Below are 53,907 nucleotides of genomic sequence, written 5' to 3' on the forward strand. Positions count from 1 at the left end.
ATTGCACTGGCGCTAACAACCCTGGGGCAAAGGGTTTGCGGCCGGCGATCTGCCCGGCCTCATCGATGAACCCACAGGCATCGCCGTGCGGGGCACCACCTTGTTTGTTTCTACTGCGCACGCGGTGGCAGCCGTCAAGCTCCCCTGACAGGGGATTGCGCGCAATCGACTGAAAAGGGGCTGCTGACACCAGCCCCTTTTTTTGCCCCATCAGCGCAGCAACTGGCGCGCCACGTGCGCAACGTGCGCCGCATCCACCCCGAAGAACTGCCGCAGCGCCGCGCGCGTATCGCTGCGGCCAAAGCCGTCCGTCCCCAGGGTCACGTACTTGCGCCCTTCGGGGATGAAAGCGCGCACTGTCTCGGGCACGGCGCGCACGTAGTCGGTGGCGGCCACCACGGGCCCGCGGGTGGCGGCCAGTTGTGCGGCAAGCCAGGGGGTGCCGGGCTCAACCCCTTCTTCACCCGCCAGCGTGCGCTGTTCGCAGGCCACGCCGTCGCGGGCCAGTTCGCTCCAGCTGGTGACGCTGAGCACGGTCACATCCACGCCTTCGCTGGCGAGTTGTTCTGCGGCCTTGACCACTTCGGTCAGGATGGCGCCGGAACCCATCAGGGTGACGGAATTTTGAGAAGAAATCAGGCCCTTGCGCGCATCCACATTGCCCTGATAGCTCCTGAAAACATAGCAACCACGCAATACGCCTTCTGCGGCGCCTTCGGGCAGATCGGGCTGGGCGTAGTTTTCGTTCATCAGCGTGACGTAGTAGAAAACGTCGCGCTGCTCGGTCACCATCTCACGCATGCCGGCGTCGACGATGACGGCCAGCTCGCCCGCGTAGGCGGGGTCGTAGGCCTTGCAGTTGGGGATGGTGGCGGCCACGAGGTGGCTGGTGCCGTCCTGGTGCTGCAGGCCCTCGCCGCCCAGCGTGGTGCGGCCCGAGGTGGCTCCCAGCAAGAAGCCGCGAGCCCGCTGGTCGGCAGCCGCCCAGATGGCGTCGCCCACGCGCTGAAAGCCGAACATCGAGTAGTAGATGTAGAACGGCAGCATGGCCAGGCCGTGCACGCTGTAGCTGGTGGCGGCCGCCGTCCAGCTCGCAATCGCCCCTGCTTCGCTGATGCCTTCTTCGAGGATCTGCCCATCGAGCGCCTCACGGTAGCTCAGCACCGAGCCGATGTCCTCGGGCGCATAGCGCTGGCCTACGCTGCTGTAGATGCCGACCTGCTTGAACAAATTGGCCATGCCGAAGGTGCGCGCCTCGTCGGCCACGATGGGCACGATGCGCGGGCCGAGCTGGGCGTCCTTCAAGAGCGTGCCCAGCATGCGCACAAAGGCCATGGTGGTGCTCATCTCCTTGCCGTCGGCCTGCAGCGCAAACTGGGCGTACTGCGCGATGGCGGGCACGGGCACCCTGTCGCAGGCGGTTTCGCGGCGCGGCAGGGGGCCGCCCAGGGCGGCGCGGCGTGCGCGCAGGTACTGCATTTCGGGACTGTCTTCGGCCGGTTTGTAGAAGGCAAGGCCCGTGGCCTGCGCGTCGGTCAGCGGCAGGTTGAAGCGGTTGCGGAATTCGATGAGATCGGTGTCGTCCAGTTTCTTCTGGCTGTGCGTGGTCATCTTGCCCTGGCCGGCCGTCCCCATGCCGTAGCCCTTCTTGGTGTGCGCCAGGATCACCGTGGGCTGGCCCTTGTGGGCGGCAGCTGCCGCGTAGGCGGCGTGGATCTTCACCAGGTCATGCCCTCCGCGCTTCAAGCGATCGATCTGCTCATCCGTCATGCCCTGGGCCAGCGCGGCCAGTTCGGGGTTCTGGCCGAAGAAGTTGTCGCGGTTGAAGCGGCCGTCCTTGGCGGCAAAGGTCTGCATCTGACCATCGACCGTGCCTTCAAGGGTACGTACCAGCGCGCCGGTGAGGTCGCGGGCAAACAGGCCGTCCCAGTCGCTGCCCCAGACCAGCTTGACCACGTTCCAGCCCGCGCCCGCAAACAGCCGCTCCAGCTCGTCGATGATGCGGCCGTTGCCGCGCACCGGGCCGTCCAGGCGCTGCAGGTTGCAGTTGACCACCCAGACCAGGTTGTCCAGGCCTTCGCGCGCGGCCAGGGTCAGGGCACTCATGGATTCGGGCTCGTCCATCTCGCCATCGCCAAACACGCCCCACACCTTGCGCTGGGTGCAATCGAGCAGGTTGCGGTGCGTGAGGTAGCGCATGAAGCGCGCGTGGTAGATGCTGCTGATGGGGCCGATGCCCATGGAGCCGGTGGGGAACTGCCAGAAGTCCGGCATCAGCCAAGGGTGCGGGTAGCTCGACAGCCCCTGCGCGCCCACACCGGGCGCCGCGATCTCCTGCCGGTAATGCTGCAGGTCGTGCTCGGACAGGCGCCCTTCGAGGAAGGCCCGCGCATACACGCCCGGCGCGCTGTGCGGCTGGAAGAACACCAGGTCGCCCCGGTGCTGGCCCGGCGCCGTGCCCTCACGGGCGTGGAAGAAGTGGTTGAACCCGGTCTCGAACAGATCGGCCGCGCTGGCATAGCTGGCGATGTGGCCGCCCAACTCGCCATAGGCCTGGTTGGCGCGCACCACCATGGCCAGCGCGTTCCAGCGCATCAGCGAGGCCAGGCGCTCCTCGACCGCCAGGTCGCCCGGGAAGGCCGGCTGCGCCTGCGCGGCCACCGTGTTCACATAGGGCGTGTTGAGCTGCGGCTGCCAGCCCACGCGCTGGGCCCGGGCCAAGCGCACCAACTCCTGCAGCACAAAGCGCGCTCGCTCGGGGCCTTCGGTGGCGACCAAGGCCAGGAAGGCGTCGCGCCATTCGGCGGTCTCCTGGGGGTCGATGTCGGCCAGGGTGTCCTGGGGGCTGAGCAGGTGGGGGGGCAGTGGGGCGTTCATAAAGCACACTCTAGAAGGATTTGCAAAAAATGTGATGCTGAAACAGGCCAGCCCAGCGCCTTTAAAAGCACAATATGCCGATCTATCAGGCAAATGAAGCACATGAAGCTGGACACCACCGATCTGCGCATACTGGCCGAACTGCAGGCCGACGGCGCGCTCTCCAATGTGGAACTGGCGCGGCGCGTGCACCTGTCGCCCTCGCCCTGCCTGGCGCGGGTGAAAGCGCTGGAGGCCGCAGGCGTGATTGCCCGCTATGTGGCCCTGGCCAACGCAGCCGCGCTGGGCCTGGGGCTGAATGTGTTCATCAGCATCAGCCTGAAAACGCAAAACAAGGAGGCGCTGGCCGACTTCGAGCGGCGCATTGCCGAGCAGGATGAGGTGATGGAGTGCTACCTGATGAGCGGCGACTCCGACTACCTCATCCGCGTGGCGCTGCCCGACATCGCGGCGCTGGAGCGGTTCATCCTGGAGCGGCTCACGCCGATTCCGGGGCTGGAAAAGATCCGCTCCAGTTTCGCGCTCAAGCAGGTGCGCTACAAAACGGCGCTGCCGTTGCCATCGCCGGTGCCAGCTCGGCCTTGAAGCCCAGCGCCTGCACCAGGTCCAGCGCCTGGCCGATGTCGGCCAGGATGTCCTCCACATCCTCCAGCCCCACAGACAAGCGCACCAGCCCCTCGGCAATGCCGTGGGCGGCACGCTGCTCAGGCGTGTAGGTGGAATGCGTCATGCTGGCCGGGTGCTGGGCCAGGGTTTCGGCATCGCCCAGGCTCACGGCGCGGGTGACGAGCTGCAGCGCGTCCATGAAGCGCACGCCCGCCTGCAGGCCGCCGCGCAGCTCAAAGGCAATCATCCCGCCCATCTGGCGCATCTGCTGCTTTGCCAGCGCGTGCTGCGCAAAGCTGGACAGGCCGGGGTAGTGCACGGCCGCCGCAGCCGGGTGGGCGGCGATGAACTCGGCCACCTTCTGGGCGCTCTGACAGTGGCGGTCCATGCGCAGGGCCAGGGTTTTCAGGCCACGCATCACCAGGTGGGCGTCTTGTGCCGACATCACGGCGCCGGTCATGTCTTTCAGGCCGTACAGGCGCACGCGCTGGGCCAGTTCGGCATCAGCAAACACGGCAGCACCTGCGGTCAGGTCGCCATGGCCGCCCAGGTACTTGGTCATGGAGTGCACGCTCACATCGGCGCCCAGTAGCAGCGGCTGCTGCAGGTAGGGCGTGCAGTAGGTGTTGTCCACCACCACCTTCGCGCCCTGGGCATGGGCCAGGGCCGACACGGCGGCAATGTCCACCAGGCGCATGTTGGGGTTGGCGGGGGTTTCGAGGTAGAGCACCCGGGTCTTGGCGGTCAGCGCCTCGGCCACGAGGGCGGGGTCGGTCATGTCCACATGGCGCACCGTCACGCCAAAGCGGCCCAGGCCATGGTGCAAGAACGAGAAGGTGCAGCCGTAGAGCGTGAGGTCTGCCAGGATCTCGTCGCCCGGCTCCAGCATGGACCACAGTGTGGCGGTGATGGCGCCCATGCCCGAGCCAAACACCACGGCGCCTGCGCCCTCTTCCAGCGCCGCCAGCCGCCCTTCGAGCAGCGCCAGCGTGGGGTTGGCGATGCGGGTGTAGAAGTAGCCTGACGCCTGGCCCGCAAAGCAGCGCGCGCCGTAGGCCACGTCCGGGAAGGCATAGGTGGCCGAGGTGTGGATGGGCGGCACCAGCGCGCCCTGGTGGTCGGCGGGGTTGTAGCCGTGGTGGATGGCGCGGGTGCTGAAGCCGGTGGCTGTGCTGCGGTCGGTGGTGCGGGTCATGCTTGTCTCCTGGTGGGCCGACCACAGACGGGATGGGGGTCGGATGCAGAGATTCTTGAGCCCATCGACAGGCAAAATTTCGCCTTTTTTGCCCTAAAAATCCAATCAAAGGGCAAAATTTACCCAAACCATCACAAACCACCATGCACCCCTACCCGCTCGACCCCGTGGACCGCACCTTGCTCAACGCCCTGCAGCGCGATGGCCGCGCCACCGTGGGCGACCTGGCCGAGGCGGTGTCGCTGTCCACCTCGCCCTGCTGGCGGCGCGTGCGGGCACTGGAAGAGGCCGGGGTGATTGCCGGCTACCACGCCCACCTGCACCGCCAGCGCGTGGGCTGGGGCGTGCTGGGCTTTGTGCAACTGGCGCTGCACGACCACCAGGCCGACACCACCTCAGCCCTGGAGCGCGAGGTGTTGGCCATGCCCCAGGTGCTGTCGTGCCACAACCTCTCGGGCCGCTACGACTACCAGTTGGAGGTGGTGGCGGCCGACCTGGAATCGTTTGCCGACTACGTGCGCACCCATGTGCGCAGCCTGCCGGGCGTGCGCGAGATCTCGACGAGCTTTTCGCTCAAGGAAGTGAAGCGCACCATGGCGCTGCCGGTGTAATCCGGCCGCCAGTGCCCCGGGCGGCAGGGCGTTGATTCAAAAGGCGGTGGGCTTGGTGGACAGCGACTCCAGCCAGGTCACCGTGGCCGCCAATTCGGACGGCCGGATCTCGTGGGCGCTGGGGAACTCGTGGTACGCCACCGTTACCGGCAGGGGTGCCATGTGGTGCGCAATGGCCTGGGCATTGGCCAGGGGGATCACGTTGTCGTGCGTGCCATGGCTCAGCCACAGCTGCTTGCCGCGCAGCGCATCGGCCGGCGCCGTGAGCGGCACCACCTGGGGCAACAATCGGCTGTGCCACACCAGGCCGGCCTGCATCAGCGCAGGTTGGGTCAGCAGCAGCGACAGCGCCATGATGCCGCCCTGGCTGAAGCCGCCCACCACCACGCGCTCGGGCGGAATGCCCAGTTGCTCGGCGGCCGATTCGACCGCCTGGGCCACCAGGGCACGGCTTTGGGCCTCTTGCTGTTCGTTGATGGTGCGCTCGCCGCCCGGCTCGATAGAGAAGTCAAACCACGCGTGCGAACCCGGCCCCATGCGAAACGGCGCGCGCAGGCTCAGCACATGAAAGCGCTCGGGGATCTGGGGTGACAGGCTGAACAAATCCTGCTCGTTGCTGCCCACGCCATGCATCAGCACCAGCAGCCAGGGGCGGGGCGTGGTGGCGGCAGCGGGACGCTGCAAAAAGGTGAGCGGTAGATTGAGCATAGACAAGCGCCTGTGGCAGGTTTGGATAGAGGGATATGCGCCCGGCGGGTCAGTGCACGGGCTGCAAGGCAAACGCATCCATCGACAGCATGCTGTACATCACCTCGCGGCTCAAGTAGTTTGCGTGCAGGTCGTCGCCCGCCGCGCCCAGCGCGAAGAAGATGGGCAAAAAGTGGTCTTCGGTGGGGTGCGCGCGGCGCGCATGCGGCGCCTGGCTGCGGTAGTTGAGCAGCGCGGCCAGGTCGCCCCGCGCCAGCGCCGCTTCGATCCAGCGGCTGAACTCCAGCACATAGGGCGCGGGCTCGCGCGCACCGCCAAAAAACTCGGCCAGGTTGTGCGTCATGCTGCCCGAACCCACCACCAGCACGCCCTGGCTGCGCAGGCTGCGCAAGGCGGCGCCCAGCGCATACACCTCGGCCGGGCCTGCGCCCACGGGCAGGGCCACCTGCACCACGGGCACGTCGGCCTCGGGGAACAAATGCATCAGCGGAACCCAGGCACCGTGGTCAAAGGGGCGTGCGGCATCGCCTTGCGCGGCCACGCCAGCGGCCTGCAGCAGGCCCAGCACCTCTTGCGCCAGCGCGGGCGAGCCCGGGGCAGGGTATTGCAGCTGGTACAGCGCGGGCGGAAACCCGCCAAAGTCGTGCCAGGTGGCAGGCTGCGGCCCGGTCATGACCTGGGCCGAGCGCGCCATCCAGTGCGGCGACATCACCACCACCCCGCGCAGGCCAGGGTACTGCCCCTTGAGCGCTTCGCCCCACTGGGTGAGCGCAGGGCCGGTGGTGCCGGCATCCAGTGCAAACAGCGGTGCGCCGTGCGAGACAAACAGGGCCGGAACGGTGGCTGGAGCCGTGGGCGGAACGCTGGGGGAAGGCTGGGCAAAGGCGGTCATGGCAGTTTCATCCGTGAATGCCATGACTGTAGGACCGATGGGCGCCCGCACCAAGCCCTGCGGTGCAGACAGATTGTTCCATGGGTGGTGCCAATCCGGCCGGTGCGGCACGGCGGCGGGTATCAGGAACCGTCGCGCACCCGGCCCCGCAGCGCCTTCGTCACCCCACGCTGGGCCTTGCCCTCAAGGCGCCGCTGCTGCGAGCCATAGGTGGGCTTGGTGGCACGGCGCACGCGCGGCGGCACGGCCACGGTGTTGACCAGCGCGTTCAGGCGTTCCAGCGCGTCGGCACGGTTTTGCTCCTGGCTGCGGTACTGCTGGGCCTTGATGACGACCACGCCCTCTTGTGTGATGCGGGTGTCACGCAGGGCCAGCAGGCGCTCCTTCACGCCCTCGGGCAGCGACGAGGCCGCCACGTCAAAACGCAGATGCACGGCACTGGAGACCTTGTTGACGTTCTGCCCACCCGCGCCCTGGGCGCGCATGGCGGTGATCTCCACCTCGTCTTCAGGCACCACCAAGGGCAAAGGCGGCAAGGCCATCACATCAGGATCAGGGTCGGCCCCGCACGCCCGGCAATCAGGCCGCGGCCTGCTGCTGGGCCAGCAACTGGGCCAGGCCGTCAATCGCAAGGCCATAGCCCAGTACGCCAAAGCCGCACATCACGGCCCTGGCGGCGGCGGCCATATAGGAATGGTGACGGAACGCCTCGCGCGCATGCACATTGCTGATGTGCAGCTCGATCAGCGTGATGCCCGTGCCCTTGGTGGCGTCGTGCAGCGCAATGCTGGTGTGGGTGTAGGCCCCGGCGTTGATGACCACGCCCACCTGCTCGCCCGCCGCGTGCAGGCGGCCTGCTTCGTGGATCCAGTCCACCAGCGCGCCTTCGTGGTTGCTTTGGTGAAAGCGCAGCGCAAAACCGTGGCGCTGGCAGGCATCGGCACAGAGCTTTTCCACATCGGCCAGCGTGGCGGCGCCATACACAGCGGGCTCGCGGGTGCCCAGCAGGTTCAGGTTGGGGCCATTCAGGACAAAAACGGTTTTTTTACTCACAGACTGCATCTCCGGGCTAGGCGCCTGCCACGCTGGCAGGCCAGAGTGCGGGATTATGCGGTGCCCCGTTCGGCAAGCCCCACGAAAAAAGCGGCCCCGGGGGACCGCTGTAAAAAGGCAGCCTGTGCAACGCTGCCTGTGAGCGACTGGCGCCCAAGAGGTGGGGAAGGCCCCACCGCCAGAACCGCTCAGCGGTCCCAGTGGCGGCCGTGGTGATGGTGGCGATGGCCATAGCCGTAACCATAGCCGCCGTAGTACACCGGGGGGGGTGGCGTGTAGTACACCGGGGGCGCGTTGTAATACACAGGGCGGGGTGGTGCGTAATACACCGGTGGGGGCGGCGCCACATACACCGGAGCGGGCGCGTAGTAGCCATTGCTGGCCCCCACCACCACGCCGGGCACGCCGATGCCCACCGACCAATTGACATCGCGGGCCTGGGCGGAGCCGGCACCGGCCACCAGGGCCAGCGCCACACCCGCCACAGCGGCCGCAGCAGAAACAGAACGGGTTTTCGTCATGGAAATCTCCTTGTGAATGAGGACAGCCCGCCAGACGCGACCCGCCTCACCGGTACACAACGCACCAAGTAGCCAAAAGGATGGCACAAAAGCGTCTTTACGTTGTGTCTGAACGTACACGCGCTTGTTTTAATGCGCAAAGCGTCACGAAACGGCCGCCTAAAATGGCTGGATGAGCACCCCCTCCCCCGCCAATACAGCCGCAGTGGCCCCTGAAACCGTCAAGACCAGCAACTTTTTGCGCCAGATCATCGAGCATGACCTGGACAAGGGCACCTACGCCGCCCGCCGCTGGGCCGGCACCCCTGGCGACGCCGCCCACCACGCGGCCGGCCAGCCCGACCCCGCCAAGGTCCGCACCCGCTTCCCGCCCGAGCCCAATGGCTACCTGCACATCGGCCACGCCAAGAGCATCTGCATCAACTTCGGCCTGGCGCGCGACTACGGCGGCATCTGCCACCTGCGCTTTGACGACACCAACCCCGAAAAAGAAGACACCGAATACGTCAACAGCATCATCGACGCGGTGAAATGGCTGGGCTTTGACTGGAACGGCGCGCCCGACGCCGCCCCCTACCAGGCCAGCGACTACTTCGGCTTCATGTACCGCGCGGCCGAGTACCTGATCGAATCCGGCCACGCCTATGTGGACGAGCAGACCACCGAGCAGATGCGCGCCAACCGGGGCGACTTCACCAAGCCCGGCGTGGACAGCCCCTTCCGCACCCGCACGCCCGAGGAGAACCTGCGCATCTTCCGCGAGATGCGTGACGGCGAGCATGAGGATGGCTCCATGGTGCTGCGCGCCAAGATCGACATGGCCAGCCCCAACATCAACATGCGCGACCCGGCCATCTACCGCATCCGCCGCGCCACCCACCACCACACGGGCGACACCTGGTGCATCTACCCCATGTACACCTTTGCGCACCCCATCGAGGACGCGCTGGAACAGATCACCCACAGCCTGTGCACGCTGGAGTTTGAAGACCAGCGCCCCTTCTACGACTGGCTGCTGGAGCGCCTGACCGAAGGTGGCCTGCTGGCCGGCCCCGCCCCCCGCCAATACGAATTCGCCCGCCTGAACCTCACCTACGTCATCACCAGTAAGCGCAAGCTCGCCCAGCTCGTGTACGACCACAAGGTGAGCGGCTGGGACGACCCCCGCATGCCCACCATCGTCGGTCTGCGCCGCCGGGGCTACACCCCCGCAGCGCTGCAGGTGTTTGCCGACCGCATCGGCGTGACCAAGTCCGACAGCTGGATCGACTACAGCACCCTGGAAGGCTGCCTGCGCGAAGACCTGGAATTGAAGGCCCACCGTGGCATGGCCGTGCTCAACCCCGTCAAGCTGGTGCTGACCAACTGGGACGACGTGATGGGCGCAGGCCACCTGGAGCCCTGCAGCCTGCCCGCCCTGCCCCACCCACCAGAAGGGGTGGAAAGCCCCGTGCGCCACTTCACCATCGGCAAGGCAGTCTGGATCGAACGCGAAGACTTTGAAGAAGTGCCCCCCAAGGGCTACAAGCGCCTGTTCCCGGGCAACAAGGTGCGCCTGAAGGGCGGCTACGTCATCGAATGCACCGGCTGCACCAAAGACGCGGCGGGAACCATCACCGAGGTGCTGGCCACCGTGGTGCCCGACACCAAGAGCGGCACCCCCGGCGCCGACAGCGTGAAGGTCAAGGCCGCCATCACCTGGGTGGGCGTGGCCGACGGTGTGAACGCCGAAGTGCGCATGTACGACCGCCTGTTCCTCGATGCACACCCCGACGCGGGCGGCAAGGACTTCATTGAAAGCCTGAACCCGAACAGCCTGAAGGTGGTGACCGCCATCGTGGAGCCGTCACTGGCCAATGCCGCGCCGGATCAGAAGTTCCAGTTTGAACGGCACGGGTACTTTGTGGCGGACCGGGTGGACCACGCGGCGGGGAAGCCGGTGTTCAACTTGGCGGTGGGGTTGAAGGATTCGTGGGGGAAGTGATTACCTCTTGATTGAAAAGAAGGCCAGCAGATTTTTATATTTGCTGGCCCTTTTCTTTTGGACTGATGACAGCTTTCGCCACCCGAAGCGGTCTGTCACAGTGCAATATGGATCTGTCATTTGCTGTCGTTCAGTTAAAGCCCCCGCCCTCCAGGTGGGGTTTTCCCATTTCAAGCACTTCGTATTTCAAGGGGCTTCAGCTCCCCAGTGGCTTGGTTTGAAAACACGGTCTGCGACTTTGGGTGGAATGGCAAATGCTGCTGCTGTGTAAGCTGCAGCTTGAAAAGCGAGGAAAAAACAATATGCTGCTAACCGATATCGCCGTCGAGCACACCCTGGTGTCCAAAAAGAATGGAGTCCGTCAGACTTTCTTACTGCATCCGTTTACCGATACACAGCGAGATTCACTTGGTAAATTCGAGATCGTTCGTGACATCAGCCAGCCAGGACTCAAAGACGTTAAACGTTCAACCTTCGTGACGTTTCAACAATTGGCAGAGTTGTATGCCAAAGGGGCGCTCGAAGAATTCGGGTTTTCCGTTCGCATGTGTCCAGGTCAGGGCACGTACCCCGCCAAGAATCCAGCCAAAAAGATACTGCCAACCAGCATCAGGCCGGGCTCACCGTTCGACCTGGCTGTTCAAAAGGTTGATATTTCAAAACCTGCCACTCGCGAATTGAGAACAGCCTTGCTTCGCACCAACGTCACACTTTAAGGGTGGTGACGCTGATAGATATAGATATGGGAGTCCCTGTGAATTCACCCGTTGCCCATGCTGAGCTCATCGCCACTTTCAAGCGGGCGCAGGCAGATGCCGCTCACAAGCTCGGATTGATCCAAGCTGCTGCGAACAAGGGCCCCAAGGCAGCCCAAGCCGCCACGGAAACGGCTGCAAAGGCCGTAAAACGCAGGGACTCGTATGCAAAAAAGCTGGAAACCCTGGGGGTGAGCCTCAAGGATTGAGGGCGGCCCAGCTAGGGGCGTGGACCAGGTGGAGCCCGGTGCCGCACGCAACCCCTACGTGCCGGACAGCATCAACCGCCACCGCGTTGCTGTTTTTGCAGCGTGACCCGCGTGCCTTTTTGTGGGACGTGCGCGAGGCGGCGCTGGCTATCCAGTCGTTCACCACGGGCATGGACGCAGTGGCCTACGCAAGCAACCTGATGGCCCAGGCGGCTGTGGGGCGCTAGTTTGAAATCACAGGCAAAGCACGCTCAGTCAGCCAACCAAACCGGACACAGCCGTAGCAGCCCGCATTCCTGACCTGACGCAGATCGTGGCGTTCCGCAACCAGCTCATCCACGGTTACGCAACCGTCAATGTCAGCACGGTGTGGAGCATCACTCAAACCGCACTGCCCGCGCTGCGGGATGCTGTGCATACTCTTCTCGACGAACTTGGCTAGCGCCTGGCAGCAAATGCACTGTGCACGGTGAGGGCGCAGTGCTAGCATGGCCCGACCACCATCACAAGGAGTGGGCCATGACCGCAATGAACGTCGTGCACATGCGTGTGAAACCGGGCAAAGAGGAGGACTATGTCCGCCTGCACCAGGAGATGGACATCCGCTCCATGCCAGGGGGGCGCAACTTCTGGCTGATCCGTTCGGGCGAGCGCAGCTTTGTTGTCGTCGGTGAGTGGGACAGCCTGGAGGCGATGGCAAACGCACGCCCCGCGATGATTGCCAATCTGGACAAGTTGCGCCCCTTGCTGGAAGACCTGGGCGGTGGCCGCGGGCTCACCGAACCCTGGTCGGGCGAGGTGGCTTTGCACATGAAATCCTGAAGGGCGGCGGTGGCGGCGCTGCCAGCCGTCGGTCCGTCTGTCCGTCTTTTTGCACGCTGTCCATTTCCCCCAGGGGCGCGCATGGCGCACAGCCCCATCCCCACCATGCGCCGCCGCAAGCCCCACCATCATGTCTATGTGATTGAGCTCTCCAAAGACGTGCTGCTGGAGCCGCGCTTTCGCAAGAACAACCCGGGCTACGTCGAGGGCAAGCCCTGCGTCTACGTGGGCATGACGGGGCTGGACCCGGATGTGCGGTTCGACAAGCACAAGGCGGGTATCCAGGCCAACCGGTTTGTGACGCAATATGGCCTGCGCCTGTTGCCCGATCTGTATGAAGGCTTCAACCCCATGGGCTACGAGGAGGCGGTGGACCGGGAGATCGAGATCGGCATCGACCTGCGCTCGGCGGGATTTGGCGTGTGGCAGGCGTGACGGCATCGCGGCCACGAAGGCGCGCTTCCCTTACCATTCGGAGTTACTCATTTTTTCATAGCTTCTCGCGCATACCCATACAGCGCCAGCGGCCTTTTTCCCTCTAAACCCTTCCCGTACCATGAACTTCGCAGACCGCCTCCGGCAACTCCCCTCCACCGCCCACCTGGCCGCGCTGCAGCTGCTGGGCGCCGATGGCCAGGTGCTGGCCACCATCGAAAACAAGCCCGGCCAGGCCGGGTCGCTGGTGGTGTATGCCGCGCTGGCGGCGCTGTACGGCGGCACCATCACCCCCGCCGCAGCCAGCCTGGGCCTGGAGTGGTATGCCGAGCACACGGCCGATGCGCGGGCCTTCCCCGGCAAGCACCCCAACATCGACCGCTTGCTGGCCTGGGCAGCGGGCCACGAGAGCTTCTGCGCGCAGGCCGTGGCGGCCTGAGCCCCCGGCCCCGCCGCTTCAAGAAGAAAAAGAAAACGCTGCGGCCGGCGGCGCTTTGTCGAAAATAGGCCGGTCCGTTCGTCGCAGGCTGGTGCACACCTTGCGCGGCAAGCCGGTGTTCACCTTCCCGCCACCCTGCATGTAGCCATTGCAGTTACCGACAAGGAGACCGTTCATGACAAGCACCGCCCCCACCGCAGCCACAAACACCGGCACCGTCACCCTGCACCGCGTGCTGCGCGCCCCGGCCGAGCGCATCTACCGCGCGTTTCTGGATGCCGATGCCATGTGCAAATGGCTTCCACCCCATGGTTTTACCGGCCGAGTGCTCAGCCTGGACGCACGCGTGGGCGGCAGCTACCGCATGCAGTTCACCAACCTGAGCAGCGGCGGCACGCACGCATTTGGCGGCGAGTATGTGGAACTGGTGCCGGGCGAGCGCATCGTGCACACCGACCGGTTTGACGACCCGAACCTGCCCGGCGAGATGCGCACTACCATTCAGTTAAAGAAGGTAATCACGGGCACCGAGGTGTCCATCGTGCAGGCGGGCATCCCGGCCGTGATCCCCACCGAGATGTGCTACCTGGGCTGGCAGGAGTCGCTGCAGTTGCTGGCGCTGCTGGTGGAGCCGGAGATTCCGGGCAACTAGGGCCTGTTCACTTCAAACCTGTCACTTCAACCACTTGTCTGCCGCTTGCTTGATGGTGCCCCGGCTGTCCACCAGGCCCCACACAAAGCCCATCACGCGCACATAGTCGGCGTCGTCGGTGGGCAGCATGAAGCCCAGGTAGTTCTTGGGCGTGAGCGGTGCATCCACAAACGCGGCATGCAGACGCGGGTCGGCCTTGGCGTAGTGCAGGGCTTCATAGGTTTCGGTGATCATCACGTCGCCCTTGCCCTCGGCGATCAGTGCGGGGATCTCGGCGTTCTTGTCGTGGGTGCTGACCTGGGCGGTTTTGAGGTTGGCCAGCACATAGGTTTCGTTGGTGCCGCCAGGGTTCTTGATGACGCGCACGGCGGACTGGTTCATCGCGTCCACGCTGGTGTATTTGGCCTTGTCGGCCGCGCGCACCAGGGCCACTTTGCCGAACGGGGCGTAGCCGGGCAGCATGTCAAAAATGCGCATGCGGTTGACGTTGCGGGTGATGCCGCCCACGGCCACATCGAACTTGTCGCCCTGCAGGTCCTTCACCAGGTTGGGCCAGGTGGTGGGCACGTATTCGATCTTCACACCCAGCTCCTTGGCCATGGTTTCGATCACGTCGATGTCGTGGCCGCTGTAGCCTGCGTCGGTCTTGATGGCAAATGGACGGTAGTCGCCGGGCGTGCCCACGCGGATGACCTTGGCCTCCATGATCTTGTCGAGCCGGGGGCCGGCCTGCGCGGCCTGGCTGAAGGACAAACTGGCGACCAGGGCCACAGCGACCAGGGTGAGGGATTTTTTTGTGATCATGTCGAAACGCTCCAGGAGGGGGGTGATGCGGTTTAGGCGGCGGCGCGGCATGCACCACAGCCCAAGGACGCAGGAAAAGAATACCCCAGCCACAAGCAACCACCGTGCCGCACAGGCGTCAAATGCCGGTGCCACCATCCACAGGCCCCTCGCTGGGTTACCCTGCACGGTTTGATCGATCACCCAAGGAAAGAAGGAATACACACCATGAAAAAACTCAATGTCACCATCCAGCTCGAAATGTCGGTGCCCGATGACTGGGAACTGGTCGAGACCTCGGAAGGCACGCCCGTGATCCAGATGTCCGAGGGCAAGTTCCTGGACATCGCCATCGAGCCCTTGTTTGCCGCCGACCCCGAAGACATGTGGAGCAGCACCGAGAGTGAAGACGAACTCAATGACGTGCTGGACATGGTTGAGAGCGAGTCCGTGGCGTATGAGTTTGTGACGCACTGAACCACGGCACCCCGCTCACCGGCCCCACGGCCGGGTGGGCCACCTCCACGGGGCGCCGCAGGCGAAGGCCGCTGCCAGCGGCGGCACAATGGCAGGCCTTGCCCTGCCCTGCTCCTCGCCATCCCTTTGTTTCCACCGCGCCCTGTGTCCGAGCCTTTCTCCTCCCCCCCACATCCGCAGCCTTTGTGCAGCCGCCGCCACCTGTTGATCCGCACCGGCGGCCTGCTGGCGCTGCCCGCCACCGGGCTGCTGCATGCCAAGCCCCCATCCACCGCGCCCACAGCGTCGACGGCACCTCCCGCCACACCCACGGTGTGGCCCCACGCATTGCAGGTGCCAGGCGGCGTGGCGCGGCTGTCGCTGGGCCCTGCAGCCACGCGGCCCCAGGCCCAGGTGCGCCAGGCTGAGGTGGATGTGCCGCTGCTGGTGGTGGGAGATGCCAGCGAGTGGACGGCGGTGCTGGGCATTGCGCTGGCGGCGCCGCTGGGCGATGCCCATATCAGCGTGGCGCAGGCCGATGGCAGTGGCCTGCGGCAGCTGCCCTACACCGTGGCGCGCAAGCAGTACAAGGAGCAGCACCTGCAGGTGTCGCCACGCACCGTGGACCTCTCGCCCGAAGACCAGGCGCGCTACGAACGCGAGCGCGACCACCAGGCCGGGGTGATGACCACCTTCACCACGCCACCTGCGGGCCAGGCGCCGGCCTCGCTGCGCATGCGCGTGCCGGTGCCGGGGCGGCGCTCCAGCTCGTTCGGCCTGCGCCGCGTGTTCAACGGCCAGCCGCGCAATCCGCACAGCGGCATGGACATCGCGGCGGCCACGGGCACGCCCATCGTGGCGCCGCTGGCGGGCCAGGTGATTGACATGGGCGACTACTTTTTCAACGGCGGCACGGTGTGGCTGGACCACGGCCAGGGGCTGCTCACCATGTACTGCCACCTGAGCAGCATGGACGTGCGGGTGGGCGATGTGGTGAAGGCGGGCGAAGCATTCTGCAAGGTGGGCGCCACCGGCCGCGTGACGGGGCCGCACCTGCACTGGGGCGTGATGCTCAACCGCACCATGGTGGACCCGGCACTGTTCATCCCGGCGTGAAGGCGACCCAAGCTCAGTCACTATCATTTCAATAGCTGATACCGCTCATCCATCAAGCGCTACAGGCACTTTTCCCTCCAATCACCCTCTTCTGCCCACCGCATGACTTCGCGCCTGATCCGCTTCAACAAACCCTATGGCGTGCTGAGCCAGTTCACCGCCGAGGGCAAGTGGCAGGGCCTGAAGGACTACATCGACCTGCCCGGCGTGTACGTGGCCGGGCGGCTGGATGCGGACAGCGAAGGCCTGCTGCTGCTCACCAACGATGGCCAGCTGCAGGCCCGCATTGCCGACCCGCGCTTCAAGATGGAGAAAACCTACTGGGTGCAGGTGGAGGGCATCCCGGAGGAGGCCGCGCTGGCCGCGCTGCGCAGCGGCGTGCTGCTGAACGACGGCCCCACGCTGCCTGCCCGCGCACGCCTGCTCACGCCTGCGCCGGCGGTGTGGCCGCGCAACCCGCCCATCCGCGAGCGCAAGGCCATCCCCACGGCCTGGGTCGAGCTCGTCATCCGCGAGGGCCGCAACCGCCAGGTGCGCCGCATGACGGCCGCCGTGGGCCACCCCACGCTGCGGCTCATCCGCGCGGCCATCGGGCCCTACACGCTGGACGGGCTGGCGCCGGGCACCTGGGCCGATTGAGGCGGCGCCGTTCGGTACACGGCCCCCGCCCCCATGCGCCGGGACAGCGCCGATCCACGCGCCAGCAAAAACGCGTGCAACCCCTCGGCATAGTCCGCCCGCACGGCCTGCTGCACCGAGGCCCGCCGCGCCAGCGCAGCACGCCAGTGCAGCACACGCGGCACGTCACGCCAAAGCCCCAGGTCCGCCATGCCCGGCAGGGTGTCGATGACATCGAAGTAACGGAACACCGGGCCAAACACCACGTCCACCATGCCGAAGTCCGGCCCGGCAAAGTAAGGCCCCGCCCCGCTGAACTCGCCCAGCGCTTCTTCGAGCTGCACCCAACGGCTGCGCAACGCCTGCGCGCGGGCTTGCAGCAGGGCCTCATCGGGTGCGGCATAAAACGCGCCAATGCCGTTGAGCACGGTGGAGCCGAACTCCATCCACGCACGGTGACGGGCACGCTGCAAGGGGTCCTGTGGGTGCAGCGCTGGCATGGCGATCTCGTCCAGGTATTCACAGATCACAGCCGACTCGAACAGGCTGTGGCCCCGCACCTGCAGCACGGGCGTTTTGCCCAGCGGCGAGAGGGCCAGGAACCAGTCGGGCTTGTGGGCCAGGTCGATGGTGCGGCGCTCAAACGCGAGGCCTTTTTCATGCAGCGCGATGGCCACGCGCTGCACATAGGGGCACAGCGCATGCGACACCAGCGTGAACGCAGAGGCCCCGATGCCGGCAGCTTCTGCCGCCCCGGCCGCCATCACGACACCAGCCCCTCGGCACGCAGCGCGGCCTGCACCTGCGGGCGGGCCGCCACGCGCGCCATCCAGGCCTGCAGATGCGGGTAGGCGGTGAGCGGAATGCCCAGCAGGTTCGACCAGTTGACGATGGTGAAGCCATACCCATCGGCCACGCTGTAGTCGCCCGCCAGGAACTCGCTGCGCGAGAGCACCGCGTCCAGCTCCGCCAACCGCGTGGCCAGCTTGGTCTTCACGGCCTGGCGCGTGGAGTCGGCCGTCTCCTTGTGCCACAGCCAGGGGCTGAAGCCCTTGTGCAGCTCGGTGCTGATGAAGGTGAGCCATTGCAATACCGCCAGGCGCCGACGCGAGCCGGGGGGGCCGATCAGCACCTGCGCCGGGTCCAGGTCGGCCACGTACTGCAACAGCGCCGCGCCTTCGGTGTGGCGCGACTGGTCCGCCAGTTCCAGCAGGGGCACATAGCCGCGTGGCGAAATGTCGAGGAAGTTGGCACCGGTCTCGGTGGTGTGGCGCGCCAGGTCCACCTTGACCAGGTCGAAGGTGGCACCCACCTCGCGCAGGGCGATGTGGACGGCGAGCGAGCAGGCACCGGGGGCGTAGTAGAGCTTCATCATGATGGCGGGGCTTTCTGTGAAAAGGAACGGGAAGGACATCACCCGGATGCACACGGATGCACATGGCCTGGCAGGGGTCGGCAGGGGCGACAGGCAGAATTTATGATTGCGCCAACGCAAACAAAATTCGCAGCCATGAAATCATTGATTGCACCAACGCAATACCGCCTGGGCGCTTCCGAGCTGGAGGTGCTGCTGGCCATGGTGCGCACGGGCACGCTGGCTGCGGCCGGCGAGCGGCTGGGGGTGGACGCCTCCACCGTGTTCCGCGCCATCCAGCGCATCGAGCGGGGGCTGGGGCAGCCGCTGTTCGAGCGCTCGCGCGCGGGCTACCGCGCCTCGGAGACCGCGCTGGCCCTGGCAGAGCAGGCAGAGCGCGTGGAGGCGGCGCTGGAGGCCGCCCGCAGCGCCGCGCAGGCACAGCCCGAACAGATCACGGGCACCGTGCGCATCTCCACCACCGACACCATCCTGCACGGCCTCATCGCCCCGGCCCTGCAGGTGCTGCAGCCCCGCCACCCCGCCCTGATGTACGAGCTGCACGCGGGCAATGAACTCGTGAGCCTGACGCGGCGCGACACCGACATCGCCGTGCGCGCCACCAAGCGCCCGCCGCAGCACCTGGTGGGGCGGCAACTGGGCACGATCCGCTCGGCGCTCTATACCGCCCACACCAGCATGCTGGCCTTGTCCGATGTGCAGGCAGGCCACGCGGCCTGGGTCGCGCCCGACGACTCCATGCCCGACCACCCCTCGGTGCGCTGGCGCAAGAAGCAGTACCCCAAAGCCCAGCCCACCTACCGCGTGAACAGCCTGCTCACGGTCATGGAGCTGGTGGCCCGGGGTGCAGGCGTGGGCGTGCTGCCGACCTTTCTGGCCCAGGGCCGCAGTGACCTGCGCCCGCTCACCGGATCGCTGGCCGAATGCGACAACGAGCTGTGGCTGCTCACGCACCCGGAGTCACGGCACCTGCGGCGCATCGCGGCGGTGTATGGGCATCTGGCAGACGCCGTGCAGTTGCCCTGAAAGCCTGTTGCGCAGCCCAGAACCACGACCGTCCCCGCATTCGGCGCCCCCACTAGTTCACCCCCCCTCGCGCATGCGATTCCTCACCCGTGCTCTTGGGGGTGGTGGGGTTCAAACGGTTTCGATCTTCATTTAGTTGTACTAATACAATTTATTTTCAAAAGTACAATTATCTCCAGGCGCCACGAACCCCGCAGGCGCGAGGAGTCCCGATGCTTGATACCCCAACCCCTCCCGGCCCCGGCTGGAAGGTGCGCAGCCTGACCGGCTTCATTGAGCACGCCGGCCCCTTGTGGGCTAGGCGGGAGGATGGGGGCTGGGCCTACGGCTTCGCAGTGGCGCCTCAGCACCTCAACCCCGCCGGGTCGGCCCATGGCGGTGCGCTGATGACCCTGATGGACCACGCCCTGAGCGCCATCGCATGGGAGGCCTGCGAACGCAGCCCCTGCGTCACGCTGCAAATGGACTCGCACTTCGTGAGCCCCGTGCGGCCCGGCCAGTTTGTCGAGGCGCGAGCCGAGGTGGTCGAGCGCACCGGCAGCCTGGTCTTCATGCGCGGAGAGTTGCGCACGAGCGAGAGCCTGGTGCTGACGGCAAGCGCCCTCATGAAAACCCTGAAATGACACCGGCCAGCCACTGACCCGCACACCCCAGCGGCCACGCCGAAGCCGCAACTTCTTTGTACGAAGACAAGGAGCGCACCTTGGACATTCCCGCCCACCACAGCCTGATGGCCCTGTTCGGCGCCCGACCGCACTCCACCGCAGCGGCCGACGCGGCCGCAAATGGGTTTACGCTTGCCGGTTTGAAGCTCAAGAATTCCAACATGGCCACCCGCTCCAAGCCCGCCCCGCAGCCCGCCGATGCCAAGCCCGCCAAGGGGGTGCGCGTGCGGCCGGTGCCTGCCGTGACGCGCTCCATCGCCATCCTGCGGCTGCTGGGTGAACACAAACAGCCGCTCACACTGAAAGCCGTGGCCGAGGCGCTGCACCTGGTGCCCAGCACCTGCCTGCACATCCTGCGGGTGCTGGTGGCAGAAGACCTGGTCACGCTCGACCCCGCCACCAAGCGCTATGCGCTGGGCACCGGCATGATCAGCCTGGCGCGCAGCGTGCTGGAGGGTGGCGGCTTCACGCAACTGGTGCAACCGGTGCTCGACCGCCTGGCCGCGCAGTTCGGCGTGACGGCCATGGGCGTGGAGATCACCGCGCGCCAGACGGTGATGGTGCTGGCGCTGTCGCGCTCCAGCCAGCCGTTTCGCGTGCACACCGATGTGGGCAGCCAGTTCGAGACCCTGGTCAGCGCCACCGGGCGGCTGATCGCCGCCTACAGCGGCGAAACCTGGCCCGTGCTGAAAGAGAAATTTGCCCACGTGGTGTGGGACAAGGCCCCCACCTACACCACCTGGAAGAAGGAGGTCGAGCTGACCCGATCGCGCGGCTGGAGCCTGGACCGTGACAACTTCATGGCGGGCATCACCGTGGTGGCCGTGCCGGTGTTTGCGCCCGGCGGCCGGCTGGTGCACACGCTGGTGGTGGTGGGGCTCAGCAGCCAGATGGGGGCCGCCGTGGTGCAGCAACTGGCGCAGGTCATGCAGCGGGAGGCGGCCGAGCTGTCGCGCCTGCTGGGAGGGAGCTGAGCCATGGCAGAAACCCACATGGCCGCTCCGCAGACCCTGCTCAAGACCATGACCATGCCCGCCCACATCGACGCCAGCGGCCAGGTGCCCACGGGCTGGCTGCTGGTCCAGATGGACCTGGCGGGTGCCGTGCTGCCTGGCCAGCATTTTGCGGCGCCGGTGGCCTTAGAACCTGTTCAAGGTCTTTTCGGGGATCGCATTGGAGTGCAATCGGGATGAGTGGATGCTCCGGGTGCGCCGCATGGGCTCGTGCCCATGCAAGCAGCCGGGGCGTCCAATCACCCGATTTCACTCCAACCCTNNGCCGGGCTATCCACTGCGCACCGCGCCTAGCATCCCATCCCGGCAAGGGACTTGTGCGACCCCGAAAAGACCTTGAACAGGTTCTTAGTGGGGCTGTCCGATGTGGTGCTGCTGGCCCGGCCCCGGCTGGGGCAATGTGTCACGTTCACGGGCCGCCTGCTGTCCCGCAACGACCAGGAGGCCTGCGTGGCCATCGAGGCCTGGAGCGAGGAGCGTGGCCAGACGGATGGCACCCCGCTGATGCGCGCCCAGTTGCGCTATGCGCCCGCCACCATCGAAGTGCCCGGGAATCTCTTCCCGGGCACCTTCCAAACGTGCGCGACGGGCGCAACGGACGCTTGATACCGAGGTGCATTCAAAAATAGAGACCCGTTCACGCTGAGCTTGTCCAAGGGCTCAGGCCGAACGGGTATTGATTGCATAAAAACTTTCGCACTCCAACTTATGAGAAGGGCGGTCCGTCAGTCCGCGCGGATACCAGCCGCCTTGATGATGGGCGCCCAGCGCTGGCGTTCCTTCTTGGCAAAAACCCCCAGGTATGCAGAGCTGCCCCCTGCGGGCTCAAACCCCAGGTCCAGCAGGCGCTGGCGCACCTCGGGCTTGGCCAGCACCTTGTTCACCGCCGCATTGAGCACCCGGGTGATTTCGGCGGGCGTGCCCTTGGGGGCGTAGAGCGCATTCCAGGCGACGAACTCAAACCCGGGATACCCTTGTTCGGCCACGGGCTTGACGCCCGGCACGAGGCTGCTGGGCGTGGCCGACGTGACGCCGATGGCACGCAGCTTGCCCGCCGCCAGGTGCGGGCGCAGTGCCAACGGGGTGTCGATCGTCACCGCGAGCTGGCCACCGAGCACATCGGTCATGGCGCTGCCCGAGCCCTTGTACGGGATGCCGAAAAGCGGGGCCCCCGAACGCTCTTTCAAGAATTCGAGCACCAGGCGAGCCGAGGTGCTGGGCATGGCGATATCGCTGGACCCGGGCGTGCGTTTGACGGCGTCCAGCACGTCGCCCACAGCACGGTACGGGGTGGCGGAGCCCGCAGCAAGCACCATCGGGAAGGTTCCGACCATGGCAATGGGCTCGAAGTCCTTCTCGGGATCGAACGGCATCTTGGCATAGAGGTACTGGTTCAGGACATGGGTCGCATTGGTCCCCATCGTCAGTGTGTAGCCGTCCCCGGCCGCCTGTGCCGCCAGCTCGGTCCCCAGGATGCCGCCGGCACCGGCCTTGTTCTCCACGACAAAGGGCTGGCCCAGCTCTCTGGAAAGTTGTTCGCCCAGAAGCCGGGTCGCCACATCGGTGCCCTGCCCGGCCGCATAGGCCACGATGACCCGGATGGGTTTGGTGGGGTAAGGGGGCAGTTGGGCCTGTGCGTGGGTGGCCGCAGCGGTCGAAAACAGACCGGCAGCCGTCATGATGGCAGCGAGGGTTCGCATGCTTGTCTCCTATCTTTTTGTGATCTGCAAATCAGAGCGGGCGAGTGCGGGCAACACCCCGGCTGTACAAGTCGCGCCTCTGGGCGTCATTGAATCCGAGATCGGCCAACACCTCATCGGCATGTTGGCTGAAAACTGGCGGCGGCGCTCCCGGCAGGGCCGGGGTGCCGTACAGCCGCGCGGGACCGCGCAGCGCCGTGAACGCGCCCTGCCGGATGACCATCTGGCGGTGCGCGCAGTGCGCCTGGGCCAGCGCCTGCGGCACGTCGTTCACCACCCCGGCGGGCACGCCCACACGCATCAGCGCCTCGCACAATGGCTCGCAGTCTGCGTCGGCGATGGCGGCCTCGATGAGGTCCTTGAGCGCCTGGCGGTGCGCGATGCGGTCGGCGTTGGCATGAAACCTCGGGTCGTCCGGCAGGCCCGGATGCCCGATGTGCTGGCTGAACCGGCGGAACTGGCCATCGTTGAGGATGCCGATGAACACATGGCCATCACGCGCCTGGAACTTGTCGTACGGCGCAATGTTGGGGTGCGCGCTGCCCAGCAGTCCCGGCGTCTTTTTGGACACAAACCAGTTCGAGGCATGGGGCAGCAGCAGGCTCAGCGCGGTGTCGTACAGCGTGGCCTCCACCCGCTGCCCCACCCCGCTTAGGTGCCGGCTGCACAAGGCCATGAGGATGCCGGTGAGCGCCACATAGCCCGTGAGGTGGTCCACGATGGGGATGCCCATGCGGGTGGCACCGGTGGCCGATTCGCCATTGATGCTCATGAGGCCACACTGCGCCTGCAGCACCGCGTCGTAGCCCGGCAGGCCGCCGAGCGGGCCGTCGCGGCCGAAGCCCGAAATGGCGCAGTAGACAAGGCGCGGGTAGCGCCGGGCCAGCACCTCTTCGTAGCCCAGGCCCCACTTCTCCATGGTGCCGGGCAGGAAGTTCTCGACCAGCACATCGGCGTCCTGCAGCAGCCGGTGCAGCACCTCCTGCGCCTCGGGCTGGCTCAGGTCCAGGCTGATGGCCTTCTTGCCCCGGTTGAGCGCGGCAAAGTAGGCGGAGTGGCCCATCTCGTCGTAGGGCGGCCCCAGGTGCCGCGTCTCGTCGCCCCCGGGCGGCTCGATCTTGACCACCAGGGCGCCGTTGTCAGACAGCATCTGGGTGCAAAGGGGGCCAGCGAGCACGCGGGTGAGGTCCACCACCCGCAGGCCCTCCAGCGCCGTGGCGCTGAAGCTTGTCATGGGCTGCTCACCCGCGGCTGGGCAGCACCACCACGCCACCGCCGAGCACCGACAGCTCGCCGTCCTGGTTGTGCGCCTCCTGCTCGATCTCGACCAGGTGTTTGCCGTTCTCCACGAACTTGCGCGTGACCTTGCCCTTGATGAACAGCATGTCGCCCTCGGGGTTGTGGCGGCGGATCTTGCAGCTGGCCTTGTGCAAAAAGCCCGTGTCGCCCATCCAGTTGGTGAGGTGGTGCGTGAGCCACGAGGTGCGCTCTGGCCCATAGTCATAGGCGCCGGGGGCACCCACTTCCAGCGCAAAATCTTCCTCCCAGTGCACACGCTCTGGCACGTCAGGGATACCAAAACGGTTCTTGATGCCCACGCCCGGGTGCGCGTCAATCAGCTTCCAGGCCAGCTTGTTGGCGCGGATGTACAGGCCGCCCCAGCCCTGGGCGTAGGCGATGAAGCCCGTCACGGTCATCGGGCCCTTGAACATGGTGGGCAGCGCATCGCCCACGTTCACGTCCTCCCAGTAGCGGGGTGTGGCACCGCGCACTTCCTCGTCGCGGTAGAGCTTGTAGGCCTCGCCCAGCTCTTCGTCGGTGTACTGGCGCGGGCCGCGTTCGCGCACGTTCTGGTACTTGCTGCCCTGCTCCCGCGCATGGTCGCGTTCGGTGCGGAAGCACCAGCTGTCGGCCTCGGCCACCTTGTCGCCCTCCTGGTTGAAGAAGTCCACGTGGTAGATCTGCTGGATGGCGCGGCCGGCAAAACGCGTCTGGTGCTCGATCAGGTCCTTGAGCGAGGCCTCGGTGGAGATCACGTCGTTGCGGCGGATGGGCTTGTGCCAGGTCCAGTCCGCGCCCGACCACATGGCGTGCACACCCGGCAGGCCGCCCACATAGCCCGACACGATGCGGCTGGTGGCAAACAAAAAGCTGGGCAGGGCGACGATGCCGCCATAGTGGCTCTTGGCCGCGTAGTCGGGGTCGCACCACAGCGGGTTGTCGTCACCGATGCCGTGGGCGTAGTGGCGGATGTTGTCGCGTGTGGCCTCGTGGCACCAGGGCTCGGCGGTCTGGCCGATCTTGACGCCGATGCGCTCGCGCAGCTCGTCGAGGCCGCTGTCGGTGATTTTGGGAAAGCTGCGCTGCGGGGTGCTGGACATGGTGAAGTCTCCTTTGTGGTGGATGAGGGAATCGAGAGAGGGGGAAGCAAAAACCGAGGGGAAGAGAAAGGGGTCAGGCGCAGGCCACGGCCTCCCGCTCGCGCAGCACCTTGCGGTGCACCTTGCCGGCGGGGGTTTTTGGCAGCTCGGCCACGAAGGCGATGTGGCGCGGGTATTCGTGCTGGCTGAGCTTGGTCTTGACGAGGTGCTGCACCTCTTCGACGAAGCCATCGCTGCGCTCGCGGCCGGACACGATGAAGGCCTTGACGACCTGGCCCCGCAGTTCATCGGGCACACCGATCACGGCGGCTTCGAGCACGTCTTCGTGCATGAGGATCACGTTCTCGATCTCCACGGCACTCATGGTCCAGCCGGCGGAAATGATCACGTCGTCGGCGCGGCCCCCGTGGAAGAAGTAGCCGTCTTCATCGGTGCGGCCCAGGTCCTTGGTGGGAATCCACTGGCCGCGCCTCAGCACCATGAGCTGCCCCGTGGTGCCGGGCGGACAGATGTTGCCGTTGGCGTCATGCACCTCGACCCGGGTGCCGGGCACGGCCTTGCCGAGCGAGCCGCGCTTCACGGGGAAGTCGTTCGCCCCCGGGTAGCTCACCAGCACCACGCCGATCTCGGTGGTGCCATACATGCTGCACACCGGGAGGCCAAAGCGCTCGTGCACAAAGTCGGCCGTGTCGTCGTCGATGGGTTCGCCGGTGAACGACAGCTTGGTGAAGTGGTAGCGGTAGTCACCCGCCTTGCCGCAGTTCTTCATCATGCGGTAGTGCGTGGCAGCGGCCGACATGTTGGTGAACCGGTGGGCCGACAGCGCCTGCAGCAGCCGTTCGGCGTTGAAGCGGCCGCTGTAGCTGCCAATCGTCAGGCCCAGCGCCAGTGGCGCCAGCGTGCCATGCCACAGGCCATGCCCCCAGGCGGGCGACGACGGGCACATGAAGCGGTCGCCGGGGCGCAGGCCCGTGCCGTACAGCGCGGCCACCATCAGCGTGACCAGGGCCTTGTGGGTGTGCTTGACGGCCTCGGGCAGCTCGCGGGTGGTGCCCGACGTGTACTGAAAAACCGCAAGGTCCTCGGGCTGCGAACTGACGGCGTAGGTGGACGGAAGCGCCTGCAGTTGGCGCCACAGGGCTTCGTCAAACACCTCGAACGGCGTGGTGGCGAGACCCGCCACCACTTCGCGCTTTTCTTCATTGGTGACAAGCAGACTCGGCTTGCAGTCACCCACCCTCAGGCGCACGCCATCGGGCCCGAACAGGGTGAACAGTGGCACAGCAATCGCGCCCCGCTTGATCACGCCGAACATGGCCGTGTAGAAGGCCCGCGAGGGCTCCAGCATGATCGCCACGCGGTCGCCGCGCTGCACACCCTTGGCTTCCAGGAAGTGCGCAAAGCGGGCGGAGTCCCGCGAGAGTTCGTCGAAGGTGATGGTCTCGTCCACGCCATCGGCGCGGCAGACGATCACTGCGTCGCGGCCTGCCCCGGCATGGCGGTCCACGCACTCATGGGCGATGTTGAACGACGCGCGGTCTCCATCAAAAAGATCCCACAGACGCTCGGGCGCGAAGTGGGTCTGGGCATCGGCGTAACGGGTGTATTCGGTCAGGCGTTTCATGGCTGCATGGGCTCTGTGTGGCGGTGCATGCAGTCTCAATTTTTCGACTTTAATTGTCAAATACGACTACTAATTGTCTGAATACAATTTCTAGAAAACACAAAAACCCATCCACAGTGCTACTCGCGTGCCCGCGTGGACTGGCTCACTGGAGGGATTCCAACGCCTTGCGCCGCGCCTGCCAGGCCCGCCCTTGCTGCCAGTACGCTGTCACCAGCGCGCACTACAGTGCGGGTCCACCACAGACACCGAGGAAAACGCGTGACCACACAGTTCTACGGCGCGGCCAGCCTGGATGGCTTCATCGCCACGCCCGACCACGACCTGGGCTGGCTGCTGCAGTTTGGGGAAATCGAGGGCACGAGCTACCCGGCTTTCATCCGCGATGTGGGCGCGCTGGCCATGGGCTCGCACACCTGCGAATGGATGCTGAAACACACCATCGACATGGGCCAGCCCTGGCCGTACGCGCAACCCGTCTGGGTATTCAGCTCGCGCACGCTGCGCAGCCTTCCGGGTGCCGACGTGCGCTTTGTGCAAGGCGATGTGCGGCCCGTGCACCAGGCCATGGTGCAGGCGGCGGCGGGGCGCAATGTGTGGATCGTGGGCGGGGGCGACCTGGTGGGGCAGTTCCACGACGCAGGCCTGTTGGACGAGCTGATCGTGCAGATTGCGCCGGTCACGCTGGGTGCTGGCATGCCATTGCTGCCGCGCCGGATCACGCAACCAGCGCTGCGCCTGCAGTCCGTGACTCCCTTGGGCGGCATTTTTGCGGAGCTGCGCTACACGGTGCCAAAACCCTGAGCGGTAGGCAATCGCTATTTTTTAAATCGCGTAAAGCGCTTATCCATCAAGCGCTTCAAGCCATTTCAGTTCAAACGCCCCTCACACCAAGGGCACTACCTTGTTCACCGGGTGCGAGAGCACCAGCGACGTGGACACGCTCCCGTGCGCGGCCAGCGCATCCACCACGCGCTCCAGATCGGCGGGCTGGCCGAAGGCGCAGCGCACCACAAAACAGTCTTCGCCGGTCACGCGCACGGCGTCCAGCACCTCGGGCATGGACTGGAACAGCGACACGTAGCGCTGGATATGTTCATGGGTGGTGCGCACCCGCACCACGGCCTGCAGGCCCAGGCCCACGGCGGCCAGGTCGATGCGGGCCGCGTAGCCCGCAATCACGCCCGCGTCTTCGAGCTTCTTCACGCGCTCGCTCATCGCGGGCTGCGACAGGCCGATCTGCTTGCCCAGCGCCGACAGGCTTTGCCGCGCATCGTGCTGCAGTGCCATGAGGATCTGCCGGTCTTTCTTGTCCAGTTCCACGGGGCATCCTTTGCTTTGGCGATGACTTCAAGGTTTGGGCGTGCGCTTTTCGATGGGTGGCCCTGGCCGCAACGAAGCAGGTTGCTTATCGTGGGCAGGCAGTGATGGCACTGCGCTTTAACCCCCAGGAATCTTGACGATGCGACCTGTTCTGCTCATCCCCGGCATCCACAACTCGGGCCCGCTGCACTGGCAGTCATTGTGGCAAAACCAGCATGCGGGCGTGGCGCGCGTGGAGCAAGCCGACTGGGACCACCCCGTGTGCGATGCGTGGGTGGCCGCACTGGACGCCGCCATCGCCCGCGCGAGCACACCACCCGTGCTGGTAGCCCACAGCCTGGGCTGCCTGGCCGTGGCGCACTGGGCGGCCCGCTCGGCGCGTGCCGTGCATGGACTGGTGCTGGTGGCCGTGCCCGACCCGCGGGGCAGCCGCTTCCCGGCCGATGCCCAGGGCTTTGCGCCCGTGCCCGCCGCCCTTGCCCTGCCGGGCCAGCCTGCCCGCCGCACCCTGCTGGTGAGCAGCGCCAACGACCCGTATTCCACGCCCATCTTTTCGGCGCAATGCGCAGCCGCCTGGGGGGCCGAGGCCTGGGCCCTGGGGCCGCTGGGGCACCTCAATGCCGACAGCGGCCTGGGCGACTGGTCCGAGGGATGGGCCTGGGTGCAGCGCTGGCGCGCGGCGTAGAAGGCAAAACGGTGCGGCCTGCCTGGCCGCGCCGCGCGGGCCTGCCCACCGGCGGCTCAGTCAGCGGGTCAGTCGGCCAGCGCCTGGTCGATCACGAGGTAGCGTTTGACCAGGTCGAAGAAGTTTTCGTAGAACGTGTCTTTCGAGATGGTTTCGCTGCCCACCTTGACCAGCGACTCGCTGGTGGACGAGAACGGCAGCGACACCGAACCAATCGCCCCCACGCCCAGGCTGGCCGAGTTGTTGGTCTTGCGCAGCGCGTAGGTGTCCTGGGTGGCGGTCACAAACCCCAGGCTCACCTTGCCGTCGCTGGCCTCGGGCACACACACCACGCGCACCACCATCTGCAGGTGCGACTCGGGTTCGGGCTGGAAGCTCTTCTTGCCTTCCACCAGATCGGTGGCACTGGACGAGATGACATAGCCCTGGCTCAGCAGCGCGCGGCGCGATGCCTCGCAGGCCTGGACGGGCGTGGCGTCGAACAGGCGCGAGTAGGTGGCCACCGAGCCAAAGTTCTCCTGCACGGCAAAGGTCCTGACGCTGTTGCCCACACACCCGACCAGCAGCAAGGCTGCGCTGCCCAGCACGGCTACGCCCGCCCTGCGCGCCGCAATGCGCCAGGGGGCAAGGGTGGCGGCCGGGAGGGCGGCCAGGGAGGGCCCGGTGGCGGTCCACGCAGGGTCCGCCAGGGGGGCCTGCTTTTTGTCTGTCTGGGTCATGTCGTCATTTCTCTCAACGCTGCGGGCCTGGGTGCTCTGACGGCGTGCGCCGCGCGCGGTTCCGTGATTCTAAGAATCGCGTCCTGCGGGTCCACCCGCCAGCCCCAAGGCACCAGCGTACACGCCCATCGGAGAGAAAAATCGATTCCGTGCGTCGAATGGCTTCCGGGCCCGCCAGTTGCACACCCGCCCCCCGGCAAGTTATGCCCACCGCATGTGCAGCAAGCTGTGGATAAGCCCTGGGACAAGCGGCGCAACCCGCGCCAGTGCTGGCGTTCGCCGGAGCGCACAAAAAACAGGCACGACGGTGCAAGAGCCTGTTCATAATCTTTTCATGGTGCCCGATGGGTCCAACAACCCTTACGCAACTGATCGAAGAAGCTACACTATTGATAGCTACTGGCGCGCACCCATCCAGCGCTGGATGAACAAAAAGCCCTGCTCTCCATGGGCACCCTCCAGGCACCGCGCCACCGCCCCACTCCATCCCGCCGCCCCCGTGCCCCTCGCCTCCTTGCTCTGCCTGGTCGTCGCCATCAGCGACGGCGACACCCTCACCGCCCGCTGCGGCACGCCCGGCGCCTACCAGCAGGTCAAGGTGCGCATCGCGGCCATCGACGCGCCCGAGTCGCGCCAGGCCTATGGCCAGAAGTCGCGGCAAAACCTGGCGCGGCTGTGCTTCAAGCAGCGCGCCACGCTACAGCCGGTGGACGAGGACAGCTATGGCCGCACCGTGGCCAATGTGCGCTGTGGCGGCACCGATGTGGCCACGGCCCAGGTGCGCGCCGGTCTGGCCTGGGTGTACACGCCGTATGCCACGGGCCACCCACACCTCGCACCGCTGCAGCAGCAGGCGCGCAGCCATGGCACGGGCCTGTGGTCACAGCCGCGGCCGCTCGCGCCCTGGGACTACCGGCACCGGCGCAGCCAGCGCAACCAGCGCTGACGGCTGGCGCTTTTTTTGAGAGGGCGGACGACTCATGCACTCCTGGTGAGCAGTGAATCCATCAACGGCTCCCACTCCGCGGCGCCGGGGCCGGGAAACCCGCGTCTCTTTTCCCCGACCGGCAGACCATCGCAAAACCTGGCGGGCGATTTCTGCGGGTCTTTACCGACGCCGCCAGCGCGCGGGCGGCATCACCGTTAGCATCGTGGGGTCTTTCCCCTGGCCCGGCCACCCCCAGTGCCCCGCGCCACCCCATCCCCGTTGTCATGACCGCCCCCCATCCCTCCCAGGCCGCGCCCGATGCCGAATCGGCCCGCAGCGTCTATCGCCATTCCGGTTTTGTCTCCTTTCTGATCGCCCGCGTGGTGGCCGTGGTGGCCACCCAGGTGCAGGCCGTGGTGGTGGCCTGGCAGGTGTATGACCTCACGCGCGAGCCGCTGGCGCTGGCCTGCGTGGGCCTGGCGCAGTTTTTGCCCATGCTGTGCCTGCTGCTGCCGGCGGGCGACCTGATCGACCGGTTCGACCGCAGGCGCATCCTGGCCATCAGCTGGTCGGTGGGCGGGCTGTGCAGCGCCCTGCTGTGGTGGCTGTCGGGCCACGGGGCCAGCGGCGTGGCGGGCATCTACGCCGTGTTGGTGCTGTATGGCTGCTCGCGGGCGTTCTCGGGCCCGGCCATGCAGAGCCTGCTGCCGCAGATCGTGCCGCGCGGCCAGCTTGCGCAGGCGATTGCCGCCAACAGCATGCTCATGCGCGTGGCCAGCATCGGCGGGCCGCTGCTGGGCGGGCTGCTGTATGCGCTGGGCGGCGGCGAGCTGACCTACGCCCTGTGCTGCACATGTTTTGTGCTGGGGGTGATCCTGCTCTTGCGCGTGGTGGTGGCCCACGCCACGGCGCCCGGCCCCACGCAGGGCACGATGTTCGAGCGCTTTGGCGCGGGCATTGCGTTCATCCGCTCGCGGCCCATCATCCTGGGCACCATCTCGCTGGACCTGTTTGCCGTGCTGCTGGGCGGCGTGGTGGCCCTGCTGCCCATCTATGCGCAGGAGGTGCTGCACGTGGGCCCCGCTGGCCTGGGCGCGCTGCGCAGCGCCATGGCCGTGGGCGAGGTGGGCGCCGGGCTGTACCTGAGCATGCGCCCCTTCAACCGCCATGTGGGGCGCACCATGTTCATCGCCGTAGCGGTGTTTGGCATGGCCAACCTGGTGTTTGCGCTCTCCCACTGGTTCTGGCTGTCGTTCGCGGCGCTGATGGTGGCCGGCGCGGCCGACATGGTGAGCGTGTACATCCGGGGTGCGCTGGTGCAGTTCTCCACCCCCGACACCATGCGCGGGCGCGTGAACGCGGTGAACATGCTGTTCATCGGCTCGTCCAACGAACTGGGCGAGTTCCGCGCCGGCACCAGCGCGTCGTGGCTGGGCGTGGTGCCCGCCGCCGTGGTGGGCGGGCTGTGCACGCTGGGCGTGGTGGGCGGCTGGATGCTGGCCTTCAAGAGCCTGCGCAGCGTGGACCGCTTCGAAGAAGCCGCGCAGGCCCGGGGCTGATCGGCCGCGCAGCCCCGGGGCAGGCTGCGCGCACAAAGATACCCATCGACACATCCTCCGGCGCGTTTGTGTCGCGCAGGTAAAACCCGCCGAGCAGGCTTGCGTGGCGCAATGGGGCGGCGCACCATGCGCACCACTGTCGGCACCACACACGCCCCATGACACCCTTTGCCCCACCCCCTTGCCACTTGCGCCGCCGCACCATGCTCGCGGGTTTTCTGAGCGCTGTGGGCGCAGCGGCCACGGGCCCCCTCGGCATGGCACAGGCCGCGGCCCCGGCAGGTGCTGCCACCTGGAACACCGCCGACGCGCCCACCCTGGCCCGCCTGCTGGACCGCGTGACCTGGGGCTGCACCGCGCAGGGCGCGCTGGCACTGCCACCGCAGGGGGCTGCGGCCTACCTGGCCGCCCAGCTGCGCCCCCCGCCCGCCACGCTGCCGCGCGCGGCCCAGGCACAGATTGACGCCATGGCCATCACCCGCACGCCCTTGCCCGAGCTGGCCGCGCGGATGGAAGCCCAGCACCAGGCCGCCAAGGCCCAGCCCACCGAAGACGGGCGCAAGGCCGCGCTCAAGGCCTGGCAGCAGGACATGCGCGCCCTGCAGCAAGAGGCCGCCGAGCGCTGCGTGCTGCGCGCGCTGTATTCACCCGCCCAGCTGCACGAAAAGATGACCTGGTTCTGGATGAACCACTTCAGCGTGTTTGCGGGCAAGGGCGGCCTGCGGGCCTTGGTGGGCGACTACGAAGAGCACGCCGTGCGCCCCCACGCACTGGGCCGCTTCCGCGACCTGCTGGGCGCCACGGTGCGCCACCCGGCCATGCTCCACTACCTGGACAACGCACGCAACGCAGTGGGCCGCATCAACGAAAACTACGCGCGCGAGCTGATGGAGCTGCACACGCTGGGCGTGGACGGCGGCTACAGCCAGCAGGACGTGCAGGAGCTGGCGCGCGTGCTGACCGGCGTGGGCGTGTCGCTGCGCCCGCAGGGCGACGGCCCCCCGCGCATGCAACCCGCGCTGCGCCGCCACTATGTGCGCGACGGCCTGTTCGAGTTCAACCCCCAGCGGCATGACTGGGAGCCCAAGACGCTGCTGGGCCAGCCCCTGCGTGCCGAAGGCCTGGCCGAGGTGGACGAAGCGCTGGACCGGCTGGCGCGGGCGCCCGCCACCGCGCGCTTCATCGCGCGCAAGATCGCGCTCTTTCTGGTGGGCGACCAGCCGCCGCCTGCGTTGCTGCAGATGCTGGCCAGCACTTTTGAGCGCAGCGATGGCGACATCGCCGCCGTGCTGGAGGCACTGTTCAATGCACCGGAATTTCGCGCATCCCTGGGCCAGCGTTTTCGCGACCCGGTGCACTATGTGCTGGCCAGCCTGCGCCTGGCGCATGGCGACGCCGTGCTGCCCGGCGCCGAGCCCGCACTGGGCTGGTTGCAGCGCCTGGCCGAGCCCCTGTATGGCCGCGCCACGCCCGACGGCTACCCGCTGGACGCAGCCGCGTGGGCGGGATCGGGGCAGATGGCCACGCGCTTCGAGATAGCCCGGGCCATCGGGGCGGGGGCCGCCTCAGCCCCCGTTCCTGCTCCGCGCGAAGGCTCCAGAGCCGATCAGCCCCTGTCACAGCGCACGCCTCCGCCGCTGGCACACAGCACCTATGTGCAGGCCCTGCAGCCCACCTGGTCGGCCGCCACGCGCAATGCACTGGCCCAGGCGGCAACGCCGCGTGAGTGGAACCTGCTGTTCCTCGCATCACCGGAATTCATGCACGGCTGAGGAAATCACGATGCAACGCAGACACTTTCTCCACGCCCTGGCCGCCAGCGCGCTGGGTGTTAACAGCGCCAGCGCGATGGCCGCCCCCGGCGCGCAGGACGTGCGTTTTCTGCTCGTGTTTTTGCGCGGTGGCTATGACTGCGCCAGCCTGCTTGTGCCCACGGCCAGCAGCTATTACTACGAAACACGACCCAACATCGCCATCGCCCGCCCCGGGCAGGACGGCGGCGCGCTGCCGCTCACGCCCGACTGGGGCCTGCACCCCGCGCTGGCCGACTCGATGCTGCCGCTGTACCAGCAGCGCCAGCTGGCCTTTGTGCCGTTTGCGGGCACCGACGACCTCTCGCGCAGCCACTTCGACACGCAGGACAGCATGGAGCTGGGCCAGCCCGTGGGCGGGCGGCGCGACTACCGCTCGGGCTTTCTGAACCGGCTGGTGGCCGAGCTGAACCCGCGCACCGGCAACACCCCGGCTGCGGCCGCGCTGCAGCCCATGGCCTTTACCAGCACCCTGCCCCTGGTGCTGCGCGGCGCGGTGGATGTGCCCAACACCCTGCTGAGCGCGGCGGCGGGCCGCAGCGGCGTGGATGCGCGGCAAGCCCAGCTCATCGAGTCCATGTACCAGGGCACCCCGCTGGCCACGCCCGTGGCCGAAGGTTTTGCCACACGCGAAGAGGTCGCCCGCACCATGCAGGGCGAGATGGAGGCCGCCAGCCGCAACGCGCTGAGCACCAAGGGCTTTGAAGGCACGGCCCGGCGCATGGCGCGGCTGATGCAGGCGCGCTACCAAATCGGCTTTGTGGACGTGGGCGGCTGGGACACCCATGTGGGGCAAGGCGCGGCCACGGGCGCGCTGGCCAACCGCTTTGAAGAACTGGGCCGGGGCCTGGCAGGCTTTGCCGACGAGATGGGCCCGGCCTGGAAGTCCACCGTGGTCGTGGTGGTCAGCGAGTTCGGCCGCACCTTCCGCGAAAACGGCAACAGGGGCACCGACCACGGCCACGGCACCGTGTTCTGGGTGCTGGGCGGCGGTGTGGGCGGTGGCCGCATCGCGGGCGAGCAGCAGGCGCTCTCGGCCACCACGCTGTTCCAGAACCGCGACTACCCCGTGCTCAACGACTACCGCGCCGTGCTGGGCGGGCTGTTCGGGCGCATGTATGGGCTGAACGCGGCCGCCGTGGCGCGGGTGTTTCCGGGGACGAAGGGCGTGGACCTGCGGCTGGTGTAGCCACGCGCAAAAGCTATATTTTCAATAGCAATTAGCGCTTATCCGTCAAGCGCTGCAAGCATTTCTACCCAAACCCGGCCTGGGCATCAAGCGTTGAACGTCCCCGTGAGCAACTCCGGCAGGCGCTCGACCGTCATCTTGAAGCCACAAGCCTGGGCATGCCCGCCGCCGCCCATGCTTTCGGCCAGCGCGATGCAGTCAAAATTGCGCTGTGCGCGCAGCCCCACCTTCACGCCCTTGGCGCCCGCACTCCACATCAGCGCAAAAGTGCCGGTCTTGGCCGAGAGCATGTCGCCCACCAGGCTGTGGAACATGCCAGGCGCATTCACCATCAGGCCCGCGATGCCGTTGAACACCAGCGGCTGCGCGCCCTCGGCGATGTCGGTGCAGAGCTTCTTGTACTTCTCGTCCATGGCCGCACCGCGCGCCATGAACTGCGCCAGCTGCTCGGGTGCGAAGGCGGCAATCTCGCTCCAGCGCGCGAAGTCCTGCACCTCCATGTCGAGCGCCGACAGGAACCGCGCGCTTTCTTCAAACTCCCACTTCCAGATGTCGCGGTCTTCCACATACTGCAGCAGCGCCGGGATGGGCGTGTGGGGGTGGAAGAACTCCCAGGCCAGGCGCGCCCCCGACTTGCTCATGTCGAAGTGCACCACGCCGCAGCGGCAGGCAAAGCCGGTGAGCTTTTCGGCCGCGCTCTTGTGGTGGTCCAGCATCACCAGCTTGGCGGCGCGCTCGTCGATGGCCCGCAGGATCTCGGCGGAGAAGGAAAAATCGAGGATGTACACGCTGCGGCCTGCCACGGGCGGCAGGTCGTCCACCGAGAGCACATCGCCATGGTCCAGCCCCCGGTACTCGGCGCTGTCGCCGTAGTACAGCCAGGCAGCCAGCGCGGCGCCAAAGCCATCGGGGCAGTTGCGCCCGTGGTACAGGATCAGCGGCGCGGGGTCGTTCTTGTCGGGGGCAACCAGCAGTTGCAGGGGGAGTATGGTTTTCTTCGTCATGACCCCCCAATTGTCGCCGGCGCGCGCGGGGGCAGCGTGCGGCACAATCCGCGCCTTCCCCACCCGCCCCGGCAACCGCTGCACGCACGCACCGGCGCTCACTGGATTTTCCATGCCCCCACCCCTGCACATCCTCTGGCGCGACGAGCACCTGGTGGCCGTCTACAAGCCCGCCGGCTGGCTGGTGCACCGCACGGGGCTGGACGCGGGCGAAACACGGTTTGTGATGCAGACCCTGCGCGACCAGCTGGGCCAGCATGTGTTCCCCGTGCACCGGCTCGACAAGGGCACCTGCGGCGTGCTGGTGATGGCGCTGCACAGCGACGCGGCGCGCGCGCTGTCGCAGGCCTTTGAGCAGGGCGCCACGCACAAGCGCTACCTGGCGATGGTGCGCGGCTGGGCACCCGGGGCCATCGAGGTGGACCACGCCCTGAAGCCCGACGATGCCCCGGCCGATGCGGCCGTGCAGGACGCCCACACCCGCTTTCGCCGCCTGGCGCAGCTCGCGCTGCCCGAGGCCAGCGATGCGCGCTTTGCCACCACGCGTGCCTCGCTGGTCGAGGCCCTCCCCACCACCGGGCGGCGCCACCAGATCCGCCGCCACCTCAAGCACCTGGCCCACCCCATCATCGGCGACGCCACGCACGGCAAAGGCCCCCTCAACCGCTGGTGGGCCGAGCGGCTGGGGCAACAAAGGCTGTGGCTGCATGCGTGGCAGCTGACGGTGCCGCACCCGGTGTCGGGGCTGGCCATGACCTTCGACAGCGGGCTGCCATGGCCGAGGCCTGCGGGCTGGGGGCCTGGGCACAACACGGCAGAGGATGCCAACCTCAGCCTCAGCGCCATCCCCAGCGCCGACTGGCAGCGCCTGTTTGAACACTTGCCATGGGAAGAGTCTGCAGAGACGCCGCCAACACCGTAACGCGGGCGACACGGCAGCCACACCACCGTCGAAATAATGGGCACTCCAAGAAAATCAGGAGACCCCGTTCATGACCCCACCCGCCACCAACCGCGTCCTGGCCCACACCGGCGCGCGCTACCCCATCCTCCAGGCGCCCATGGGCTGGATCGCGCGCACGCCGCTGGCCTCGGCGGTATCCCGCGCGGGCGGGCTGGGCATCATCGAGACGTCCTCCGGCGAGACCGCCAACTGCCAGGCCGAGATCACGAAGATGAGCGCGCTCGGCCTGCCGTTTGGTGTGAACCTGCCCATCCGCTTTTTGAAGGACGACGCCATGCTGCGCTTTGTGTGCGCATCGGGCGTGAAGTTTGTGACCACCTCGGCGGGCAGCCCGGCCAAGTTCATTGCGCCGCTCAAGGATGCGGGCATCACCGTGTACCACGCCGTGCCCACGGTGGATGCCGCGCTCAAGTGCGTGGACGCGGGCATCGACGGCCTGGTGGTCGAAGGCGGCGAAGGCGGCGGCTTCAAGAACCCCGAAGAGGTCTCCACCCTGGTGCTGCTTCAGGCCATCCGCGCGCAGGTAGATGTACCGCTGGTGGCCGCAGGCGGCATCTGCGACGGGCGCGGCATGGCAGCGGCCTTTGCGCTGGGGGCCGAGGCGGTGCAAATGGGCACGCGTTTTGTGAGCTGCGCCGAAAGCCCGGTGCATGCCAACTACAAGAACGCCATCGTCGATGCGGGCGTGACAGGCACCTGGATGCTCAACACCAAAGCCAGTCCCTGCATCCGTGCGCTCAAATCCCAGCGCACCCGGGCCATCCACGAGGCCGGGCTCATGCCCGCCGACAGCTTTGCGGGCATCCAGCATGTGTACTTTGACGGCGACATGGAGGCAGCCCCTGCACTGGCGGGGCAAACCGCCGGGCTCATCGACTCCGTCAAAACCGCCCAGCAGATCATTGACGACACCGTGGCCGAATTCTTTGCCATCAGCCAGCGCATGGGCACCCTGGCGGCAGCACGCACGTTCGGTTGACGGCCCTGGCGGCCTGCCTGTGCAGGCGCCTATGCGGCCTTGGCGCCCAGCGCCCGCATGCGTGCCGTCCACTTCGCCACGCCCGCATCGCCCAGTTGCTCCACATGGCCCACCAGGGTTTCGTGCACCGGGGCGATGCCCACAAAGCCCAGGATATTGCGCTCCAGCGATTTCACGCTGTGCGCGCGGAAGTACCAGCGGTACACCAGTGCCGGCATGCCCATGGTGACCACCACGCGCGCGCTGCGGCCGGTGAGGCCCTTGCGGCCGAAGGGGTTGCTGTCTTCGGTGTTGAACGCAAAGCCGGGCCGCGCCACCTGCTCCAGAAAGCCCTTGAGCAAGGCCGGCATGTCGCCCAGCCACAGCGGAAAAAACAGCACGATGTGCTGTGCCCAGCCGATGTCGGCCTGCGCGGGCTTGAGCACGGCGGGCAGCAGGCCCAGCTCCCACTCGTGCTGGCTGCGCAGCAGCGCGAAGTCGATGGTGGCGACATCAATCTGCCGCACCGCGTGCCCCGCGGCGGTAGCGCCCTGCGCATAGGCCTGGGCCAGCGCGTGGCACAGGTGGGGCGCCTGGGCGTCGGGGTGGCCCTGTATCAGCACGATGCGGCGGGGGCCCATGGTGGCGATCTCCTGAAGCAGATCAATCCACAGACTCTACGCCTCTTGCGGCCATTGAGCACGCCCCCACCAACCCACCCCCACTGCAGCCATCCGCTGGCTCGGTGCGCTACACTTTTTGGCCCTCTTGCACACGCCCTGCGCACCACTCTGCGCGGGGGAACTCCCCATGCACCGGCCTCTCCATTTTTTGCGTGCGGCGCCAGCCCCCTGCGCCGCCAACTGCCCCCCGCTGACCACAGCCTGCGCAGAGAGAGGGCTCGCCCATGTCTGACCCCGACGCCCAGGCCCAGGCGCTCCCGGTGCACCCTGCGCCATCCTCGGCGGCGCACACGCCCTCGTCCGGCAGCCTGCGCGGCATCGTGGCCATGGTGGCGGCCGTGGGCTTCTTTTCGCTGATGGATGCGCTGCTCAAGACCCTCACGGCCCACTACCCCGCCATGCAGGTCGCCGCGCTGCGGGGCTGGGCCGCGCTGCCGCTGGTGGCCCTGTATGCGCTGTGGCGCGGCGAGGTGCCCCGGTTGCTCCAGGTGCGCTGGCCGCTGCACCTGCTGCGGGGCGGGCTCAACGTGGCCATGCTCTCGCTGTTTGCATTTGCCATCCGCGAGCTGGCACTGGCCGAGGCCTACACGCTGTTCTTCATTGCACCGCTGCTGATCACGGCGCTGTCCACCGTGGTGCTGCGCGAACGCGTGCGCGCCGCCCACTGGGTGGCGATTGCGCTGGGCATGGTGGGCGTGCTGGTGGCGCTGCGCCCCAACCAGGAGGCGTTCTTCACCCTCGGGGCGCTGGCGGTGCTGGCGGCGGCCGGCTGCTACGCGGTCTCGGCCATCACGGGCCGGCTGCTCACGCGCACCGATTCGAGCGCCAGCCTGGTCTTCTGGACCACCACCCTGCTGGCGCTGGGCGCGGGCACGCTGGCCTGGCCGCAGTGGGTGGGCGTGGCGCAGGCGCACTGGCCGCTGGTGGCCGGGCTGGCCGTGACCGGGTTTGCGGGCCAGCTCGCCATCACCGAGGCGTTCCGCCATGGGCAGGCGTCGGTGGTGGCCCCGTTTGAATACACAGCCCTGGCCTGGGGCATGGGCCTGGACTGGGTGCTGTGGCAGACCGTGCCGGGTTACAGCACCCTGCTCGGGGGTGCCATCATCATCGGCAGCGGCCTGTACCTGGTGCGCCAGGAGCGCACGCAGGCCGTGGTGCCGCCCTGACCGACCCTTCCCGCCCCTCCATCCACATGCCCATGCAAGCCCACGACATCCTGCACTTCTGGTTCGACGAACTCACGCCTGCGCAGCACTTTGCGCAAGACGACGCCCTGGACGCCACCATACGCACGCGGTTTGGCGCCACCTGGCAGGCCGCGCAGCAGTGCGAGCTGTGGGGCTGGCGCGCCACACCGCAGGGGCGCCTGGCCGAGATCCTGGTGCTGGACCAGTTCTCGCGCAACCTGCACCGCGGCTCGCCCCTGGCGTTTGCACAGGATGCGCAAGCCCTGGCGCTGGCCCAGGAGCTGGTAGCCGGGGGGCATGACGCGGCGCTGGCCCCCGTGCAGCGCGCCTTTGCCTACATGCCCTACATGCACAGCGAGTCGGCCGCCATCCACGCGCAGGCCCTGGTGCTGTTTGACCAGCCGGGGCTTCAGAACAACCTGCAGTTTGAGGTGCGCCACCGTGACATCGTTGCGCGCTTTGGGCGCTACCCGCACCGCAACGCGGTGCTGGGGCGCGTGTCCACGCCCGAGGAGCTGGCGTTTTTGCAGCAGCCCGGTTCGTCGTTCTGAAGTGGACGCCCCGGGCGCTACCGCCCGGGTGCTTTGTCAAAGAGGCCGGGTCAGGTACACGGCCTCGCGGCCGACGATGGGCTCGCGCGTGGGCATGAGCACGGTGCAGTCGTCACACAATGCACGGATCTCGTGCGGGCCATCGGTGGCGATGAGTTCGCCCTGGGCAAACACCTCGAAGCCCTGCACGGGCCGCGTGAAGCGGAAATCCGCCGTGCGCACCATGCAGGTTTCCAGCAGCTCGTAGCGGCGCTGTGCCACCGGCGCGGGCCGGTCGGCGGCGGGTGCGATCAGGCCAAAGTGCGCCAGAAAATCCTGCGCCACCGCCGTGGCCACATCGGCCGCCGATTGCAGGAAATGCTGCCCACACTCCACCACCAGAGCCACACCCGTGCCATCGGCCTGGCCGTGGCGTCCATGCTGGATGAGGGGCGTGCCCGAGCCCAGCCCGCTGGGCATCACCAGGTGCACGGGGGGACGCCCCAGCGCCAAGGCCACCTCTGCGTTGCGCGGGTAGGCGGGGTAGACCCAGAAGGGCTGCACATCCTGGCTGGTGGAGTGGATGTCCAGAATGTGATCGGCTGCAGCCACCACCGGGCGCAACACGCGGGCACGTTGCAGCTCAGGGCTGTCGGTGGTGCCCTCCAGCTCGGCGGCCGACCACACGCGGTTGAGGTTGTGCACCAGCTGGCGGCTTTCAAACGGGCGGCTCGCGTCAAACGACTCGTAGGCAGCTACGTTGGCAAAGCTGATGGTCAAGGTGCCAATCAGGGGGCGCACGCCGGTGTCGAGCAGGTGCGTGGCGGCCACCATGCCGCAGATCTCGTTGCCATGGGTCAGGGCATTGATAAGCACATGGGGCCCCGGCTTGCCGGACTCGAAGCGGTGCACGTAGTCGATGCCCACATTGCCCTGGCGGTAGGCCGAGAGATCGCGGGGGAGGACTTCAAAAACGGGGGGGTTCTGGGACATGGGGGGCAATTGATAAGACAACACATCATTGTCTGCGCAAAGCATGAAGCGTGCAGGCTGCGGTGTACGATGCCCGCCGGTTGTGTCCCACTGCCCTCCTCCCCGCTGCTGAACCATGCCCACCGCCCGACTTTGCCCGCTGGCCGCCGTGGCCTCCCGGCTTCCGCCCGATTGCTGGATCGCCGAACGCCTGGAACAAGACTCCGGTGCGCTGGCTGAAGAAGCCGTGCTGTGGATCACCGGCGACGTGCATTGGCACGAGCTGCACCTGGACGCGCCTCTGGCCAGCGGCAGCCCGCTGCGCAGTTGGCTGGATGGGCTATCAGAGCCTCCAAGCGGCAGCCCCCTACCCCGCGCGCCTTTTCTCATCCTCGTGGACGGCCACCTTCAGATCGACGGCGCGCTGACCAGCAGCGACACCGACGGCACCACCCACCTCATCGTCACCGGCAACGCCCAGGTGCACAACGCCGTGATCGGCGGGCAACTGGTGTGTGTGCAAGGTGCGCTGCGGGTGCAGGACCTGCTGTGGGGCCACTACAACCATGGCGAGCTGCGCGTGCACGGCGGGCTGCAGGCCCGCGTGGCGCTGTTCACCGACGAATACCACCTGCACATCGAAGGCCCCGAGCAGGTGGAGTTTCTGCTGGACGAGGTGCGCCCCGCGCCGCACCTGGCGGAGTTCTCCAGCGAGGTGCTGGGCGCCGTTTTTGCCCCCGAATTCCACAGCGGCGTGGACGCGGGCGAGGACGGCCTGGCAGCCCTGCTGGACCGCCGCCAGGTGGTGGCCGCCGTGCGGGCTGGCGACAGCGCGGTGCATGGCAGCGCAGATATACAGGCCGCCTGGCCGCTGGCGCACGACCTGTGCGCCGACAACGCCATCAGTGTGCAAAACATCCTGGCCGTGGTGCACACCCCGGTCATCGCGCACAAGGAGCACAAGGCCTATGGCTGGTTCGGGCAGACCGACTTTTCGATCTGCCAGCGGCATGTGGACGAAGACGGCGACCAACGCGACGACAACGTGTTCATCACCGTCTGGAAAACCTGGGACTTCTACCTCTCAGTCGAACAGGTGCCTCCAGCCCATGGCCCGCTGCAGCGGCTGGCCGCCGCCGTACTGCGCCGCAGCGTGCCCACCACGCCGCAGCTCACCCTGCTGTACCGCCGCTACAACCAGGGTGAGCCCGGCGAATGGCAGGCGCTGGCCGAGGGTACTGACCCCGAAGCCTGGCAGGCCTGCCAGACCGCCTGGCGCGGCGTGCTCGACTATGTGCGCAAGGCCGTGGGGCAGCACCGCGCGCGCTACCCGCTTTACCAGCGCCTGGTGGCCACGCTGACGGCCGAACACATTGAGCGCTTCACCAGCCTGCCCGTGTTCACCGACCAATACAACGACTGGTGGGACAGCGACCGCAACGGCTGGTGGGAGGGCAACATCTGGGTGGGCGCCCGCCAGCCCTGCATGCACGAGGGCGAGCCCTGGGGCCGCGCGCTCAAGCTCAGCTGGCGCAACGGCGATGAGGCCCCCGGCGACGACGAGGACAACGCCCACAGCGCCTACCAGATCAACGTGGACGAGGCCCGCGAAGGGCCGGCACTGGTCGAGTTCGCCTACGCGCAGCGCCAGAGCGACAGCCGCGCCCCCCTGCCCCGTGGTGCGGCCGACCACATCACCCGCCTGCTGCGCTTTTATGGCGCGGTCGAAGCCCGCATCCGCACCCAGGCCGAACAGGATGCCGCCCGCCAGGCCGAGGCCCGGCGCATCAAGGCGGCCGTGCAACTGCTGGCCACCCCGCCCCTGGCGGCCGATGTGCCCGATGTGGCGGTCTTCCCGCTGGAGCTGATGGAGCTCTCGGCCCGGTGGCAGGCCGACGGCCAGGCCTATGTGGCCACCGTCCGCGCCCACCAGCTGGCGCAAGACATGCCCGAACCCACGGCGGGCGATGCCGCAGAGACGGACGACGGGAGTGACGACGAAGCAGAGGAAGAAAGCACCCTGCCCCCCGACCCGCGCCAGGCCGCCGCCCCCACCGTGCTGCAGCTTGCACGCGTGGTCCACCAGCATGCCGATGTGGACCTGGGCGAGCGCTTTCGCCAGCGTTTTGCGTTTGCTCCCGATGCCTTTGTGCAGCGCGCGGCCAATGCAGGCTGCTTCATCGGCCCGGTGATCACGCTGGACGACGGCCGCGTGCTGGCCCGCGTGGGCGCTGCTTACGACGACACCGCGCACTGGGTGGCCGTGCAGGGCCCGCACCACCAGCCGCTGCCCGCGCTGCGCGGCCTGGGTCGCTCCCCCAATCGGCGCATCTTTGCCCAGAGCGACGGCCAGCAGCTCACCACCCACCAGGGCTTTGGCGGCCCGATGATTGCGCGCTTTGCGCTGCCCCGTGGCAACGAAGGCCTGCCACCCCATATGCCCGTGGCGCCCGGCCCGCTGGGGCAACGCTGCGACGAACTCATTCCCTTCAACAACGGTCAGCGCGTGCTGCTGCGCAACCCCACCGGCATCTACCTGCTGACCCCCGCGGCCAACGGCGGCAGCAAGGATGGAGACGGTGTGCAACGCCTGCACCCGCAAACCTTTGACGAAGACGGCCCCTACACCTGGCGCAAGAACCAGATGGACGAAGAGGCAGGCGGCCAGGCCGTCACCGTGCTGGCCCTCGACATGCTGCACATGGCCCTCTCGCCCGACGAACGCCACATCGCCGTGGGCGACCAGGACAGCAGCCACATCCTGCTCGATGCCCAGGGCACTCTGGTGGCCGAATACGACCCGCAGTCGTCCTACCCGCACCACACGGCGTTCTCGCACGACGGCACGCGCCTGTTCGCCAACTCCTGCCATCTGTACTGGGGCAGCACGCTGTCGGTGCCGCTCTCGCCACTCGCTGCGCAGGGGCCGCAAGACGCGCCACAGCATGCGCCCACCGACGCAGAAGACCTGCCCACGCTGGACGACCGCTGCCGTGTCTATGCCTCGGCCACCCAACCCGGCCTGGTGGTCCTGGGCGACGCCGATGGGTATTTGCACGCCATTGGCGACGACGGGCAAGCCCTGTGGCGCCACCACATCGGCAGCACCATCAGCGGCATGGACATGGCCCCCGACGGCGGCGTGCTGTGGGCCGCCAGCTACGGCGGCTACCTGGTGCGGCTGGAGCGCAGCGAGGCGGGCATGGACCCGTACTCCATTGGTACATCACCGTATGTGGAAACCAGCCGGTGGATTTTCTGGAGTGATGAGGCGGGGCCGCTGCGGTGGTAGGGGGAACAGGGCTGTGCGTGGCCTGCAACGGGCGTCGGGGTGCTCGCACTTGACGGGTGTGCTCGCTATCGTCCGTTCGGTGCCGCGCTGCCGGATTCCATAAAATTTCCATACCAAGGTGTTTGCGCAGCACTGCGACTGCCAACCCAGGCTACAAGCCACTTCCAGGAGGAATCTGTGTCCAGAATATCTCGCATCGGTCATGCTTATCCTGCGGGTTCTGTGGTCTACCTTGCGCGAGGCCTCATGCACCGGCATCTCCTTTGGCCCGCCCTGCTTCTTGCGTCCGCGCAGGTGGCGCTTGCCCAGGACTGCGTCAAAATCACCTGCGGTCAGGCCGACGGCTGCGAGGCCTTCCCCTCTCGGCTGAGGGCAGCGCTTCCGCCCGGCTTTGAGATCCGGTCGATCAGAGGCGACACCAAGATTGCCGCCCGCGGCGAGGCGGCGCTGTTGGAGTGCCGTCCCGCGAGTCGCCTTGCGGCGGTGGTGTCCGCAGACCAGGCGAGCATCTACGGTGCTGTGCATGTGACAGGCAAGCTCCACGCGTCTGGCATCCTTCGGTTTGAGCCAAACGACGGCGGCGAGTTGGAGTTCCGCCCGGGCAAGGAGACGCTCCAGGCCGGTGGACATTTCTTCAAGACAAACTTCGCACGCATCAAACTGGACGAAGCGCAACCGTCCGTGAAGATCGCACCACCCCAGAGCCTTGCCCAAGCCAACTGCTGGCAAGCCAACGCGAAAGTTGAACTGTCTGATTTCTCCGTTCTGATCGGAGACACCTCGGCGGCCGGCACCTATGCCCGGCAAGCCCGAATCACCCAGGCCAGCGGCTTCACCCAATGCACCTGGGGCAGCAAATGAAGCCCAGCCCGTCAGATCCAACACAGGACATCAGAGGAACGCGAATGAACCACAGGATCTCGGTACTGCTCATGTTCATGCTTTCAGGTGCCGGAGCAACCTACGCCGCCGACTCCAGGAATCAAGCCTTCGACCAGACTTTCGCCTACTGCCGTGATATTGACGGGTACTTGGTCACCCCACCGGAATGGAAGCAAGCGCAGGCTCCGCAAGAGATTTCGGCAAGCAACAGCTTTTCGCCACTGCCGGACGCCCTGTTGCGGCAACTCAAACTCAAAGGGAATGTGATCTCCCCGGCGACCGCCCAGCAGATGGCGCTGACGGTCGCGACGCTGAAGCCGCCGAACCACGGGAAAGTGAAGGACCTGACGCCACCTGACAAGCGGTATGAGAGCCACCTTCCGGGGGGCAAGACAACCCTCTTTCCACCTGGAACCACCTCCTACCACTACACCTTCATGCCCGACCTCGGGTATCTGGGAAAGGACCAGGCGGTCTACGAGATTCGCGCAAATGGCAAGCGCTACCAGGTGACCGTCAACTTTCTGGTCGTGACTGCCGTCAATGACAAGGGCCCGTCGCAATGCGCATCCGAGAAGTTCGACCAATGACACCCAGCCCCTCCATCGGAAGGACCCGCCCCGGCAAGCCGGGCCGAGCCTCTCATGGCAAAGAGTGAGGCACCCAGTGTCTCTACTGCCACAAGCCCCTCCCGGCGGATAGCGCCAGCCTCCCCTTCAACCCCCTCCCCCGCCTGCGGCTACCCAGCCGCTCACCATTCGCACACCCCTACTGGGGCACCAGCTCCACCCGCCGGTTCTTCGCCCGGCCTTCATCACTGCTGTTGCTCGCCACAGGCGCGAGCGACGCCACGCCGTTGCCCACCAGGCGCCCCACCGCAATGCCGTAGTCCTTGGCCAGCGCCGCAGCCACCGCATCGGCACGGCGTTTGGACAGGGCCAGGTTGCTGTCGAAGCCGCCCACGCTGTCGGTATGGCCCACCACGTGCAGCTTGACGGTGGGCTCGGCCTTCAGGAAGGCTGCGATCTGCTCCAGCGAGGGTTTGGACTCGGGCTTCACATCGGCCTTGCCGGTGTCGAACAGGATGCCGTAGATGGCGACCTTGCCGTTGGCGGTGATGGATTTGCTGATGTCGGACGCGCTGACCACCACCATGTTCTGCTCCATGGCCTTGGTCTCCAGGATGTCCACCGCAATGTAGGCGCCCTGCCGGGACTTGTAGGTGGTGTCTTCCTTGGGCCAGTCGATGGAGACCAGGCGCACGGTGGTGCTGCCCTTCTGGAAGGTGCCGGTGCGCACGGTGCTGGCGTCGGCGGCGTACATCACGTATTCGCTGCGGTTGTTCTTGATGGCGTCGCGCTGGCCGCTGCTGAAGTTGGCCAGAAAGTTGGTGTAGCTGCCCGCAGCACTGTCGCGGGTGGAGTCGTAGAGCACGGTGAAGCCACCAGCAGCGAGATCGTTGGCGTAGTTGCGAAACAGCTCCAGCGACCGCGTGGCGCCGGGGGCTTCGTACCACAGGCGGGTGAGCTTGCCTTCGAGCGCCAGCGGGGGCTGCACGTAGCGCCGCTTGTAGGCCTGCAGGTCGAACTCCTTGAAGGTGGAGGTCTGGAACTCCACGGCGTCGAAGTTGCGCACCTCGTAGCCCACGATGGCGCTGCCGCCAAAGCGCTTCACGGCCGGGTGGTCCTTGGCGCCGGGCAGGTCTTGCGCAGCGGCCGGGGCCTGGCTGGCCAGGGCCAGGAAGCCAAGGCACAGCGATGCGCCCCATTGGCGAAACAGTCTCAGGGTCATAAGCAGTCTCCGGTTGACAGCACGTCTTGCAGCCTGGGCCCACGCCCCCGCGCTGCGCCAGGGTGGTGGGCCGCAGCCATCATAGGCGAGGCCCTGGCGGCGGCAGGGGCCCACTGGCCTGGCGTGGCCAAGCGCACCCTGCTGGCGGTGGCCACACCGAGCAGCGGCTTGCCTTGTGCAGCCAGGCCGGTCCCACGGTGCGGCACCGGCCTGCACGCGTGACCCGGGCCGCAGTCAGCGTCCCGCCCACGAAACCCTGCGGGTTTGTGACGTACCATGCGGCACGGTCCCATCCCGAGACCTTTCACAAGGAGGCCCCATGGCCAAAGGCGAACAACGCAGCAACAAGATGGCAAAGAAACCCAAGAAGGACACTTCGCTCCCCAAGGAGCACTCCGGCTCCGACCGCCCCATGCCGCCGATCACCAGCGTCATCCCCAAGGGCAAGGACAAGAACAAGTAGCCAGACACGTAGGGGCCCGGCGGTGCCCAGCACTGCCCCCCTGCCAGCGGACATGCGCAGGGGTGTGCATGAAGACATGCAGCCACTATCAAAAATAGTGCTGCCAGCGCTGATGGACCAAGCGCTGGCGGCTATTTTTTATTCATTGCCTCAGGGGTTCAGGGGTTCAATGCCCCCGAATCCGCCATCCCGCCCCTACCGCAAGGCCTCGGCGGGCACCAGGCGGGCCAGCCACTGCGTGTCGGGCTCGGGCCGGCCGAACAGGTAGCCCTGGTACACGATGTCCGGGGCGCGCAGGCTCAGGAAGTCTGCTTGTGCCTGGGTCTCGACCCCTTCGGCCACCACGCGCAGGCCAAAGTGGCGCGCCACCGACAGGATGCCTTCCACCAGTACGCCGTCGTCGGCGTTGGTGGGCGCCTCGTGCACAAAGGAGCGGTCGATCTTGATCTCCTGGATCGGCAGGCGCTTGAGGTAAGCCAGCGACGAATAGCCCGTACCAAAGTCGTCGAGCGAGATGTCCACGCCCAGCACGGCCAGCTCCCGCATCTTGGCCACTGTGTCGTCGAAGTCTTCGATCACCAGCCCTTCCGTCACCTCCAGGGTGAGCAGCCGAGGGTCGGCCCCCGTGGAGGCCAGCAGCGCACGCACCTGCGTCACAAAGCCCGCCTGCCGGAACTGCCGGGCGCTGAGGTTGACCGACAGCCGCAGCCGCCGCTCGCGGAACGCCGGCTGGGCCAGCAGTGCGCAGGCATGTGCCAGCACCCAGTCGCCCAGGCTCACGATGAGGTCCGACTCTTCGGCGATGGGAATGAACACGCCCGGCGGCACCAGGCCGTCGCGTGGATGCTGCCAGCGCACCAGCACCTCGGCCCCCGTGATCTGGCCCTGCACGTCCACCTGCGACTGCAGGTGCAGCCTCAGCTCGCCCGCACCAATCGCGTGGCGCAGTTCGCGCTCCAGGCGGAAGCGCTGCTCCGCCACCTCCCCCATGCCTTGCTCGAAGAACGCAGCCTGCCCGCCGCCCGCCTGCTTGGCCCGGTGCAAGGCCATGCCGGCGCGCCGCAGTGCGTCGTGCGCGCCATCGCTTGCACTTTGCGGGTACAGGGTGATGCCCACGCTCGCCCCCAGCTGGGCGTCCTGCGCGTCGCCTTCCAGGCGCAGGGGGCGCAACAGGGCGGTCTGCAGCTTCTCGGCAAAGGCCAGTGCATGGCGACCGGCCAGCGAGACATCCACCCCCAGGCCATGCAGCACCACGGCAAACTCGTCCCCCGCCACGCGCACCAGCAGGCTCTGGGCTGGCAGGATTTCGGACAGGCGCAGCGCCACGGCGCACAGCAGGCGGTCCCCCATCTCACTGCCGCGCGCGTCGTTGAACGTGGTGAAGCGGTCCAGGTCCAGCAGCAGCAGCGCATGCTGGGTGGAGGGCGGGCGCCCCCCCCGCCCGCGCAGCACCTGCAGCCGCTCCATCAGCGTGGAGCGGTTGGGCAGGCTGGTGAGGCTGTCGAAATGGGCCAGGCGGTGGATTTCATCGGCCGCGCGCTTGCGCTCGGTAATGTCCTGCTTGAGTTCCACATAGTGGCTCACGGAACCATCGGGCTGGCGGATGGGCGCCACCACCACCGACTCGATCAGTGCCTGCCCGTCCTTGCGGTAGTTGACCTGTTCGCCCGCCCAGCTGTCACCCCGGGCCAGGGTCGCGCGCAGGCCCTCGCGTTGCGCGGGGGCCAGGCCATTGCTGGAATAGCTGGCCGAGGCGCCGCCCACCACCTCGTCGCGCGCATAGCCCGTGCGGCGCACAAAGGCGTCGTTCACATATTCGACGTTTTCATCCAGGTCGGTGATGACGATGCTCTCGGGGCTTTGCTCCACCGCCCGCAGCAGCTTGCGCAGTGCGGCCTCGCTGGCGACCAGGCTGGCTGCGATCCGCTGCGCCTCCTGCACCCGGTTCATGTAGCTGCGGCGCGACAGCAGCGTGGCGGCCGCCGTGAACGACAGAATGCCCGCCAGATACACCGCCGTCGCCATGCGGTTGGCCGCCTGCACCGGCTTGAACACGCCCAGGATGTCGGCCCCGATGAACCCCAGGAACAGCAGCGCCGTGAGCCCCACCAGGATGACCGTGGCGCGCACGCCCAGCAGCCAGCCGGTCAGCACGATGAGCACAGGGTAGTTGAGCAGGTTGGGGCCATTGACGCCGCCATTGCGGGCCGCCACCAGCGACACCGACACCCACACGCCCCATACCAGCAGGTGGGCCGCCTGCGTCCAGCGCTGCCGGCGCGCCAGCAGCAGCGCCACGCCCCCCACCGAGGCCGCCACAAAGTTGAGCGCCACGCGCACCGGCTGCACGGGCTCATCCCACATCAGCAACAAGCCGATGACGCTGCCAATCAGCATCACGGCCCAGCCTGCCACACGCACCAGATGGCGTGTGGTGGCGTCTTCGTGGTCGGGCAGCGGAACGGCAAGGGCTTCGGCCATGGCGACTGGGATTGCGGGGGAGGAAACCATCCTAACCGCAGCCATCCCAAACGCCTACCAGCAAAGTGCCAACAGCAGCACCCCTGCAACACGGGAGGGTACATGCGGCCCGCCCTGCCCCTTCCGGCGCCAAAGGCCTGCCCCGGCAGTGCCCGGGGAGGGGCGGCGGATCAGTCCGCGCCGTCTTCGCTGCCCGGGGCAGGCTCCCGCACCCCCGAGCCCTTGCCCTTGGCCTTGGCACGGGCGTCCTTCTTGGCCTGGCGCTTGGCGTCTTCGGCCAGGCCGGCGGTGCGCCAGGCCTCAAATTCTGCAGGCGTCTCCAGCGTGATGCGCCCCAGGATGGCCGCGCGGAAGTCGGTCATCACGATCTCTGCCGTCTTCTGCAGGTTGACACGCCCCCCTCCCAGCATGGCGCCGCGCTTTCGGCCAATGGCTTCGAGCAGTTCATCGTCCTGCATGGTGGCCATGCTGCCAGCGGGCAGGCCCAGCTTGTAGCGCGCCTCCAGCAACGGGGCATAGTGCTGCTGCAGGCGGCGCAGCAGCTCCAGGGCCACCAGTTCCTCGTCGTAGGCATTGCGGCCCACCGCGCCGCTGGCGGCCAGGTTGTAGCCGCTTTCGGGCACGATGATGCGCGGCCACAGCATGCCGGGCGTGTCCCACAGGTAGAAGTCGTCGGCCAGCGTGATGCGCTGCTCCAGCTTGGTGATGCCCGCCTCGTCACCTGTCTTGGCCTGGCGCTTGTTGCTGAGCGTATTGATGAGCGTGGATTTGCCCACGTTGGGCACGCCGCAGATCAGCACCCGCATGGGCTTGGCCATGCCGCCCCGGTTGGGCGACAGCAGGTGGCAGGCGTCGATGAGCTTGCGCGCGGGCGCGGGGTCGGACGCATCGAGCGGCACGGCGCGCGTGTCGCTCTGGGCGTTGTACCAATCCACCCACAGCGCGGTGCGCTCGGGGTCGGCCACATCCTGCTTGTTGAGCACCTTGAGCGTGGGCTTGTGGCCCGTGATCTCGGCCAGCAGCGGGTTGGCGCTGGAGCCGGGCAGGCGTGCGTCCAGCACTTCGATCACCACGTCGATGTCCTTGATGCGTTCGGTGATCGCTTTCTTGGTCAGGTGCATGTGACCGGGGAACCACTGGATGGCCATGCGAGGGGTACTTTCTTGTGTTTTCGATACTGTCTGAGGGTGGCAAGGATAATCGCGGTCCCTACCGCCCCTCTCCACCGCGTTTTTTGACCACCATGCCAGCCCCTCTCGACACCCCGCGCCAATCCACCGCCCGCAAGGCCGACAAGGAGCTGCTGTTCAAGGGCGTGACCTGCGCCCTGATCGGCCTGGTTATCCTGCTGGCGCCCTATGTCGCCCGCTCGGACAGCGTGCGCGATCTCATGAGTCAGGCGGCCCTGGTGGGCTGGTTTGCGCTGGTGCTGGGCCTTGCGTTTGGGGTGCAGTACGGCATGCGCCGCGCCAAGGCCGGGCGCCGCCAGCCGTGATGTTGCCCGGCGCCAGCGCACCAGCTCCAGCCCCGGCGGTTGACGGGGCCTCCGCGCAGCAAATGTTCCAGTCCCTGCAGCAGCGCGCCGCGCAGGCCGGCATCACGCTGCGCAACCCGCCTCCCGAGCCCACCACCTGCTGCGGACGTGGCTGCAATGGCTGCGTGTGGGAGGGGTTTCTAGACGCCGCCGAGTATTGGCGGCAAGAGGCACTGTTGCAGCTGGAGGGCTGAATTTTCAGCCAAATCGGCCTCTAGCGCTTTATAGACAAGCGCAAGAAGCTATCAAATCAGGAGTGAATGCAGCCTGCGTGCCGCATCACCCGAGCTCCTTGACTGACATGTATTGCTCGCGCCATTCCTCAAAGGGCAGTGTGTCCGCCGCCTCGATGGCCTTCTGTGCGGCAATCGATTCATCCGCCATCGCCAGGTAGCGCGCCTGCTGCTCTGCCGTCCACGGCAGGCCCAGCAGCGCGTCACGCGCGGCGACGGATTGCTGGCGGGCAAAAGACTCAAAGCTGTGGTGATGCTCGCCCACGATGCTGCCGAGCACGCGGGCTGACGGTGTGCGCTCGGGCGCGGACATCAGCGCACGGGCATCGCGCAGCGCGGCGCTGTAGTCATCGGTGCCATGGGTGGCGTCCAGCGCCGCAGCCAAAGGTGCGCACGCGGCCAGCACCTCGGTGCCCCAGTCGGCCAGCAGCACGCTCTGGCCGTTGCGCGTGAGGTGCAGGCCGGGTTCGCGCCCCCGCTCGGCGGTGAGGTGCTGGTTGTGCTTGAGTTCGGCAATCTCGGCCGGCGTGTCGGGCGGGCTGTCGGACAGCAAGCAGTGCAGCAAAAACACGTCCAGCAGGCGCATGGTGGGCGCCGTGATGCCCACAGGCACGAACGGGTCCAGGTCCATCAGCCGCACTTCCACATATTCCACGCCGCGCTCGCGCAGCGCATGCAGCGGGCGCTCGCCCGTGCGCACGGTGCGCTTGGGGCGGATGGTGCCGTAGAACTCGTTCTCGATCTGCAGCAGGCTGGTGCCCAGCTGGTTGTAGTCGCCCCCCGGGTTGCGCACGCCCACGGTTTCGTAGGCCGGGTAGGGTTTGGTCAGCGCCTCGTGCAGCGAATTGGCGTAGCCCGTGAGGCCGTTGTAGCTCACGGCCAGCGTGGCCTGCGCGTCGCTCTGGTAGCCCAGGCGGCCCATGCGCAGCGAGGTGGCGTGGGGCAGGTACAGTGCGCTGCCCCCCTCCATCTGCTGCAGGCCATGCTGGCGACCTTCCACAAAACAGGGGCACAGCGCGGGCGAGGCACCAAACAGGTACAGCAGCACAAACGCATGGCGGCGGAAGTTGCGGATGAGCGAGAAATACTGCTCGCTCGTCACGCCCGGCAGCGACCAGTTGTAGTGGATGCCCGAAATGGTCTGCATGCGCCGCCCGTAGCGGTGGCCCAGGCCCATGCGGTACACGCTTTTGGCACGGCCCACGTTGGAGCTGCCGTAGCGGCCGATCGGGATCGTCTCGTCCGTGGGCAGGCCGCAGGGCATGCTCGACGCCCAGAGCAGCTCGCCGCCGCTGTCTTTGAGGGTGTGGTGCACGAACTGGTGCACCTCGGTCAGCTCATCAAGACATTCATGCACGCCCTTGCGAGCGCCGGTGATGAGTTCGAGCTGCGACTCGCTGTAATCGGTGGTGATCAGCGGGTGCGTGAGCGCCGAGCCCAGCGCCAGCGGGTGGGGCGTGAGCGCCAGGCCGCCTGTGGGCAGCACCCGAAGGCCTTCCTTTTCGATGCCGCGGCGAATCCCCCCCAGGGCATCCGCCGGGTAGGCGGCCAGTCTCTCGTGCAGTTTGCTCATATGTTTATACCGATCCAACTTCTGTCGGCCCGGAACTTAGCACGTTGGGGGCTGGCCCGCCCACGGGGGCATCAAGCCCTTGCGGCCAAGGCCTTTCCTACCTCGTTGGTTCCCTGCGCCGCTCCACTTTGTGGTACTTGCTCGCCCGCACGCCCGATCACCTCGGCCAGGCGGGCCGCCAGCTGCTCGGGCACGTCGGCGCCGATCCCCAGGTGGATGCCCTGCGTGAGCGTGATGTGGGCCGCCTCGAAGGTGCCCGCGCCCGCGCACAGGATGGTGCGGGTGGGAGCGCTTTCATGCGCCAGCACCAGCATGGCGGGCACCACGGCCTCGGGCTTCAAGGCATCCAGCACCTCCTGCGGCATCAGGCCCTCGGTCATGCGCGTGGCGGCCGTGGGGGCCAGGGCGTTCACATGGATGTTGTTCTTCGCGCCTTCGATGGACAGGGTCTGCATCAGCCCCACCTGGGCCAGCTTGGCTGCGCCGTAGTTGCTTTGGCCGAAGTTGCCGTACAGGCCCGTGGACGAGGTCGTCATCACGATGCGGCCGTACTGCTGCGCCACCATGTGGGGCCACACGGCCTTGCAGCAGTGGGCGGCGCCCATCAGGTGCACCTGCACCACCAGGTTG

General features: G+C 67.1%; 60 protein-coding genes (1 of these 60 only partly in view). 35 read left to right on the plus strand and 25 right to left on the minus strand.

What is annotated here, in order from left to right:
* Nucleotides 1-210: 210 nt before the first annotated feature.
* Nucleotides 211-2,877 carry an alpha-ketoglutarate dehydrogenase gene (gene mdeB, locus DBV10_RS17765; RefSeq protein ID WP_124514932.1) on the minus strand — a complete coding sequence of 889 codons (2,667 nt, stop codon included), beginning with the start codon at nt 2,875-2,877 and terminating at the stop codon, nt 211-213.
* 102 nt (nt 2,878-2,979) lie between these two features.
* Between mdeB and DBV10_RS17770 the strand changes: the two genes are divergently transcribed.
* A complete protein-coding gene (locus tag DBV10_RS17770) occupies nt 2,980-3,462 on the plus strand; it encodes an Lrp/AsnC family transcriptional regulator (RefSeq protein ID WP_124514933.1) in 483 nt (160 codons plus the stop codon).
* On the opposite strand, the gene DBV10_RS17775 is transcribed toward DBV10_RS17770, so the two are convergent.
* Nucleotides 3,401-4,678 carry a methionine gamma-lyase gene (locus DBV10_RS17775; protein WP_124514934.1) on the minus strand — a complete coding sequence of 426 codons (1,278 nt, stop codon included), beginning with the start codon at nt 4,676-4,678 and terminating at the stop codon, nt 3,401-3,403. The genes DBV10_RS17770 and DBV10_RS17775 overlap by 62 nt on opposite strands.
* 143 nt (nt 4,679-4,821) lie before the next feature.
* Between DBV10_RS17775 and DBV10_RS17780 the strand changes: the two genes are divergently transcribed.
* Complete coding sequence (locus DBV10_RS17780; protein WP_124514935.1) at nt 4,822-5,289, plus strand: Lrp/AsnC family transcriptional regulator; 468 nt, start codon at nt 4,822-4,824, stop codon at nt 5,287-5,289.
* 36 nt (nt 5,290-5,325) lie between these two features.
* Here the strand turns inward: DBV10_RS17780 and DBV10_RS17785 are convergent, their stop codons facing one another.
* The 5 genes from DBV10_RS17785 to DBV10_RS17805 form a co-directional block, all read right to left on the minus strand.
* On the minus strand, nt 5,326-5,997 hold the full coding sequence (locus tag DBV10_RS17785) for an alpha/beta hydrolase (protein WP_124514936.1): 672 nt from the start codon (nt 5,995-5,997) through the stop codon (nt 5,326-5,328).
* 49 nt (nt 5,998-6,046) lie between these two features.
* Nucleotides 6,047-6,889 carry a class III extradiol ring-cleavage dioxygenase gene (locus tag DBV10_RS17790; RefSeq protein WP_124514937.1) on the minus strand — a complete coding sequence of 281 codons (843 nt, stop codon included), beginning with the start codon at nt 6,887-6,889 and terminating at the stop codon, nt 6,047-6,049.
* A 122-nt stretch (nt 6,890-7,011) separates the two neighbouring features.
* Entirely contained in the window at nt 7,012-7,431 is a 420-nt protein-coding gene (gene arfB, locus DBV10_RS17795) for an alternative ribosome rescue aminoacyl-tRNA hydrolase ArfB (RefSeq protein ID WP_124514938.1), read from the minus strand.
* Between the two features lie 37 nt (nt 7,432-7,468).
* Nucleotides 7,469-7,951, minus strand: a complete 483-nt coding sequence (aroQ, locus tag DBV10_RS17800; protein WP_124514939.1) for a type II 3-dehydroquinate dehydratase — start codon at nt 7,949-7,951, stop codon at nt 7,469-7,471.
* Nucleotides 7,952-8,130: 179 nt separating this feature from the next.
* The gene (locus DBV10_RS17805) at nt 8,131-8,463 is read right to left on the minus strand and encodes a hypothetical protein (protein ID WP_124514940.1); all 333 of its coding nucleotides are present in this window, start codon (nt 8,461-8,463) and stop codon (nt 8,131-8,133) included.
* 172 nt (nt 8,464-8,635) lie between these two features.
* On the opposite strand from DBV10_RS17805, the gene DBV10_RS17810 reads away from it, so the two are divergent.
* The 8 genes from DBV10_RS17810 to DBV10_RS17840 all read left to right on the plus strand — a co-directional run bounded on the left by DBV10_RS17810 (nt 8,636) and on the right by DBV10_RS17840 (nt 13,107).
* Nucleotides 8,636-10,447, plus strand: a complete 1,812-nt coding sequence (locus DBV10_RS17810) for a glutamine--tRNA ligase/YqeY domain fusion protein (RefSeq protein WP_124514941.1) — start codon at nt 8,636-8,638, stop codon at nt 10,445-10,447.
* Nucleotides 10,448-10,701: 254 nt separating this feature from the next.
* Nucleotides 10,702-11,163, plus strand: a complete 462-nt coding sequence (locus DBV10_RS17815; RefSeq protein ID WP_233589972.1) for a hypothetical protein — start codon at nt 10,702-10,704, stop codon at nt 11,161-11,163.
* 38 nt (nt 11,164-11,201) lie between these two features.
* Nucleotides 11,202-11,411, plus strand: a complete 210-nt coding sequence (locus DBV10_RS17820; protein ID WP_124514942.1) for a hypothetical protein — start codon at nt 11,202-11,204, stop codon at nt 11,409-11,411.
* An 86-nt stretch (nt 11,412-11,497) separates the two neighbouring features.
* Nucleotides 11,498-11,638, plus strand: coding sequence for a hypothetical protein (locus DBV10_RS23195; protein WP_233589973.1), 141 nt, complete (start codon nt 11,498-11,500; stop codon nt 11,636-11,638).
* An 86-nt stretch (nt 11,639-11,724) separates the two neighbouring features.
* The gene (locus DBV10_RS23405; RefSeq protein ID WP_199740165.1) at nt 11,725-11,853 is read left to right on the plus strand and encodes a HepT-like ribonuclease domain-containing protein; all 129 of its coding nucleotides are present in this window, start codon (nt 11,725-11,727) and stop codon (nt 11,851-11,853) included.
* A 77-nt stretch (nt 11,854-11,930) separates the two neighbouring features.
* The gene (locus DBV10_RS17830) at nt 11,931-12,233 is read left to right on the plus strand and encodes a putative quinol monooxygenase (protein ID WP_124514943.1); all 303 of its coding nucleotides are present in this window, start codon (nt 11,931-11,933) and stop codon (nt 12,231-12,233) included.
* A 105-nt stretch (nt 12,234-12,338) separates the two neighbouring features.
* Nucleotides 12,339-12,668, plus strand: coding sequence for a hypothetical protein (locus DBV10_RS17835; RefSeq protein ID WP_124514980.1), 330 nt, complete (start codon nt 12,339-12,341; stop codon nt 12,666-12,668).
* A 121-nt stretch (nt 12,669-12,789) separates the two neighbouring features.
* Complete coding sequence (locus DBV10_RS17840) at nt 12,790-13,107, plus strand: DUF2322 family protein (protein ID WP_124514944.1); 318 nt, start codon at nt 12,790-12,792, stop codon at nt 13,105-13,107.
* A gap of 18 nt (nt 13,108-13,125) precedes the next feature.
* Here the strand turns inward: DBV10_RS17840 and DBV10_RS22795 are convergent, their stop codons facing one another.
* A complete protein-coding gene (locus DBV10_RS22795) occupies nt 13,126-13,284 on the minus strand; it encodes a hypothetical protein (RefSeq protein ID WP_158616828.1) in 159 nt (52 codons plus the stop codon).
* Here DBV10_RS22795 and DBV10_RS17845 point away from each other — a divergent pair.
* Nucleotides 13,283-13,759, plus strand: a complete 477-nt coding sequence (locus DBV10_RS17845) for an SRPBCC family protein (RefSeq protein WP_124514945.1) — start codon at nt 13,283-13,285, stop codon at nt 13,757-13,759. The two genes, DBV10_RS22795 and DBV10_RS17845, sit on opposite strands and share 2 nt — an antisense overlap.
* Nucleotides 13,760-13,780: 21 nt before the next feature.
* Here DBV10_RS17845 and DBV10_RS17850 read toward each other — a convergent pair whose 3' ends face one another.
* Nucleotides 13,781-14,563 carry a transporter substrate-binding domain-containing protein gene (locus DBV10_RS17850; protein ID WP_124514946.1) on the minus strand — a complete coding sequence of 261 codons (783 nt, stop codon included), beginning with the start codon at nt 14,561-14,563 and terminating at the stop codon, nt 13,781-13,783.
* A 207-nt stretch (nt 14,564-14,770) separates the two neighbouring features.
* Here DBV10_RS17850 and DBV10_RS17855 point away from each other — a divergent pair, with 207 nt between their 5' ends.
* The 3 genes from DBV10_RS17855 (at nt 14,771) to DBV10_RS17865 (ending at nt 16,753) form a co-directional block, all read left to right on the plus strand.
* Nucleotides 14,771-15,019, plus strand: coding sequence for a hypothetical protein (locus tag DBV10_RS17855; RefSeq protein ID WP_124514947.1), 249 nt, complete (start codon nt 14,771-14,773; stop codon nt 15,017-15,019).
* 183 nt (nt 15,020-15,202) lie between these two features.
* Complete coding sequence (locus DBV10_RS17860; protein ID WP_233589974.1) at nt 15,203-16,114, plus strand: M23 family metallopeptidase; 912 nt, start codon at nt 15,203-15,205, stop codon at nt 16,112-16,114.
* A gap of 102 nt (nt 16,115-16,216) precedes the next feature.
* Complete coding sequence (locus DBV10_RS17865) at nt 16,217-16,753, plus strand: pseudouridine synthase (protein ID WP_124514948.1); 537 nt, start codon at nt 16,217-16,219, stop codon at nt 16,751-16,753.
* Here DBV10_RS17865 and DBV10_RS17870 read toward each other — a convergent pair.
* Nucleotides 16,711-17,496 carry a glutathione S-transferase family protein gene (locus DBV10_RS17870; protein WP_124514949.1) on the minus strand — a complete coding sequence of 262 codons (786 nt, stop codon included), beginning with the start codon at nt 17,494-17,496 and terminating at the stop codon, nt 16,711-16,713. The genes DBV10_RS17865 and DBV10_RS17870 overlap by 43 nt on opposite strands.
* Nucleotides 17,496-18,104 carry a glutathione transferase GstA gene (gstA, locus tag DBV10_RS17875; RefSeq protein ID WP_124514982.1) on the minus strand — a complete coding sequence of 203 codons (609 nt, stop codon included), beginning with the start codon at nt 18,102-18,104 and terminating at the stop codon, nt 17,496-17,498. Before gstA ends, DBV10_RS17870 begins: the two co-directional genes overlap by 1 nt.
* A 138-nt stretch (nt 18,105-18,242) precedes the next feature.
* Here gstA and DBV10_RS17880 point away from each other — a divergent pair, with 138 nt between their 5' ends.
* The 5 genes from DBV10_RS17880 (at nt 18,243) to DBV10_RS17905 (ending at nt 21,417) form a co-directional block, all read left to right on the plus strand.
* Nucleotides 18,243-19,133 carry a LysR family transcriptional regulator gene (locus DBV10_RS17880; protein ID WP_370451196.1) on the plus strand — a complete coding sequence of 297 codons (891 nt, stop codon included), beginning with the start codon at nt 18,243-18,245 and terminating at the stop codon, nt 19,131-19,133.
* Between the two features lie 212 nt (nt 19,134-19,345).
* Entirely contained in the window at nt 19,346-19,756 is a 411-nt protein-coding gene (locus DBV10_RS17885) for a PaaI family thioesterase (protein ID WP_124514950.1), read from the plus strand.
* A gap of 80 nt (nt 19,757-19,836) precedes the next feature.
* The gene (locus tag DBV10_RS17890) at nt 19,837-20,772 is read left to right on the plus strand and encodes an IclR family transcriptional regulator (protein WP_370451197.1); all 936 of its coding nucleotides are present in this window, start codon (nt 19,837-19,839) and stop codon (nt 20,770-20,772) included.
* 3 nt (nt 20,773-20,775) lie between these two features.
* Entirely contained in the window at nt 20,776-20,991 is a 216-nt protein-coding gene (locus DBV10_RS17895; RefSeq protein ID WP_124514951.1) for a hypothetical protein, read from the plus strand.
* Between the two features lie 156 nt (nt 20,992-21,147).
* On the plus strand, nt 21,148-21,417 hold the full coding sequence (locus DBV10_RS17905; protein WP_124514952.1) for a hypothetical protein: 270 nt from the start codon (nt 21,148-21,150) through the stop codon (nt 21,415-21,417).
* A gap of 119 nt (nt 21,418-21,536) precedes the next feature.
* Here the strand turns inward: DBV10_RS17905 and DBV10_RS17910 are convergent, their stop codons facing one another.
* From DBV10_RS17910 to DBV10_RS17925, 4 genes are all read right to left on the minus strand, one after another.
* A complete protein-coding gene (locus DBV10_RS17910; protein ID WP_124514953.1) occupies nt 21,537-22,511 on the minus strand; it encodes a tripartite tricarboxylate transporter substrate binding protein in 975 nt (324 codons plus the stop codon).
* A 31-nt stretch (nt 22,512-22,542) separates the two neighbouring features.
* Entirely contained in the window at nt 22,543-23,745 is a 1,203-nt protein-coding gene (locus tag DBV10_RS17915) for a CaiB/BaiF CoA-transferase family protein (protein ID WP_124514954.1), read from the minus strand.
* Between the two features lie 7 nt (nt 23,746-23,752).
* Nucleotides 23,753-24,892, minus strand: a complete 1,140-nt coding sequence (locus DBV10_RS17920; RefSeq protein ID WP_124514955.1) for a MaoC family dehydratase N-terminal domain-containing protein — start codon at nt 24,890-24,892, stop codon at nt 23,753-23,755.
* A 73-nt stretch (nt 24,893-24,965) separates the two neighbouring features.
* Nucleotides 24,966-26,516: an acyl-CoA synthetase gene (locus tag DBV10_RS17925; protein ID WP_124514956.1), complete on the minus strand. Its 1,551-nt coding sequence runs from the start codon at nt 26,514-26,516 to the stop codon at nt 24,966-24,968.
* A gap of 261 nt (nt 26,517-26,777) precedes the next feature.
* On the opposite strand from DBV10_RS17925, the gene DBV10_RS17930 reads away from it, so the two are divergent.
* Nucleotides 26,778-27,320, plus strand: a complete 543-nt coding sequence (locus tag DBV10_RS17930) for a dihydrofolate reductase family protein (protein ID WP_124514957.1) — start codon at nt 26,778-26,780, stop codon at nt 27,318-27,320.
* A gap of 81 nt (nt 27,321-27,401) precedes the next feature.
* On the opposite strand, the gene DBV10_RS17935 is transcribed toward DBV10_RS17930, so the two are convergent.
* Entirely contained in the window at nt 27,402-27,839 is a 438-nt protein-coding gene (locus DBV10_RS17935; RefSeq protein ID WP_124514958.1) for an Lrp/AsnC family transcriptional regulator, read from the minus strand.
* 139 nt (nt 27,840-27,978) lie between these two features.
* Here DBV10_RS17935 and DBV10_RS17940 point away from each other — a divergent pair, with 139 nt between their 5' ends.
* On the plus strand, nt 27,979-28,524 hold the full coding sequence (locus tag DBV10_RS17940; protein WP_124514959.1) for an alpha/beta hydrolase: 546 nt from the start codon (nt 27,979-27,981) through the stop codon (nt 28,522-28,524).
* A 68-nt stretch (nt 28,525-28,592) separates the two neighbouring features.
* Here the strand turns inward: DBV10_RS17940 and DBV10_RS17945 are convergent, their stop codons facing one another.
* On the minus strand, nt 28,593-29,243 hold the full coding sequence (locus DBV10_RS17945) for a DUF2242 domain-containing protein (RefSeq protein WP_199740169.1): 651 nt from the start codon (nt 29,241-29,243) through the stop codon (nt 28,593-28,595).
* 499 nt (nt 29,244-29,742) lie between these two features.
* Here DBV10_RS17945 and DBV10_RS17950 point away from each other — a divergent pair, with 499 nt between their 5' ends.
* From DBV10_RS17950 to DBV10_RS17965, 4 genes are all read left to right on the plus strand, one after another.
* The gene (locus DBV10_RS17950) at nt 29,743-30,189 is read left to right on the plus strand and encodes a thermonuclease family protein (protein WP_124514960.1); all 447 of its coding nucleotides are present in this window, start codon (nt 29,743-29,745) and stop codon (nt 30,187-30,189) included.
* Between the two features lie 266 nt (nt 30,190-30,455).
* On the plus strand, nt 30,456-31,730 hold the full coding sequence (locus tag DBV10_RS17955) for an MFS transporter (protein WP_124514961.1): 1,275 nt from the start codon (nt 30,456-30,458) through the stop codon (nt 31,728-31,730).
* Between the two features lie 158 nt (nt 31,731-31,888).
* Nucleotides 31,889-33,502: a DUF1800 domain-containing protein gene (locus DBV10_RS17960; protein ID WP_124514962.1), complete on the plus strand. Its 1,614-nt coding sequence runs from the start codon at nt 31,889-31,891 to the stop codon at nt 33,500-33,502.
* 10 nt (nt 33,503-33,512) lie between these two features.
* A complete protein-coding gene (locus DBV10_RS17965) occupies nt 33,513-34,730 on the plus strand; it encodes a DUF1501 domain-containing protein (RefSeq protein ID WP_124514963.1) in 1,218 nt (405 codons plus the stop codon).
* Nucleotides 34,731-34,816: 86 nt separating this feature from the next.
* Here DBV10_RS17965 and DBV10_RS17970 read toward each other — a convergent pair whose 3' ends face one another.
* On the minus strand, nt 34,817-35,734 hold the full coding sequence (locus tag DBV10_RS17970; protein ID WP_124514964.1) for a DHH family phosphoesterase: 918 nt from the start codon (nt 35,732-35,734) through the stop codon (nt 34,817-34,819).
* Nucleotides 35,735-35,846: 112 nt separating this feature from the next.
* Between DBV10_RS17970 and DBV10_RS17975 the strand changes: the two genes are divergently transcribed.
* Together DBV10_RS17975 and DBV10_RS17980 are read left to right on the plus strand one after the other, a co-directional pair.
* Complete coding sequence (locus DBV10_RS17975) at nt 35,847-36,656, plus strand: pseudouridine synthase (RefSeq protein WP_124514965.1); 810 nt, start codon at nt 35,847-35,849, stop codon at nt 36,654-36,656.
* Nucleotides 36,657-36,726: 70 nt separating this feature from the next.
* Nucleotides 36,727-37,677: a nitronate monooxygenase family protein gene (locus DBV10_RS17980; RefSeq protein ID WP_124514966.1), complete on the plus strand. Its 951-nt coding sequence runs from the start codon at nt 36,727-36,729 to the stop codon at nt 37,675-37,677.
* Nucleotides 37,678-37,706: 29 nt separating this feature from the next.
* Here the strand turns inward: DBV10_RS17980 and DBV10_RS17985 are convergent, their stop codons facing one another.
* Nucleotides 37,707-38,297: an NAD(P)H-dependent oxidoreductase gene (locus tag DBV10_RS17985; protein ID WP_124514967.1), complete on the minus strand. Its 591-nt coding sequence runs from the start codon at nt 38,295-38,297 to the stop codon at nt 37,707-37,709.
* Between the two features lie 266 nt (nt 38,298-38,563).
* Here DBV10_RS17985 and DBV10_RS17990 point away from each other — a divergent pair, with 266 nt between their 5' ends.
* On the plus strand, nt 38,564-39,505 hold the full coding sequence (locus DBV10_RS17990) for a DMT family transporter (RefSeq protein ID WP_255424855.1): 942 nt from the start codon (nt 38,564-38,566) through the stop codon (nt 39,503-39,505).
* A gap of 32 nt (nt 39,506-39,537) precedes the next feature.
* Nucleotides 39,538-40,077: a DUF924 family protein gene (locus tag DBV10_RS17995; protein WP_124514968.1), complete on the plus strand. Its 540-nt coding sequence runs from the start codon at nt 39,538-39,540 to the stop codon at nt 40,075-40,077.
* 36 nt (nt 40,078-40,113) lie between these two features.
* Here DBV10_RS17995 and DBV10_RS18000 read toward each other — a convergent pair whose 3' ends face one another.
* A complete protein-coding gene (locus DBV10_RS18000) occupies nt 40,114-41,049 on the minus strand; it encodes a succinylglutamate desuccinylase/aspartoacylase family protein (RefSeq protein WP_124514969.1) in 936 nt (311 codons plus the stop codon).
* 115 nt (nt 41,050-41,164) lie between these two features.
* Between DBV10_RS18000 and DBV10_RS18005 the strand changes: the two genes are divergently transcribed.
* The 3 genes from DBV10_RS18005 (at nt 41,165) to DBV10_RS18015 (ending at nt 45,792) form a co-directional block, all read left to right on the plus strand.
* Nucleotides 41,165-44,320, plus strand: a complete 3,156-nt coding sequence (locus tag DBV10_RS18005; RefSeq protein ID WP_124514970.1) for a WD40 repeat domain-containing protein — start codon at nt 41,165-41,167, stop codon at nt 44,318-44,320.
* A gap of 246 nt (nt 44,321-44,566) precedes the next feature.
* The gene (locus DBV10_RS18010; RefSeq protein ID WP_124514971.1) at nt 44,567-45,181 is read left to right on the plus strand and encodes a hypothetical protein; all 615 of its coding nucleotides are present in this window, start codon (nt 44,567-44,569) and stop codon (nt 45,179-45,181) included.
* Nucleotides 45,182-45,225: 44 nt separating this feature from the next.
* Nucleotides 45,226-45,792 (plus strand): hypothetical protein, encoded by a 567-nt coding sequence (locus DBV10_RS18015; RefSeq protein ID WP_124514972.1) that lies wholly within the window; start codon nt 45,226-45,228, stop codon nt 45,790-45,792.
* 178 nt (nt 45,793-45,970) lie between these two features.
* Here the strand turns inward: DBV10_RS18015 and DBV10_RS18020 are convergent, their stop codons facing one another.
* Nucleotides 45,971-46,993, minus strand: coding sequence for an OmpA family protein (locus tag DBV10_RS18020; RefSeq protein WP_124514973.1), 1,023 nt, complete (start codon nt 46,991-46,993; stop codon nt 45,971-45,973).
* A gap of 319 nt (nt 46,994-47,312) precedes the next feature.
* On the opposite strand from DBV10_RS18020, the gene DBV10_RS22940 reads away from it, so the two are divergent.
* Nucleotides 47,313-47,456 carry a hypothetical protein gene (locus DBV10_RS22940; RefSeq protein WP_199740171.1) on the plus strand — a complete coding sequence of 48 codons (144 nt, stop codon included), beginning with the start codon at nt 47,313-47,315 and terminating at the stop codon, nt 47,454-47,456.
* A 195-nt stretch (nt 47,457-47,651) separates the two neighbouring features.
* Here DBV10_RS22940 and DBV10_RS18025 read toward each other — a convergent pair whose 3' ends face one another.
* Both DBV10_RS18025 and ylqF read right to left on the minus strand, forming a co-directional pair.
* Complete coding sequence (locus DBV10_RS18025) at nt 47,652-49,937, minus strand: bifunctional diguanylate cyclase/phosphodiesterase (RefSeq protein ID WP_124514974.1); 2,286 nt, start codon at nt 49,935-49,937, stop codon at nt 47,652-47,654.
* A gap of 170 nt (nt 49,938-50,107) precedes the next feature.
* Entirely contained in the window at nt 50,108-51,085 is a 978-nt protein-coding gene (ylqF, locus tag DBV10_RS18030; RefSeq protein WP_124514975.1) for a ribosome biogenesis GTPase YlqF, read from the minus strand.
* Between the two features lie 95 nt (nt 51,086-51,180).
* On the opposite strand from ylqF, the gene DBV10_RS18035 reads away from it, so the two are divergent.
* Both DBV10_RS18035 and DBV10_RS18040 read left to right on the plus strand, forming a co-directional pair.
* Entirely contained in the window at nt 51,181-51,432 is a 252-nt protein-coding gene (locus DBV10_RS18035; RefSeq protein WP_124514976.1) for a hypothetical protein, read from the plus strand.
* Nucleotides 51,433-51,494: 62 nt separating this feature from the next.
* A complete protein-coding gene (locus DBV10_RS18040) occupies nt 51,495-51,665 on the plus strand; it encodes an oxidoreductase-like domain-containing protein (protein ID WP_370451198.1) in 171 nt (56 codons plus the stop codon).
* 85 nt (nt 51,666-51,750) lie between these two features.
* Here the strand turns inward: DBV10_RS18040 and gshA are convergent, their stop codons facing one another.
* On the minus strand, nt 51,751-53,277 hold the full coding sequence (gshA, locus tag DBV10_RS18045; protein WP_124514977.1) for a glutamate--cysteine ligase: 1,527 nt from the start codon (nt 53,275-53,277) through the stop codon (nt 51,751-51,753).
* 71 nt (nt 53,278-53,348) lie between these two features.
* Nucleotides 53,349-53,907, minus strand: partial view of an SDR family NAD(P)-dependent oxidoreductase gene (locus tag DBV10_RS18050; RefSeq protein ID WP_124514978.1) — the 3' portion only. Its footprint extends 350 nt past the window's final position; 559 of the gene's 909 nt are visible here — the last part of the coding sequence; its start codon lies off the right edge, out of view; the stop codon is at nt 53,349-53,351.

The sequence above is a fragment of the Acidovorax sp. FJL06 genome, assembly GCF_003852545.1.
Lineage (GTDB): Bacteria > Pseudomonadota > Gammaproteobacteria > Burkholderiales > Burkholderiaceae_C > Acidovorax.

Bases quoted from the DNA above. Each gene is read 5' to 3' on its own strand.
- mdeB (WP_124514932.1), bottom strand. From the start codon at position 2,877: ATGAACGCCCCACTGCCCCCCCACCTGCTCAGCCCCCAGGACACCCTG.
- DBV10_RS17770 (WP_124514933.1), top strand. From the start codon at position 2,980: ATGAAGCTGGACACCACCGATCTGCGCATACTGGCCGAACTGCAGGCC.
- DBV10_RS17775 (WP_124514934.1), bottom strand. From the start codon at position 4,678: ATGACCCGCACCACCGACCGCAGCACAGCCACCGGCTTCAGCACCCGC.
- DBV10_RS17780 (WP_124514935.1), top strand. From the start codon at position 4,822: ATGCACCCCTACCCGCTCGACCCCGTGGACCGCACCTTGCTCAACGCC.
- DBV10_RS17785 (WP_124514936.1), bottom strand. From the start codon at position 5,997: ATGCTCAATCTACCGCTCACCTTTTTGCAGCGTCCCGCTGCCGCCACC.
- DBV10_RS17790 (WP_124514937.1), bottom strand. From the start codon at position 6,889: ATGACCGCCTTTGCCCAGCCTTCCCCCAGCGTTCCGCCCACGGCTCCA.
- arfB (WP_124514938.1), bottom strand. From the start codon at position 7,431: ATGGCCTTGCCGCCTTTGCCCTTGGTGGTGCCTGAAGACGAGGTGGAG.
- aroQ (WP_124514939.1), bottom strand. From the start codon at position 7,951: ATGCAGTCTGTGAGTAAAAAAACCGTTTTTGTCCTGAATGGCCCCAAC.
- DBV10_RS17805 (WP_124514940.1), bottom strand. From the start codon at position 8,463: ATGACGAAAACCCGTTCTGTTTCTGCTGCGGCCGCTGTGGCGGGTGTG.
- DBV10_RS17810 (WP_124514941.1), top strand. From the start codon at position 8,636: ATGAGCACCCCCTCCCCCGCCAATACAGCCGCAGTGGCCCCTGAAACC.
- DBV10_RS17815 (WP_233589972.1), top strand. From the start codon at position 10,702: ATGCTGCTGCTGTGTAAGCTGCAGCTTGAAAAGCGAGGAAAAAACAAT.
- DBV10_RS17830 (WP_124514943.1), top strand. From the start codon at position 11,931: ATGACCGCAATGAACGTCGTGCACATGCGTGTGAAACCGGGCAAAGAG.
- DBV10_RS17835 (WP_124514980.1), top strand. From the start codon at position 12,339: ATGCGCCGCCGCAAGCCCCACCATCATGTCTATGTGATTGAGCTCTCC.
- DBV10_RS17840 (WP_124514944.1), top strand. From the start codon at position 12,790: ATGAACTTCGCAGACCGCCTCCGGCAACTCCCCTCCACCGCCCACCTG.
- DBV10_RS17845 (WP_124514945.1), top strand. From the start codon at position 13,283: ATGACAAGCACCGCCCCCACCGCAGCCACAAACACCGGCACCGTCACC.
- DBV10_RS22795 (WP_158616828.1), bottom strand. From the start codon at position 13,284: ATGAACGGTCTCCTTGTCGGTAACTGCAATGGCTACATGCAGGGTGGC.
- DBV10_RS17850 (WP_124514946.1), bottom strand. From the start codon at position 14,563: ATGATCACAAAAAAATCCCTCACCCTGGTCGCTGTGGCCCTGGTCGCC.
- DBV10_RS17855 (WP_124514947.1), top strand. From the start codon at position 14,771: ATGAAAAAACTCAATGTCACCATCCAGCTCGAAATGTCGGTGCCCGAT.
- DBV10_RS17865 (WP_124514948.1), top strand. From the start codon at position 16,217: ATGACTTCGCGCCTGATCCGCTTCAACAAACCCTATGGCGTGCTGAGC.
- DBV10_RS17870 (WP_124514949.1), bottom strand. From the start codon at position 17,496: ATGGCGGCCGGGGCGGCAGAAGCTGCCGGCATCGGGGCCTCTGCGTTC.
- gstA (WP_124514982.1), bottom strand. From the start codon at position 18,104: ATGAAGCTCTACTACGCCCCCGGTGCCTGCTCGCTCGCCGTCCACATC.
- DBV10_RS17880 (WP_370451196.1), top strand. From the start codon at position 18,243: ATGAAATCATTGATTGCACCAACGCAATACCGCCTGGGCGCTTCCGAG.
- DBV10_RS17885 (WP_124514950.1), top strand. From the start codon at position 19,346: ATGCTTGATACCCCAACCCCTCCCGGCCCCGGCTGGAAGGTGCGCAGC.
- DBV10_RS17895 (WP_124514951.1), top strand. From the start codon at position 20,776: ATGGCAGAAACCCACATGGCCGCTCCGCAGACCCTGCTCAAGACCATG.
- DBV10_RS17910 (WP_124514953.1), bottom strand. From the start codon at position 22,511: ATGCGAACCCTCGCTGCCATCATGACGGCTGCCGGTCTGTTTTCGACC.
- DBV10_RS17915 (WP_124514954.1), bottom strand. From the start codon at position 23,745: ATGACAAGCTTCAGCGCCACGGCGCTGGAGGGCCTGCGGGTGGTGGAC.
- DBV10_RS17920 (WP_124514955.1), bottom strand. From the start codon at position 24,892: ATGTCCAGCACCCCGCAGCGCAGCTTTCCCAAAATCACCGACAGCGGC.
- DBV10_RS17925 (WP_124514956.1), bottom strand. From the start codon at position 26,516: ATGAAACGCCTGACCGAATACACCCGTTACGCCGATGCCCAGACCCAC.
- DBV10_RS17940 (WP_124514959.1), top strand. From the start codon at position 27,979: ATGCGACCTGTTCTGCTCATCCCCGGCATCCACAACTCGGGCCCGCTG.
- DBV10_RS17945 (WP_199740169.1), bottom strand. From the start codon at position 29,243: ATGACCCAGACAGACAAAAAGCAGGCCCCCCTGGCGGACCCTGCGTGG.
- DBV10_RS17955 (WP_124514961.1), top strand. From the start codon at position 30,456: ATGACCGCCCCCCATCCCTCCCAGGCCGCGCCCGATGCCGAATCGGCC.
- DBV10_RS17960 (WP_124514962.1), top strand. From the start codon at position 31,889: ATGACACCCTTTGCCCCACCCCCTTGCCACTTGCGCCGCCGCACCATG.
- DBV10_RS17965 (WP_124514963.1), top strand. From the start codon at position 33,513: ATGCAACGCAGACACTTTCTCCACGCCCTGGCCGCCAGCGCGCTGGGT.
- DBV10_RS17970 (WP_124514964.1), bottom strand. From the start codon at position 35,734: ATGACGAAGAAAACCATACTCCCCCTGCAACTGCTGGTTGCCCCCGAC.
- DBV10_RS17975 (WP_124514965.1), top strand. From the start codon at position 35,847: ATGCCCCCACCCCTGCACATCCTCTGGCGCGACGAGCACCTGGTGGCC.
- DBV10_RS17980 (WP_124514966.1), top strand. From the start codon at position 36,727: ATGACCCCACCCGCCACCAACCGCGTCCTGGCCCACACCGGCGCGCGC.
- DBV10_RS17985 (WP_124514967.1), bottom strand. From the start codon at position 38,297: ATGGGCCCCCGCCGCATCGTGCTGATACAGGGCCACCCCGACGCCCAG.
- DBV10_RS17990 (WP_255424855.1), top strand. From the start codon at position 38,564: ATGTCTGACCCCGACGCCCAGGCCCAGGCGCTCCCGGTGCACCCTGCG.
- DBV10_RS17995 (WP_124514968.1), top strand. From the start codon at position 39,538: ATGCAAGCCCACGACATCCTGCACTTCTGGTTCGACGAACTCACGCCT.
- DBV10_RS18000 (WP_124514969.1), bottom strand. From the start codon at position 41,049: ATGTCCCAGAACCCCCCCGTTTTTGAAGTCCTCCCCCGCGATCTCTCG.
- DBV10_RS18005 (WP_124514970.1), top strand. From the start codon at position 41,165: ATGCCCACCGCCCGACTTTGCCCGCTGGCCGCCGTGGCCTCCCGGCTT.
- DBV10_RS18010 (WP_124514971.1), top strand. From the start codon at position 44,567: ATGCACCGGCATCTCCTTTGGCCCGCCCTGCTTCTTGCGTCCGCGCAG.
- DBV10_RS18015 (WP_124514972.1), top strand. From the start codon at position 45,226: ATGAACCACAGGATCTCGGTACTGCTCATGTTCATGCTTTCAGGTGCC.
- DBV10_RS18020 (WP_124514973.1), bottom strand. From the start codon at position 46,993: ATGACCCTGAGACTGTTTCGCCAATGGGGCGCATCGCTGTGCCTTGGC.
- DBV10_RS22940 (WP_199740171.1), top strand. From the start codon at position 47,313: ATGGCCAAAGGCGAACAACGCAGCAACAAGATGGCAAAGAAACCCAAG.
- DBV10_RS18025 (WP_124514974.1), bottom strand. From the start codon at position 49,937: ATGGCCGAAGCCCTTGCCGTTCCGCTGCCCGACCACGAAGACGCCACC.
- ylqF (WP_124514975.1), bottom strand. From the start codon at position 51,085: ATGGCCATCCAGTGGTTCCCCGGTCACATGCACCTGACCAAGAAAGCG.
- DBV10_RS18035 (WP_124514976.1), top strand. From the start codon at position 51,181: ATGCCAGCCCCTCTCGACACCCCGCGCCAATCCACCGCCCGCAAGGCC.
- DBV10_RS18040 (WP_370451198.1), top strand. From the start codon at position 51,495: ATGTTCCAGTCCCTGCAGCAGCGCGCCGCGCAGGCCGGCATCACGCTG.
- gshA (WP_124514977.1), bottom strand. From the start codon at position 53,277: ATGAGCAAACTGCACGAGAGACTGGCCGCCTACCCGGCGGATGCCCTG.